We start from the raw sequence: 57,143 nt of genomic DNA on the forward strand, positions 1-57,143 counted from the left end.
TGAACCCGCATCCCTGCGGGTTCTCCCGGCCTTACGGAAACACGTCGGCAATTTTCAGCCGGACCAGCCCACACCTGACCCCCTGCGTTTTTTATCTGAACAGCAAAACAGAGTTAACTGGAAGTCAGTGCGTTGCAGCGATGACCCCGGTCCGGCTGAAAATCGATGAGGCGTTGACGGCTGACCGGGTCTGCCCGCAGGGATGCGGGCAGAGGGGACGGCCTGCAGGGACGCAGGCCCGGCCCCGACCCGACAGGCAGACGGCATAAGACGAATGAATCGCACAGCGACGATTTTCCCGCCGGGAGCCTGGGTTGCAAGGGAGGCGGCGGTGAGCCTCCCTTGCACGTTCACGGGTATCTGCGCTTCAGAGAATTGCTACCGCCGAGGTGAACGAAACCCTGAGCAAGAATCACATGTTCCCCATAATGCTTAACAGAACAGTATTGCGCATTCTGCGGTTTTTTTTATCTCTTCGCCTTCGCTTTCAGTCAGTTCTTACGCCATAAACCCATTCCTGGCGTACACTTGTTAAAACGAAAAAAAGTGAGGCAAACGGATGATAGCGTTTCCTGCCAGTTTACTGATCCTCAACGGAAAAAGTGCTGATAATCTCCCCTTGCGTGATGTCATTGCAGAGCTACGCGATGAAGGCGTGGAAATCCATGTTCGCGTTACCTGGGAAAAAGGCGACGCCCAACGCTACGTTGATGAAGCTCGCCAGTTAGGCGTTGCAACGGTGATTGCCGGCGGCGGCGACGGCACAATTAACGAAGTCTCGACGGCGCTGATCCAGTCGCAGGGCGGCAATATCCCGGCGCTCGGTATTTTACCGTTGGGAACGGCGAATGATTTTGCAACCAGCGTAGGCATACCCGACGCCCTTGATAAGGCGTTAAAACTGGCTATCGCCGGAAATGCGACTGATATCGATATGGTTCAGGTCAATGATAAAACCTGTTTTATCAATATGGCGACCGGCGGCTTCGGCACACGCATCACCAGCGAGACGCCAGAAAAACTCAAGGCCGCATTAGGTGGCGTATCGTACTTTATTCACGGATTAATGCGCATGGATACGCTCAAACCCGACATCTGCGACATTCGTGGGGAAGATTTTCACTGGCAGGGTAAGGCGCTGGTCATTGGTATCGGTAATGGCCGTCAGGCCGGTGGTGGGCAACAGCTTTGCCCAACGGCGCTGATCAACGATGGTCTGCTGCAACTGCGTATTTTTACCGGCGAAGAGCTGCTGCCAGGGCTGCTTTCGGCGCTCACGCAATCCGAAGACAACCCTAACATCATCGAAGGCGCATCATCGTGGTTTGATATCCGCGCCCCGCACGAAATTACGTTTAATCTCGATGGCGAACCGCTTAGCGGACAAGAATTTCATATTGAAATCCTGCCCGCAGCGCTACGTTGCAGACTGCCGCCGGGTTGTCCGCTACTGCGTTAACACGACGCCCCCCCAACTGGAATCAGGCAATGGTGACTTTGCTGTCCAGATAAACATCCTGCACGGCGTTAATCAGCTTAACGCCGTCAGCCATGGTTTTCTTGAATGCTTTTCGTCCAAGAATCAGCCCCATGCCGCCAGCACGTTTGTTAATCACTGCCGTACGTACCGCATCGCTCAGATCGGTTTCGCCGCCAGCCGCACCGCCAGAGTTAATTAATCCGGCGCGCCCCATATAGCAGTTCGCCAGTTGATAACGCACCAGGTCAATTGGGTTGTCGCTGGTCAGCTTGCTGTAAACGCGATCGTCGGTGTAGCCAAAGTTGACTGCTTTATACCCGCCGTTATTTTCCGCCATTTTCTGCTTAACGATATCCGCCCCGATAGTGGCTGCCAGATGGTTAGCCTGCCCGGTGAGATCGGCGGAAACATGGTAATCCACGCCATCTTTTTTAAACGCGGAGTTACGCAGATACGCCCACAGCACGGTGACCATGCCCAGTTCATGAGCACGCTCGAACGCCGCAGAAATCTCTTCAATCTGGCGACGGGACTCCTCTGAACCGAAATAGATGGTTGCCCCTACCGCAACCGCGCCCATATTGAATGCCTGTTCTACGCTGGCATACAGCGTCTGGTCAAACGTATTGGGGTAGCTCAGCGTTTCGTTGTGGTTAATTTTTACAAGAAACGGAATGCGGTGCGCGTAGCGACGGGAGACGGAAGCCAGCACGCCATAGGTCGATGCCACGCAGTTACACCCTGCTTCGATAGCCAGTTCCACAATATTCTTCGGATCAAAGTACAGCGGGTTAGCCGCAAACGATGCCCCCGCGGAGTGTTCCACGCCCTGATCCACCGGTAGAATTGACAGATAACCTGTCCCAGCCAGTCGGCCCGTGTTATACAGCGTTTGCATATTACGCAGCACCGCTGGCGGACGGTTGTTATCCACCATCACGCGATCGACGTAATCATGTCCAGGCAGGTAAAGTTGGTCAGAAGGAATGGTCATACAACGATGCTGTAAAAGGTTGTCGGCATCTTTGCCAAGCAACTGCGCAATATCAGTCATAGCTATGCTCCCGTAAGTTCCGATTTGAAACCGGAATGTGGATTGTCCTGACCCGCTTTGTTGCGGGCAGCAATAAGCCTGGTACCGACTGCGTTTTTTTTCCATCTTTAGCGCACTTTTCAGCAACTTCTGCTGGCTCGATTCAGGAAGAAATAATGTTAAGGCGGTCAAATTTAGACCTCAAAGGTATTTTAAAGGTATTATCGAATGGTACTATCAGTGCGTACCTTACCTGTCATGAAGGATTTAAAGATGAAAACTACAGTTAAGCTGTCGTTCATGATGTTTGTAGAGTGGTTTATCTGGGGCGCCTGGTTTGTACCGCTGTGGCTGTGGCTGAGTAAAAGTGGCTTTAGCGCCGGGGAGATCGGCTGGTCCTATGCCTGTACCGCGATTGCTGCGATCCTGTCGCCCATCCTGGTCGGTTCTGTCACTGACCGTTTTTTCTCCGCGCAAAAAGTGCTGGCGGTGCTGATGTTCGTCGGCGCTATATTGATGTACTTCGCCGCCCAGCAAACCACCTTCAGCGGATTTTTCCCGCTGTTACTGGCCTATTCGTTGACCTATATGCCGACGATTGCGCTGACCAACAGTATCGCTTTTGCCAACGTCAGTGACGTTGAGCGTGATTTCCCGCGCATCCGTGTGATGGGGACCATTGGCTGGATCGCCTCTGGTTTGGCCTGCGGTTTCTTACCGCAAATGCTTGGCTATAGTGACATCTCCCCTACCAATATTCCTCTGCTTATCACTGCCGGAAGCTCCGCTCTGTTAGGCGTCTTTGCGTTCTTTTTACCGGATACGCCGCCGAAAAGTACCGGCAAAATGGATTTCAAGGTCATGCTGGGTCTGGATGCGCTGATCCTGCTGCGGGATAAGAACTTCCTCGTCTTTTTCTTTTGCTCTTTTCTGTTCGCGATGCCGCTGGCGTTCTATTACATCTTCGCCAACGGTTATCTGACAGAAGTCGGGATGAAAAACGCCACCGGCTGGATGACGCTGGGCCAGTTCTCTGAAATCTTCTTTATGCTGGCGCTACCGTTTTTCACCAAACGCTTTGGCATTAAAAAGGTATTGCTGCTTGGTCTTATTACTGCGGCTATCCGCTACGGATTTTTCGTTTACGGCGGCGCGGAAGAATATTTCACTTACGCTCTGCTGTTTCTCGGCATTCTGCTGCACGGCGTCAGTTACGACTTCTACTACGTCACAGCCTACATTTATGTCGATAAAAAAGCGCCCGTACATATGCGCACCGCGGCGCAAGGGCTTATCACCCTCTGCTGTCAGGGATTCGGTAGCCTGCTCGGTTATCGTCTGGGCGGCGTGATGATGGAAAAAATGTTTGCTTATCAGGAACCGGTGAATGGTCTTACCTTTAACTGGGCTGGCATGTGGGGATTTGGCGCGGTCATGATCGCCGTCATTGCCGTAATGTTTATGATTTTCTTTCGCGAGTCAGATAAAGAAATCACCGCCATTAAGGTGGACGATCGCGATGTAGCGTTGAAACAAGGGGAAGTAAAATGAAAGCAGAACGTATTCTCGGTGCTCTTTATGGGCAGGCGTTAGGGGATGCGATGGGTATGCCGTCGGAACTGTGGCCAAGAACCCGGGTTAAAGCCCATTTCGGTTGGATCGACCGTTTTTTACCCGGCCCTGCGGAGAATAATGCCGCCTGCTATTTTAACCAGGCGGAGTTCACTGATGACACCTCCATGGCGCTGTGTCTGGCTGATGCCCTGCTTGAGTGCGACGGAGAGATTGTACCCGACGTTATTGGCCGCAATATTCTGGCCTGGGCCGAACGTTTTGATGCTTTTAATAAAAACGTGCTCGGCCCGACCTCAAAAATTGCGCTAAAAGCCATTCGCGACGGCAAACCTGTCGCCGAACTGGAAAATAACGGCGTTACCAACGGAGCGGCAATGCGCGTTTCACCGCTGGGATGCCTGCTCCCCGCGCGCGATCTCGATGCCTTTATCGATGATGTGGCATTAGCCTCCAGCCCGACACATAAATCGGATTTGGCTATCGCTGGCGCAGTGGTGATCGCGTGGGCGGTATCACGCGCTATCGACGGCGGAAAATGGTCAGAGATTGTCGACGCGCTGCCAGCCATTGCCCGGCATGCGCAGCAAAAAAGGATCACTACCTTTAGCGCATCGCTCTCTGCACGCCTTGAACTGGCGCTGAAAATTGTCCGTAACGCTGACGGCATTGAGTCTGCCTGCGAGCAGTTGTATCAGGTTGTAGGGGCCGGAACCAGTACCATTGAATCCGTGCCATGCGCCATCGCTATGGTTGAGCTGGCGCAGACCGATCCTAACCGCTGCGCCATTCTGTGCGCGAACCTCGGGGGCGATACCGACACCATCGGGGCGATGGCAACTGCCATTTGTGGCGCGCTCCACGGCGTAAGTGCGATTAATCCGGCATTGAAACATGAGCTCGATGCGGTAAATCAGCTGGACTTTATCCGCTACGCCAGTGGATTGATGCGACTGCGCGAGCAGCGGGAGGCACTATGAGCACCACGCGTCTGCAACAACTTCTCCCGCAGTTACGCACACAGCGACCCGTTACGGTGGTGGGTGCGGCGGTGATTGATGTCATTGCCGATGCGTATGCCCTTCCCTGGCGCGGATGTGACATTGAACTCAAACAGCAAGGGGTGAACGTTGGCGGCTGTGCGCTCAATATTGCCGTAGCACTCAAGCGGTTAGGTATCGACGCCAGTAATGCTTTACCGCTGGGTCAGGGGGTGTGGGCCGATATTATCCGCAACCGGATGGCAAAAGAGGGACTGCACAGCCTGATCGATAACGCCGCAGGCGATAACGGCTGGTGTCTGGCTCTGGTCGAGCCGGATGGCGAACGTACCTTTATGTCATTTAGTGGCGTCGAAAATCAGTGGAACGCTGACTGGCTGGCACAGCTGGAGATCCCACGTCACAGCCTGGTTTATCTCTCGGGCTATCAGTTAGCCTCTCCGTGTGGTGAGTTGCTGGTGCATTGGCTGGAAGGGCTGGAGGAAGTGACGCCGTTTATCGATTTTGGCCCACGCATCGGCGACATTCCCGAGCCCTTACTGGCAAGAATTATGGCCTGCCGTCCACTGGTATCGCTCAATCGGCAGGAGGCGGAAATTGCCGCCGAGCGGTTTGCATTAAGCCAGGATGTAGAAGGTTTTGGCGCACAATGGGTGCAACGTTTTGCCACACCGGTGGTGGTACGCCACGATAAAGACGGTGCGTGGTATTTCAGCACCCAAACTTCCGGTTGCATACCGGCATTTGCGACAGCGGTCGTTGATACCATTGGCGCTGGTGACAGCCACGCTGGCGGCATGCTGGCGGGACTGGCGTCTGGCTGGTCGCTGGCTGACGCGGTACTGCTTGGAAACGCCGTGGCGTCCTGGGTGGTAGGGCATCGCGGGGGCGATTGCGCCCCTACGCGCGAGGCGTTACTCCTCGCACACAAACACGTATAGATCGCTTCGACAATAGCTGATGCTGTATTCAATGGGCCGTTGCTGCTGGTCAAGCGCTACCTGCTTGATCACCAGCACCGGCACTTTGCTGTCCATTTGAATGTGCGCCTGGAACTCTGGGTCAGGCATTCGGGCACTGACACGTGAGCGAGTGCGCTGCGGGAAAATATGCTGGCTGCGAAAATAGTCATACAGTGAAACGCCGATAGCATCCACGTCATGAATTAGATGGGCAGGAACCCATGACTCTTCAATAGAAACCGCATCTTCATCTACGTAGCGAATGCGCTTGAGCAGGAAGACGTCACTCCCCGTGGCAACAGCCAGCTGCTGCGCTACTTCTTCCGGGCAAGGCACAATCCGCTTGTTAACCCACAGCGTATCTGGTTTTTTACCGCGCAACACCACCTGCTGTGAAAAACCACGCGCTTCTTTTAGCGAATACTCGAAGATGTTGTTGATTTGCGTCCCGTAACCGCGGGCGCGCGTCACGACACCTTCTTCTTCCAGGGCCTGCATCGCCTTACGAACCGTAATTCGCGAAACGCCAGTCAACTGGCTGAGATCGCGCTCGCCGGGCAGGATGTTTCCATGCTCTAGAATCCCGCTACGCACAGCGTTTTTCACCGTTTGCGCAAATTTCATATACAGCGGCGTGTTATCTGCCGCGGAAATACGTTCATTCAGTTGCGCGATAAGCTGGGTATGCGCTTGTTCCATTTATCTTTTTCCTGCAGCCGTTTCTGCAGCCAGTATACTCATTACCACCACGCGTGGAAATGATGCACCGGACCAATTCCCTCACCGACTTCCAGGGTGTCGGCCTGCGCCAATGCCGCTGAAAGCCACAACTTAGCTTCCTGCACTGTCTGTGCCCAGTTGTCATGGCGCGGACGCAGCGCCGCCAGTGCCGCCGATAGCGTACAGCCAGTACCGTGGGTATTTTTGGTCATCACCCTTGGCGCGGTAAAACGCTGCTCGCCATCACGGGTAAAGAGCCAGTCGGGGCTTTGCGCATCCTCCAGATGACCGCCTTTCATCAACACCGCCTCGCAACCCAGCGCCCGCAGCGCCCTTCCCTGCTCTAACATCTCCTGCTCAGTCTGCGCATGGGGAGCCCCGAGCAGCGCCGCAGCTTCGGGTAAATTTGGGGTGATAATCGAAACCTGCGGCAGCAAATGGGTACGCAGCGTTTCAACCGCCGAAGGAGACAGCAACGGATCGCCGCTTTTCGCCAGCATCACGGTATCCAGCACGACATTTTGCACCCGATGGCGACGCAAGCGTTCGGCGACCGCTTCAACAATATCCGTTTCCGCCAGCATACCGATTTTAGTGGTGTCGATACGCACATCACTGAACACCGAATCCAGTTGTGCGGCGACAAAGTCAGGTTCAATGCGATACACCGACTGCACCCCGCGCGTATTTTGCGCCAACAACGCCGTGATAACCGAGCAGCCGTAAGCGCCAAGCGCCGAGAACGTTTTTAAATCGGCCTGAATACCTGCGCCACCGCTAGGATCGGTTCCGGCAATGGTTAATGCGTTAATCCGTTTCATAGTTGCTCCCGCGCGTTCAGGTTATAGAGGGCGTCGATAAATGCCGGGACAAAACTGCCCGGTCCGGTTGATTGTTGAGTGGCTATTTGTCCGGCCTGTTTCATCCAGCTACAGGCAGAGGCGACGTTATCAAGCCGGTCACCGTGAAGGGCGCAGCTGGCCGCAACGACCGCCGACAGCGCGCATCCGGTGCCCACCACGCGCGTCATCAACGGATCACCCCCGTTCACGCAGACGGTACGCTGACCATCGGTGACATAGTCAATTTCGCCGGTAACCACAACAATGGTCCCAACCTGACGAGCCAGTGCCTGCGCTGCGGGAAGCGCAGCGGCTGCCGTATCGGTCGTATCCACGCCGCGTCCCCCGCCGTTCATACCCGCCAGAGCCAGTATTTCCGAAGCGTTGCCGCGGATAGCCGCAGGCTGTAGCGCCAACAAATCCAGACAGAAGCGACGACGAAACTCCAGCGCCCCCACGGCAACGGGATCGAGCGTCCACGGAGTTTTAGCAAGTTGTGCCCGCTCAACTGCGGCGCGCATCGCCGTAGCCCGTTCCCGGGTTAAGGTGCCGACATTAATCAGTAATGCACTGGCAATATACGCGAACTGACTGGCTTCCTCAGGCTCGATTACCATTGCAGGTGATGCGCCCAGCGCCAGCAGCGTATTGGCCGTAAAGCTTTGCACGACCTCGTTGGTCATGCAGTGTGTGAGAGGGGAAAGCGTTCTAAATTGGTGTAAGGTGTGAGCCGCAAGTGTGCGGCTGTGCAGGTCAGGCTGCATGGTTCAGCTCCTGCCCGCGCGAAGAAGGGACACGAGCAGTGTCAGACTTCCCTACGCTGGCATTATCCAGATCAGGTGGTACGGGTATTTCTCAGCCTTCACCAGGAAGGGCACCCCGAGTCATTTAGTTACATAAATTCCAATAATATTAACAGCGTAGAGGAAGTAGCTTGCTAAAGCAAGCCCCTGACCGGCGTCCTGTAAACATCCCGCATAATCGTGCCATTCACATCTAGAGATATCTTCCAGCATACTCAATCTGCCAACGAAGGAGATCGCTATGCGTAAAGCCCGTTTTACTGTGCATCAGATCATCACCGTGGTTATGTCGGTTGAAGGAGCCGTAGGTTCTTTCACATTAGAAATCATTCAAGTAAATTTTACTCACAACTATAGTTTCTGTTCAAAGGACAGAAGAAAAGAAGGGTTTTAATCAGTGAATAAAATAATTAACCTGAATCATTTCCAAGTTTGCATTTCACCCATGAAACCAATGAATATCATTTGAAGCATTCACAATCTAAATAATTGACCACGCATCGGCCGATGATAATATAAACTTTTTACTTCATGAAGGTTTTACATGAGAGAATTTAGGCTTATCCGGGCATGGGATGCCGGAAGGGAGCTAGCCCCTGAGGATTTTCAGCATATATTGATCCCTTTCAGAGCTTTCGATGAATCACGAATCTATTACGAATTAGACGCAGAAGAGTATCACTATACAAAAGTACCCTCTATTTATGATATACCAGAAAGGAAACGGAACATTGTTTATTATACTCATCCATATAAGAGGAAGCATCGAGCTATGGCTGATGAGGTATATGACAATACACAACGCAACATAGATGAAGGCTGGTTCATTGGGATTAATAAATCTCGTAATTAGAATTATTACTGGAATCATTTTTATTTTTGGGCTGTGCCAACTGGTTCAATTTATCTGCTAAATTAATTATTAGGAATTTAAATGAGTAATAATATTAGTGAAATCCTGAATGATTTGAAAAGCAAAATGACCAACTGGAATTATCCAATAGAAGAGCCTATCACAGACCAATACATTTTGAGTATAAATAAGCGAAAATCAACTTCTATCTTAAGTCCAACACTTGATAAGCTAGGTGATGAAGTTTACTTATTATTAGTAAATCAACCTGATTATGTTACATTTTTAGAAACAATGGATGGATTTGAATTTGATGGCTTAATCTTATTTAGCCTATCCATACCAGAGCCATTAGTAAGAAACTTGTTTATTATGAATGATTTTTATAGGGATAATGATGATTACATCAATCCTGATTTAAGTGAGCGATTAGTGATTGGCAATGATAGTATCTCTATATTTACTTACGATAGTAAAACAAACCTTTTTGAAATTAGAGATAATGTAGGCACCGAAAATGTCTTTGGATCATTCCCTAACTTTACAGATTTCTTATCAGAAATATTAGATACAGTAGCTTAAATTATGGAGGGGCTATAACGCCCCTTTTTTCTTATTAATTTTTAGCTAAGGAGTCATTTTGTTAATTACAAAAAATGATCTAGATGAATTCGGTGAGTTAGCAAACCAATTCATTAGCAGTAGCGATCGTGCTTCATTAACTGCACTTCACTAAAAACGATTTATAATTCCCCCATCCTTTATATGAAATACATTATCTAATTAGTGTGAAATATCTGTTTCATCACTAGAAAATATTCTGCTCCGAATTATTTTAAATATCTTTAACTTTTCTGAATCTAAACTTTATGACTTTAATTATCCAACCGTTTACCGCTGCGATAAAATTAAAATCGTATAGTTAAATTTATATATATGTCCGTTACCCAACGTTCATCCGGTGCTTCCGGATTGAACTGCCGCTGGAGCCTGTTGGCGTCACGATACTGGCCTCCCCTTTACGCGCTCATAGGCTTCGGTCCCCGACCTGAGCCTTTTCCCGGGACACTTCATCAGCCGCCAGACCCGATTAATCGCACACTGTTGTTCGCTATCTTGCAGTTCGTGATGGATCTTGCGCTCGAGATTGTCGTAATTCTGTACATTCATTTACACTTTTTACGAAATGACTGGCGTGAACACAAAAAAGTTCTTGTCAGATGCCCTATAAGCCAGGAATGATACACGACTGATGTTGATGACCCGAACAGGTAAAGAGGATGGGTATGAAGAATAAAATGTTGCTGGGTGCACTCCTGCTTGCAAGCAGCGTCGTCTGGGCCGCGCCGGCCGCAACAGCTGCTCCCACCGGAATTGATAAGTATGAGTTGAGCGGTTTCATCGCCGACTTTACCCATTTTAAACCTGGTGACACGGTCCCACCGCTGTACCGTACTGACGAATATGCGATTAAGCAATGGAACCAACGCAACCTGCCTGCCCCTACCGCCGGTACCCACTGGACCTACATGGGTGGTGCGTACGTGCTGATCAACGATGCTGACGGTAAGATCATTAAAGCCTACGACGGCGAGATTTTTTATCATCGTTAATAGAAAAAACACGTACTTTCAACAAGAAAGTACGTGAAATACCCGCAAATCAATTAGTCATAAGATACTGCAAATATCACTTTACTTTGTACTTCACCAGGCAGTAATGATTCCCCTGTCACGCGAATATATTTCGCAGTGATAGGGAAAGTGTACTGATTACTGATTGCTTCCAGTTTGGTCATTCTGTTCATCAGATTATCCCCCTGTTTTAGAGGAGAAGTCGCGGTGCCATTATATATCTGGAACCCCACCCCTTTGGCGCCATTCGCTATCGTGTTTTTTAGTATTTTCCCGCTTTCATCCCAGACACCGCGCACCACCTTAAAAGTTACGGGATTGGTGGTGACGTTATATATACTTTCGCAATTCAATACCAGATTTGTGGAACCCGATTTGGTATTATTAACCGTGAGCATCTCATTTAATGTGGTATCTGGCATTTTAATTTCGTATCGGGGTAATGAAAACTGACACGTGATGGGTTTATGCGTTACTGTAAAGCTTAAATTCTACTTACTGAAAAATCATTGCTGGTCCAGATGTCATATCTAGATTAATTGTCGTTAACCCATCATTTTTATCTGAAATATACACCCGGCATCAGCGCTATAGGTGGGTTCAGTTACCCGACCATTGATATTCAAGGTGGCAGTATCTGTGGCGAAAGCAGAAGCGCTCATTCCATAAGCCAAAGTAATAACTCCCAAGAATAATTTTTTTTCATTACGTTCATTATTCCTGTATCGGTTGGGAAACAGCACACAAGCCGTCTTTCCAGTAGATTATGGATTAACTGCCTCGCTAAGACTAATTGAGATTGTAGATTAATTCGACCAATTTGATCAATTTAAATGATGAATTGAGGGCGTTTATTCAGAAAAAGAGATGAATTATACAGTCCGGATAAATAATTGAGTGAGATTTTTCATCCAATATATTCACTGAATCAATTCATTATTGATTCAGTGAATATTTTTAACGCTATTAATTACACCGCGCGGAAGGCAATTTCACCCGGAATCACTTCCCCTTGCCAGTAGAGCTGGGCAGCGACACGTCCTGCCAGGTCGCGGTAAATGGCGGTAAATTCGCTGTCAGGACGGCTGATGACCGTCGGCGTACCACGATCCAGGTCTTCACGCAGAGAAATATGCAGCGGCATCTGTCCCAGCAGTTGGGTGTGATACTGCTCAGCCAGTTTCTGCGCGCCACCGGTGCCGAAGATTGGCTCGTGATGACCGCAGTTGCTGCAAATATGCATACTCATATTCTCAACAATACCCAGCACTGGCACTTCGACTTTTTCGAACATCACGATGCCTTTTTTCGCATCGATCAGCGCGATGTCCTGCGGAGTGGTCACCACAACCGCCCCCGTGACCGGAATGTTTTGCGCCAGCGTCAACTGGATATCACCCGTACCCGGCGGCATATCCAGTACCAGGTAATCAAGATCCGGCCATAAGGTTTCTTGCAGCATCTGCAGCAGGGCTTTGCTGGCCATCGGGCCACGCCACACCATCGCATTATCGTCAGTAACCAGATAACCAATAGAGTTTGTCGCCAGGCCGTGAGACATGATCGGCGCCATGTGGGTACCGTCTGGAGAGGTAGGACGCTGGTTTTCCGCACCGAGCATCGTCGGGATTGACGGGCCATAAATATCGGCGTCCAGAATCCCTACCTTCGCCCCTTCGGCAGCCAGCGCCAGCGCCAGGTTCACGGCAGTAGAGGATTTACCCACGCCACCTTTACCCGAACTGACGGCGATGATGTTTTTTACACCATTAATGCCCGGCTGGTTTTTCACGCGTTTCAGCGTCGCAATGTTATGCGACAGTTTCCAGTCGATCGCTTTCGCACCAGTAATACGCAGCAGATCGGCGCTACATTGCTCTTTTAAGTCCTCAAACGCGCTCTGCCAGACAAACGGCATGACCAGCTCAACGTGCAACGTGTCATCCATCCAGGCGACGTGATGCAACGCTTTAAGCGTCGTCAGATTATGCTTCAGGGTTAAATGCTGAAAATTCGCCAGCGTCCCGGCAACCATCGCGCGCAGGGTCTCTGGTGATTTGGCCTGGGATTGTGCGTTCATCCCGACTCCTTTTTGTTGTTCTGAAAATACAATAGTCACCAGGTAGTTTACTCCAACCGCAACAATTATTCATTTACGGATAAATGCCCTTATCGCTTGGCGCAGTAATTACCATTTTGGTACTATCAAAGCCCTTTTCACTACAAAAGAAGTAATTGCCCACTATGACTCAAGTCGCGAAGAAAATTCTGGTAACGTGCGCGCTGCCGTACGCCAACGGCTCTATCCACCTCGGCCATATGCTGGAGCACATCCAGGCTGATGTCTGGGTCCGTTACCAGCGAATGCGCGGCCACCAGGTTAACTTCATCTGCGCGGACGACGCACACGGTACGCCAATCATGCTGAAAGCACAGCAGCTTGGGATCACGCCAGAGCAGATGATCGGTGAAATGAGTCAGGAGCATCAGACTGATTTTGCGGGTTTTGACATCAGCTATGACAACTACCACTCTACGCACAGCGAAGAGAACCGTGAGCTGTCTGAGCTGATTTATACGCGCCTGAAGGAGAACGGTTTTATTAAGAACCGTACTATCTCCCAGCTTTACGATCCGGAAAAAGGCATGTTCCTGCCGGACCGTTTCGTTAAAGGCACCTGCCCGAAATGTAAATCTCCGGATCAGTACGGCGATAACTGTGAAGTCTGCGGCGCAACCTACAGCCCGACCGAACTTATCGAGCCGAAATCCGTCGTTTCTGGCGCGACGCCGGTAATGCGCGACTCCGAACACTTCTTCTTTGACCTGCCGTCATTCAGCGAGATGCTGCAGGCCTGGACACGCAGCGGCGCGTTGCAGGAGCAGGTCGCCAACAAAATGCAGGAATGGTTCGAATCCGGCCTGCAGCAGTGGGATATTTCCCGCGATGCCCCATACTTCGGTTTTGAAATCCCGGATGCGCCAGGCAAGTACTTCTACGTCTGGCTGGACGCACCAATTGGCTATATGGGTTCGTTCAAAAACCTGTGCGATAAGCGCGGCGACACGACCAGTTTTGATGAGTATTGGAAGAAAGATTCCGACGCCGAGCTGTATCACTTCATCGGTAAAGACATCGTCTACTTCCATAGCCTGTTCTGGCCGGCGATGCTGGAAGGCAGCAACTTCCGTAAGCCGACCAACCTGTTTGTACACGGTTATGTGACGGTAAACGGTGCGAAGATGTCCAAATCTCGCGGTACCTTCATTAAGGCCAGCACCTGGCTGAAGCACTTTGACGCCGACAGCCTGCGTTACTACTACACAGCGAAGCTTTCTTCACGCATTGATGATATCGACCTGAACCTGGAAGACTTCGTTCAGCGTGTAAACGCCGATATCGTCAACAAAGTAGTCAACCTGGCATCACGTAACGCAGGCTTTATCAGCAAGCGTTTTGACGGCGTACTGGCTGCTGAACTGGCCGACCCGGCGTTGTATAAAACCTTCACTGACGCTGCTGCGGTGATTGGCGAAGCATGGGAAAGCCGTGAATTTGGTAAAGCTATCCGTGAAATCATGGCGCTGGCCGATGTGGCAAACCGCTACGTTGACGAACAGGCTCCGTGGGTCGTTGCTAAACAGGAAGGCCGCGATGCCGACCTGCAGGCGATCTGCTCCATGGGTATCAACCTGTTCCGCGTCCTGATGACTTACCTGAAACCGGTTCTGCCAACGCTTGCTGAACGTGTAGAAGCTTTCCTGAACAGCGAGCTGAGCTGGGATGCCATTAAGCAACCGCTGCTCGGTCACAAGGTCAACACCTTTAAGGCGCTCTACAATCGCATCGACATGAAACAGGTTGAAGCGCTGGTGGAAGCGTCGAAAGAAGAAGTGAAGGCCGCTGCCGCACCAGTAACCGGCCCGCTGGCGGATGACCCGATTCAGGAAACCATTACCTTTGACGATTTCGCCAAAGTTGACCTGCGCGTGGCATTGATTGAAAACGCCGAGTTTGTGGAAGGTTCTGACAAACTGCTGCGTCTGACGCTGGATCTCGGTGGCGAGAAGCGTAACGTCTTCTCTGGTATTCGTTCTGCCTATCCGGATCCGCAGACCCTGATTGGACGTCAGACCATTATGGTTGCTAACCTGGCACCTCGTAAGATGCGCTTCGGCATTTCTGAAGGGATGGTCATGGCGGCAGGTCCTGGCGGGAAAGATATCTTCCTGTTAAGCCCGGACGAAGGCGCAAAACCTGGCCAACAGGTGAAATAAATCAGACATCTCGAGCGCTGCAACTGCAGCGCTTTTTTTTTGCTGAGGGATTTACCTTTAATCTTAAACACACTCCCCCACTCCATTTTCGGACTGCTTAGCCATCGCTATTAGATTTATTCTATACTGCTCTGCTATTAAGGCCGCCCGGCCCCATCATATTCATTAGAATTATTATTTAGCATTCGATATTCATAAAATGGAGTTTTACATGACAGCGTTACAAAAATTAGTTTCTCTCGCCGTGGCATCGGTTGTGGTTTTTTCCCTGGCGGGTTGTGGTGAAAAAGAAGAGACGAAAACATTCAATGCCAATCTTAACGGTTCGGATATCACCGTCTCTTACACCTATAAAGGTGACAAAGTTCTGAAACAAAGCTCCGAAAGTAAAATCAGCTATGCGTCTGTCGGCGCCAGCAATAAAGAGGAAGCCGCAAAAGTATTCGACGCGTTAAGCGCTAAATATCAAAATATTGCAGGCGTAGAAGAAAAGCTCACCTATACAGATACCTACGCGCAGGAAAATGTCACTATCGATATGGAAAAAGTCGATATAAAAGCGTTACAGGCAATTTCCGGGATGAAGCTTTCTGAGAAAGCCGATAAAAATATCAGCATGAAGCAAATGCAAACGGTAATGGAATCGGCAGGTTTTAAAGAGGTGAAATAACATCCTGGCGACCCGAAATTCATCGCGGTCGCCAGCGTCGTTTTACGCTTTCGTTTTGTGCACTCGCGACGTCAAACCCCGCAGGAAATAACGCAGAAACTGATCGCCGCATTCGCGATAGTTCTTATGGTCCGGCGCGCGCATCATGGCGGTAATTTCCGGCATCGACACACGAAACTTCTGCTCGGTCATAATGGCCAGAATATCATCGGTTTTCAGCGAAAAGGCGATACGCAGCTTTTTCAGCACCGTATTGTTGTTAACACGACGCTCAAGCGCCAGTTCCGGCGCAGAATCGTCTTTACCACGCAGATGATAAATCAGACCGTTTAAAAATCCGGAGAGAATGATATCCGGGCAGCGAATAAACCCGGCTTCATCTTCTTTTGTCATCCAGGTATCAAAACCTGCGGAGGTGGATTCCATGTCAGCAAGCGCAAGAATACGCACCATGTCGTTATTGTTCGCTTTCAGGGTGTAGCGCAGGCTACGAAGAATATCGTTACTTAGCATAGAGCCTTCAACTGTCGGTGATGCAATGGCGCGCAGTGTATCAGTTTTACAGTCCAATCGCCTCTTTTAGACTTTTAAGATAACGGCGACTTACCGGAACTGTCAGCCCGTTGCGTAAAATCAGTTCGGCCTGACCGTTTTCTTCCAGACGGATCTCCCGCAATTGCGCCATATTCACCAGATACTGCCGATGGCAGCGCAGTAAAGGTGTACGGCTTTCCAGCGTTCTGAGCGTCAGTTCGGTGAAACCTTCTTTACCATCGCTGCTGGTCACATACACGCCGCTCATGCGGCTGCTGATAAACGCCACGTCATCCATTTGCAGCAAATAGATTCGGCTGTGGCCGCTGCACGGAATAAACTTCAGCGCCTGCTGATTCTCCGGCAGTAGCGATACATCCTGTTTTGTGCGCTCCTGACGCAAACGGCTCAGCGTTTTTTCCAGTCGCGCCTCTTCAATCGGTTTGAGAAGATAATCAAACGCGTGTTCTTCAAAAGCTTTCACCGCATATTCATCAAACGCAGTAAGGAAAACAATATACGGACGATGCTCAGGATCAAGCATGCCAACCATTTCCAGACCGCTGATACGCGGCATCTGAATATCAAGGAACAGGACATCCGGACGCAGTTTATGTACCGCGCCGATGGCTTCCACCGCATTCGAACATTCGCCGACGATCTCGATGTCGCTTTGCGCCTGCAACAGGATCCGCAGATTCTCCCGCGCTAACGGTTCGTCATCGACAATCAGCACTTTGATCATGCCAGTTCCTCCAGAGGAAGTCGTAAAGTGATTCGGGTAAAGCGGTCAGGTTCACACGCTACGCTGATGCCAAAATCGTCGCCAAACCGCTCGCGCAGTCGTTTATCAACCAGATTCATACCCAATCCGCTGGCCTCAGACGTTGGCTGATACAACCCGGCGTTATCTTCAATATCCAGCATCAGATACTGCCCTTCGCGGCGGGCGGTAATCGACACTTCGCCGGTATCCAGTAGCTGAGAGGTACCGTGCTTAATGGCATTCTCCACAATAGGTTGTAGGGTAAAGGCAGGTAATTGCTGATACGAAAGCGCATCTGGCACCGTCAAAGTCACCTGCAGGCGCGACTGAAATCGTGCCTTTTCAATTTGCAGATAGGCGTTAACGTGCTCAATTTCATCAGCCAGCGTCACAATCTCCGACGGACGTTTTAAGTTTTTGCGAAAGAACGTCGACAGATACTGCACCAGTTGGCTGGCCTGCTCGCTATCACGTCGGATCACGGCTTTGATGGTGTTGAGCGCATTAAACAAAAAATGGGGGTTCACCTGTGCATGCAGGAGTTTGATTTCCGACTGCGTGAGCATCGCTTTTTGCCGCTCATACTGCCCGGCCAGAATCTGCGCCGAAAGCAACTGGGCGATCCCTTCCCCCAGCGTGCGGTTGATCGAGCTAAAGAGGCGGTTTTTGGCTTCATACAGTTTGATGGTTCCCATCACCCGCTGGTTTTCCCCCCGCAAAGGGATCACCAGCGTCGAGCCTAATTTGCATTGCGGGTGCAAAGAGCAGCGGTAAGGGACTTCATTCCCATCGGCATACACCACCTCTCCGGTTTCTATCGCCCGTTGGGTGTACGACGACGAAATAGGTTTTCCGGGTAGATGGTGATCGTCACCAATGCCGGTAAATGCCAGCAGCTTCTCGCGGTCGGTAATTGCCACAGCACCGATATCCAGCTCTTCATACAGCACCTGAGCGACCTTCATGCTGTTAACCTCGTTAAACCCCTGGCGCAAAATACCCTCCGTTGAGGCGGCAACTTTGAGCGCAGTGGCGGAAAAAGCAGAGGTATATTTTTCAAACATCGCCCGTTTATCGAGCAAAATACGCATAAATAAGGCTGCGCCCACGGTATTCGTCACCATCATCGGCGCGGCGATATTACTGACCAGCCGAAACGCATCGTCAAACGGCCGGGCGATTAACAAGATGATCAGCATCTGCACCAGTTCGGCGACAAAAGTAATGGCACCCGCGGTCAGTGGGCTAAAGACTTTATCGGTACGGCCACGACGGGTGAGCACGCTGTGCACCAGCCCGCCGAGCAAACCTTCCACAATGGTCGAAATCATGCAACTGAGCGCCGTCATTCCGCCCATTGAATAACGATGTAAGCCACCGGTTAGACCGACCAAACCGCCGACCACCGGGCCGCCAAGCAGCCCACCCATCACCGCGCCGATAGCTCGGGTATTAGCAATAGAATCATCAATGTGCAGCCCGAAATAGGTGCCCAAAATGCAGAAAATGGAAAAGGTAACGTAGCAAAGCAGCTTGTGCGGGAGCCGGATCGTGACCTGCATCAGCGGGATAAACAAACGCGTTTTGCTCATGAGCCACGCGATAACGAGAAACACACACATCTGCTGAAGCAGCAGCAACACCAGATTAAACTCGTACATACCTGCCAACCACACATCACTTAAAAGCGCGTAACATACATGGGCTGCGCGTAACTTTCTTTGAAGTGTTGCAAAAAAAAAGGAATTTGTGAGAACGATCACTCGAAAGCGCGAGCATGACTACAAATTCACCCATTTATTGATCAAAAAACAGACAAAACTACCTGGTTCGCAAAAGAGCGTCTAAAGTAAAACTGGGACCTCGCGAGCATAAGTGAGACGACGATGGCGCTTTACACAATAGGTGAAGTGGCTTTGCTTTGTGATATCAACCCTGTCACTTTACGCGCGTGGCAGAGGCGTTACGGATTACTGAAACCGCAGCGAACAGACGGCGGGCATCGCCTGTTCAACGACGCGGATATTGACCGGATCCGTGAGATAAAACGCTGGATAAATAACGGCGTTCAGGTCAGTAAGGTAAAAATGTTGCTCAGCAATGAGAACATTGATGTGCATAACGGCTGGCGCGAACAGCAAGAGACGCTGTTGAGCTATTTGCAAAGTAATAATCTGCATAGCCTCAGGATGTGGATCAAAGAGCGCGGTCAGGATTATCCCGCACAAACGCTCAACACCCATTTGTTCATTCCGTTACGCCGCCGCCTGCAATGTCAGCAGCCGATCCTGCAGGCGTTACTGGGGATCCTCGACGGTGTCCTCATCAACTACATCGCGATTTGTCTGGCCTCGGCGCGCAAGAAACAGGGGAAAGATGCCCTAGTTGTCGGCTGGAACATTCATGATACCACCCGCTTATGGCTGGAGGGTTGGGTAGCCAGCCAGCAGGGATGGCGCGTTGACGTCCTCGCCCACTCGCTAAACCAATTGCGACCGGAACTGTTTGAAGGCCGAACCTTACTGGTCTGGTGCGGCGAAAGCCAAACGCCTGCTCAGCAGCAACAACTGAACGAATGGCGCGCGTTAGGTCACGATATTTATCCGCTCGGTATTTAAAGCCAACCAGGATCGGCTCTTAATATTCTGTTAACAAACGTGTACAATCCTTAGATTCACATAAGGAGTGCATAATGAGCGCAGCTAAAATCGGTGTCATTACCCTCTTCCTGCTGATGGCCATCGGCGGTATCGGCGGCGTCATGCTGGCAGGCTACACATTCATTTTACGTGCCGGGTAAGGTGGCTCGCTAATCGCTCAAACCCGCGGTCAACTATCACCGCAGCCAGCGCGACCAGCAGCGCCCCCTGAATCACATAGGCGGTATTGAACCCGCTCAGGCCGATGATAATCGGCGTGCCCAGCGTGTTCGCCCCGACAGTTGAGGCTATCGTAGCGGTGCCAATATTAATAATCACCGACGTGCGAATTCCCGCCAGAATAACCGGTGCCGCCAGCGGCAACTCCACTTTCCGCAGCCGCTGGCCCTGACTCATGCCCATTCCGCTGGCGATATCCATCACGCTGGGAGAAATTCCGCCGAGTCCCGCCAGAGTTGCCTGCAAGATTGGTAACACGCCATACAAAATCAGCGCGATAATCGCGGGTTCAAGCCCAAACCCCATCACCGGTACGGCGATCGCCAGCACGGCGACCGGAGGAAATGTCTGCCCCACGGCGGCAATCGTTTCCACCATCGGCCTGAATTCCGCGCCCCAGGGCCGGGTTACCGCTATTCCCGCTCCGGTGCCAATGATGACGGCAATAAGGCTTGAAATCCCCACCAACGCAAAATGGCTCAACGCCAACGCCGTAAAACTTTCCTGCTGATATACGGGACGCGGCAGCGTCGGAAATAGCGAACTAAACAGGGCCTGACTGTGAGGCAACCCCATCAACAGGATCAGAAACAGCGCAACAAGCCATAGCAATGGATCAGCAAGACGTTTCACGGGTCGGCGTCTCCGAAAGCAAATCGCGAAAATGAAGCGTCCCGCAGGGCAACCCCTGAGGCGTCACGACCGGCAAGACATCGCAGCCACGCGCCACGAACACCGACAATGCATCACGTAGCGTCATCTCATCCACCAGCGGCTCGCCGTCTGAGTGTTCGCCGCGACGGATAAAATCCCCTACCGTACGCAGCGACAACAGCCTTACGCCCAGTTCACTGCGGCCAAAAAAAGTTTGCACGAAATCATTCGCTGGCGCAGTGAGCATCGACAGCGGCGTGCCTTGCTTCACAACTTTTCCCGCATCCATCAAAATCAGATGCTCCGCCAGTCTCAGCGCCTCGTCGATATCATGCGTCACCAGCACAATGGTACGTCCCAATAAACGATGGATACGCGTCATCTCCTGCTGCAGCGCGCCGCGGGTGACCGGGTCCAGCGCGCCAAAAGGCTCATCCATCAGTAGCACCTGTGGATCTGCGGCCAACGCACGCGCAACTCCAACCCGCTGCTGTTGTCCGCCGGAAAGCTGATGCGGATAACGGTGACGTAAACTCGCCTCGAGGCCCAGCAGCGCCATTAGTTCATCTGTTCGGTCATCAATACGTGAACGTGACCACTTTTGCAGCTGCGGTACGGTGGCAATATTCTGCGCGACGGTCCAGTGGGGAAACAAACCAATAGACTGAATCGCGTACCCCATGCGCCGTCGTAACTCCAGCACCGGCAGGCTGCGGATCTCCTCCCCGGCGAAACGGATCTGCCCGCTGTCATGTTCAACCAGCCGGTTGATCATCTTTAGCGTGGTAGACTTGCCCGAACCTGACGTGCCAATTAATACCGAAAAGCTGCCCTCTCCTAACTGCAGGTTAAGGTCGTCGACAGCTTTTTGTTGGCCATAGGTTTTACTGACATGGCGAAATTCAATCATTATTCGATACCTTTAGCAGCGCGATCCCTAAATCAAACAGCGCATCAATCAACACAGCCAGCACAACGACCGGGATCACGCCCAACAGCACTAAATCAACGGCGCTACTGAGCAATCCCTGAAAGACCAGCGCGCCAAATCCCCCTGCACCAATCAGCGCGGCTATCACCGCCATCCCCACCGTCTGGACCATCACCACTCGCAAACTGCGCAAGAAGACCGGCAGCGCCAGTGGAAACTGCACCGAGATAAACCGCTGACGCGCGCTCATCCCCATCGCCCGGGCGCTTTCAAGTACATCGCGTGGAACCTGATTCAATCCAGCCACTACGCCGCGAACCAGCGGTAAAAGCGCATACAGCACCAACGCAATAAGCGCAGGCGTCAGACCGGTTCCCGCTACGCCAAGCGAACCCAGCAAGGGAAAGTGCTTCACCAGTCCGGCAAGCGGCGCAATTAACAGGCCAAACAGCGCGACGGAGGGAATAGTCTGGATGATGTTCAGTACCGCGAATACTGGCCCCTGACGGGAGACAGAAAAAGTACACCAGACGCCCAGCGGCACGCCAATGAGCAGCGCGGGCACCACGGTAGCGAACAGAATCGTCAGATGCTGCGCCAGCGCGTCGTTAAAGACATCCTGGCGATTGGCATATTCTTTAAGCAGAGAAAGATCGTTAAACGTACCGGAGAGCAGTAACACCAGCGGCAAAATGAATATTTGTGCGTGCAATAACCAACGCCACGACGCCCGTTCGGTGATGCGACGAATGGCGTCACTAGCTGCCAGCAGCATCAATCCCAGCCCTAACCAGAACCCGCTGCCCAGGCTGGTTCTGGCCAGCGGGCTACCCGTCTGAGCCAGATACGTTGCCGTTGTGCCGGCGATGACCAGTGCCGCAATCACCAACAGTTGGCTAATGATAAGCGTCAATATATTGCCGGATTTTCCCGGTACAAAGCACAGAAGAAACAGCAGCACACAGGCCGCCGCTAATCCCCACGCCATGTCGGGTTGGATATCCCAGAGTTGACGCCCTTCACCGGAAACCAGGCGATTGGGAGCATAGCTAATGAAAGGAAGCGCTGCCGCCGCGATGGTAAGAAACACCAGCAGCAACAGCACCCGATTTACTGAAATATTCGACAAAACACCCACCTGCTGCAAACTCCGTTACTTCACCCATCCTTTTTGCTTCAGGTAGTCTGCTGCGACTTTTTTCGCATCCAGCCCCTCCACGGCGATACTGGCATTCAGCCGTTGCAGCGTTTTTTCATCCAGGCTGGCAAATACCGGTTGTAGCCATTCTGCCATTTGCGGGTAGTCCTGCAGCACCGATTCACGCACAACGGGCGCTGGCGCATAAATGGGCTGTACGCCTTGCGGATCGCTTAATGTTTGCAGACCGAGCGCCGCAACCGGACCATCGGTACCGTAGGCCATCGCTGCATTGACCCCTGAGGTCTGCTGCGCCGCCGCTTTAATCGTCACCGCGGTATCCCCCCCCGCCAGCGACAACAGCTGATTCTGGTTCAGTTTGAAATCATAGGCTTTTTCAAAGGCAGGCAGCGCGTCAGCCCGTTCGATAAACTCCGCAGAGGCGGCAAGTTTGAACGTCCCCCCGTCTTTCAGATAACGGCCTAAATCGGCAAGGGACTCAAGCTTATTCTTTTGCGCGACATCCTGGCGAACCGCAATGGTCCAGGTGTTGTTGGCGGGCGCAGGCGTTAGCCAGATCAGCTTATTTTGCTCTGCGTCCAGCTTTTTCACTTTGTCATAACCGGCCTGCGCATTTTTCCATGCAGGATCATTCTCATCTTTAAAAAAGAATGCGCCATTGCCGGTATATTCCGGATAAATATCCAGTTCACCAGAGGTGATTGCCCCACGCACCACCGGAGTGGTACCCAGCTGTACTTTATTAACGGTTTTCACGCCGTGACTTTCGAGCACCTGCAAAATAATGTTGCCGAGCAGCGCCCCTTCGGTATCTATTTTTGAACCGACCGTGACGGGTGACGCGGCCTGTAAGGGCAAGCTGATCGCGGCTAACAACGCCAGCGAACCCACCCAAACTTTTGAAATTATCATGCTGCACTCCTCATTCTTTTACGGCCCTTTTCAGAGACTTGAGGAAAAAGCATAGTCGAAAAATCAAGCCTTAACCTGGCAATTGGGTAGTAACACTGCGAGTTACTCGCGGTAAGGCGATAATACAATAAAAAAAATCCGGCAAACCCAAAGTGAGTTTACCGGATGGTACGATTTCGCAGGCCTGATAAGCGTCACGCTATCAGGCATGATATCAATTACAGCAGTTCAAATTCGCCCTGCTTCACTCTGGCAGAATCCACGCCGATAAAGACGTTGAACTTGCCCGGTTCGGCATCGTATTGCATACGCTGGTTCCAGAATTTCAGCGCTTCAACATCAATTGGGAAGCTAACGGTTTGGGTTTCACCCGGCTTAAGATTCACCTTCTCAAAACCTTTCAGCTGTTTTACCGGACGACTCATTGAAGCGGTAACATCCTGCAAATACATCTGAATCACCGTCGCACCTTCGCGTTTGCCGGTGTTGGTCACCTGCACACTGGCCGTCACGGTCCCGTCACGCTTCATCGTCGGAGAAGAGAGTTTCACATCAGAAACCGTGAATGTGGTGTAGCTCAGGCCATAGCCAAAGGGATACAACGGACCGTTCGCTTCGTCAAAGTAGCGCGACGTGTACTTATTCGGCTTATCGGCATTATACGGGCGACCGGTATTGAGATGGCTGTAATAGACCGGGATCTGTCCGACAGAGCGCGGGAAAGACATCGGCAACTTGCCTGACGGGTTGTAATCGCCAAACAGCACATCGGCGATGGCGTTACCGCCTTCCGTTCCGGCAAACCAGGTTTCGAGGATCGCATCGGCCTGTTGATCTTCCTTAACCAGCGCCAGCGGACGACCGTTCATCAGTACCAGAACCAGCGGTTTACCCGTGGCTTTCAGCGCGGTAATCAGGTCACGCTGACTCTGCGGAATGGTGATATCGGTGCGGCTGGAGGCTTCATGCGCCATTCCCTGCGCTTCACCAACTACCGCGACCACCACGTCAGACTGCTTCGCGGCGTTAACAGCTTCATCAATCATCGCCTGCGGCGAACGCGGGTCAACCTTCACCGCCTCTTCATACTGGTTGAGGAAGTCGACAATGCCTTTGTCGTTGGTGATGTTCGCCCCTTTGGCGTATACCACTTTGCCCTGCTCGCCGATGGCATTTTTAATCCCCGTCAGCACCGTTACCGACTGCTCGGCAACCCCGGCAGCAGACCAACTGCCCATCACATCACGCTTGCTGTCGGCCAGCGGACCGACAACCGCTACGGTGGCGGATTTTTTCAGCGGCAATGTTTCCAGACGGTTTTTCAGCAGCACCAGGCTTTCACGCGCCACTTCACGCGCCTCTTTGCGGTGCAAACGGCTTTCCGCGTTGGTGTCCTGCGGGTCAGATTCTTTGGCCCCCAGATGGCTGTACGGATCGTTAAACAGCCCCATATCATATTTCACGTTCAGCACATGACGCGCAGCGTCGTCCAGCTCCGCCATCGTCACCTTACCTGACTTAATCAACCCCGGCAGGTATTTGCTGTAATACTCATCGCTCATGCTCATGTTGATGCCGGACTTGATCGCCACACGCACCGCATCTTCAGGATCGGCGGCAGTGCCGTGCTTAATCAGTTCCTTAATCGCGCCGTGATCGGAAACGGTAATGCCCTTAAAGCCCCACTCATCGCGCAGCACGTCTTTTAACAGCCATGCATCCGAAGTCGCCGGCGTGCCGTTCAGCGAATTAAGCCCCACCATCACCGCACCGCTACCGGCGTCCAGTCCGGCTTTGTACGGTGGCATATAGTCGTTGAACAAACGCTGCGGGCTCATATCGACGGTGTTGTATTCCTTGCCGCCTTCAACCGCGCCATAGGCGGCATAGTGCTTGACGCTGGTCATCACCGAATAGCGATCGGCCGGGCTTTTACCCTGCATCGCTTCCACCATGGTTTTGCCCATCGTGGCGGTCAAATACGTATCTTCGCCAAACCCTTCCGAGGCGCGGCCCCAGCGCGGATCGCGCGAGACATCGACCATCGGCGCCCAGGTCATATTCAGACCATCATCGGCGGCTTCATACGCAGACACTCGACCAACGGTTCTGACCGCATCGAGATTAAAGGAGGATGCCAGACCGAGACTTATCGGGAATACGGTACGCTGACCGTGCAATACGTCGTAGGCAAAAAAGAGAGGGATTTTCAGGCGGCTGAGATCCATCACCTGATCCTGCATTTTGCGGATATCCTGGCGCGTGACGGTGTTAAAAATTGCCCCAACCTGCCCGTCTTTGATCATCTCGCGGATGGCTTCTTTCGGGTTATCAGGCCCGACGCTTATCAAACGCAGTTGCCCAATCTTCTCATCCACGGTCATCTGCTTGAGTAAATCGGTAACGAAGGCATCCCGCGCCTCTGGCGTCAGTGGATGGTTACCAAACAGAGTGTCCGCCAACGCTGGTTGCAATGCCAGACTCACCGCGACACCTACAGAACATAGCCATTTCATGTTGATTCTCTCTTTATTTTTTCCCGACGAGGCAGCGAAAATATAACAAAAACCGCAGTTTGCCGTAAGACTAAACGGGAGCGATAAAGAAAGCTAAGGTTATTCTCCTAATTTTCGAAACCAGCGCGAATCAGTAAAAGACGAACCAGAGACAATATGAATGAGAAAGCGTATTGTCATACAAAGCGCTATGCTTGTTCCTGATATTGAGTCCCACCACAAGGAGTGGAGAATGTCTTCCATTACAACAGATAATAAAGCTTTCCTGAATGAACTGACCCGTCTGGTGGGTCATTCACACCTGCTGACAGAACCTGCTAAAACCGCCCGCTATCGCAAGGGATTCCGCTCCGGCCAGGGCGATGCGCTTGCCGTCGTGTTCCCCGGGTCGCTTTTAGAACTGTGGCGCGTTTTGAGCGCCTGCGTCGCCGCGGATAAAATTATCCTGATGCAGGCCGCTAACACCGGCCTGACCGAAGGGTCTACGCCGAGTGGTAATGATTACGACCGCGAGATTGTCATTATCAGCACCCTGCGTCTTGATAAGCTGCACGTCATCGGCAAAGGTGAACAGGTGCTGGCCTATCCAGGAACCACGCTCTATTCGCTGGAAAAAGCGCTCAAACCGTTTGGCCGTGAACCGCATTCGGTAATCGGATCTTCCTGTATCGGCGCTTCGGTTATCGGTGGCATTTGCAACAACTCCGGCGGCTCGCTGGTACAGCGCGGCCCGGCATACACGGAGATGTCGCTGTTTGCGCGTATTGACGAACAGGGAAAATTACAGCTGGTTAACCATCTGGGTATCGAGCTGGGCCAGACCCCGGAGCAGATCCTGAGCAAACTGGATGACGAGCGTATTAGAGATGACGATGTTCGCCACGACGGGCGTCACGCGCACGATCACGACTACGTTACCCGTGTCAGAGATATCGACGCAGACACGCCCGCACGCTATAACGCTGACCCGGATCGCTTGTTTGAATCGTCCGGTTGTGCAGGCAAGCTCGCAGTCTTTGCCGTGCGTCTGGACACCTTCGAAGCCGAAAAAAACCAGCAGGTCTTTTACATCGGCACCAACCAGCCAGAGGTGCTGACGGAGATCCGCCGTCATATTCTGGCAAAATTCGAGCATCTGCCGGTCGCCGGTGAATATATGCACCGCGATATTTACGACATCGCTGAGCAATACGGCAAAGATACGTTTCTGATGATCGACAAGCTCGGCACCGACAAAATGCCGTTCTTCTTCACCCTGAAAGGCCGCACCGATGCGATGCTGGAAAAAGTGAAAATTTTCCGTCCTCACTTCACCGACCGGGCAATGCAGAAATTTGGTCATTTGTTCCCCAGCCACTTACCGGCGCGCATGAAAAGCTGGCGCGATAAGTACGAGCATCACCTGCTGTTAAAAATGGCCGGTGGCGGCGTGGCTGAAGCCCAAAACTGGCTAAGCGAGTATTTCAAAACCGCTGAAGGCGACTTCTTTGCCTGTACGGCGGAAGAAGGCAGCAAGGCGTTCTTGCACCGCTTCGCGGCGGCTGGCGCGGCTATTCGTTATCAGGCCGTACATGCGGATGAGGTGGAAGATATTCTGGCACTGGATATCGCGCTGCGCCGTAACGACACCGAATGGTACGAGCATCTGCCTCCAGAGATCGACAGTCAACTGGTGCACAAACTCTATTACGGTCACTTTATGTGTTACGTTTTCCATCAGGATTACATCGTGAAAAAAGGCGTGGATGCGCATGCGCTCAAAGAGCAGATGCTGGAACTCCTGCGCGAGCGTGGGGCGCAGTATCCGGCAGAGCATAACGTCGGGCATCTGTATCAGGCGCCGGAAACCTTGACCCGTTTTTACCGTGAGAATGACCCCACCAACAGCATGAATCCGGGTATTGGGAAAACGAGTAAGCAGAAGTTCTGGAAAGAATCGTAAATCTGAAAAAGATAAGCGCTACCGGGCATGTTGCCGGGGCGCTTCGCTTGCCCGGCCTACTGCTATATTCGCTATGCGTAGGCCGGATAAGACATCTTATTTAATCGTTCTGTGCGGTTTGCTCGCCCTTCGCCGAACCTGCCGCCGCCATCTGCGCAGCTTTTTGCTTTTTATAGCTCAGCGCCGCCGCCGGAACCGGCATCACCTTGCCCGTTTCAATCCAGGTACGTAAACGGCTGGCATCGGCAAAGTGAGTATATTTGCCAAAGGCATCCATCACCACCAGCGCCACCGGCTTGTTGTTAATCACTGTGCGCATCACCAGACAGTGACCTGCCGCATTGGTAAACCCGGTTTTCGTTAACTGAATGTTCCAGTTATCGCGGTATACCAGATGGTTGGTGTTACGAAACGGCAGCGTATACGCAGGGTTGGCAAACGTCGCCATATCTTCACGCGTGGTACTTAACTGGCCGATCAGCGGATACTGTTTGCTGGCGATCAGCAGCTTGGTTAAGTCACGGGCGGTCGAGACATTATGAATCGACAAACCAGTGGGTTCCACAAAGCGTGTCTGAGTCATGCCGAGCGCTTTCGCTTTGGCATTCATGGCTTTGATAAACGCGTTGTATCCGCCCGGGTAATGATGCGCCAGGCTCGCCGCCGCACGGTTTTCTGATGACATCAGCGCCAGCAATAACATGTCTTTACGGCTGATTTCGCTGTTCAGTCGTACGCGAGAGTAAATGCCTTTCATCTCTGGCGTCTGGCTAATATCGACTTTCAGCTTTTCATTCAGCGGCAGTCGTGCATCAAGCACCACCATCGCCGTCATTAATTTGGTAATCGACGCAATCGGACGCACAAGGTCCGGGTGGTTCGAATAGATAACTTTGTTGGTATTCAGATCAACGATCATCGCGCTACCGGACGCTATCTCAGGTTGAGAAGCCGCTGCGGTAGTTGCCGTTTTCGCCACGGCTTGGGGTGCAAAAGGAACGGCCAGCACCAGGGCAAGGCTTAATAATGAAACTCGGAATTTCAGCATGATGAGATTTCTGATAATGGTTCACGCACGTCACAACGCACACCGCCAGAGATTAAGTATTATCTCAAGCTAGCTCAGGCATCATAGCGATCCGGCAGGTTTGCTGCCACAGGAGAATCGTCTCGAAATGCTGCGTTGCTGACTTTTACGTCAACAACGCAGCGTAGACAGGTTTATCCGTCAGAATAACCGATAGCCGTAACCCCACAGGATTACCGTAATAGCCAGCAGAACCTCCAGTACCAGCACACCGATCGCCAGCGTCGAACTGGAAAAACTCAACCCTTCCTCACGAGTGATATTCAGGAACGTCGGAATACCGAGATAAAGTAAATAGCCGGTGTAAAACAGCGCGAGAGTCCCGACTAATGCACACAGCCAGACCAGCGGATAAAGTGCGACCAGCCCGCTTAAAAACAGCGGCGTCGCGACATATCCGGCAAACACCATACAATGCGCCAGCGACGGACGCTGCGGGTAGTTACGCGCCATCCACCAGATAACCCGGCCCATGACGGCAACGCCCGCCAGCATCACCCCGTAAAACAGAATCGCCATTGCAAATCCGGTCAACAGGGATAATTTCAGGATATTGCCATCGCCAAAATCCCAGCCGATTTGTGTGGTACCGATGAACGCACAAACAACCGGGATTGCCGCCATCAGCAGTACATGGTGGGTATAGTGATGCGAAACGCTTTCGTTTTCGCTGTTGATCACATGCATTTCACGATCGGGATGGGAAAACAGCCCCCAGACATGGTTCATACCGCCCCCTTCTTGTCAGCTCCGGACCTCAACAGTTCAAGTATAATTCAGCTTTGGATTAATTTTTGTACAACAACAAAAATGACGAACCGCTAATTCAGCGCTTTTAAACCCCACGATGATTCACAGGGTGTATGCTTAACGTCGGGAGGTCATCCAGACATATGGATATAAACAGTCTTATTGCACATTACGGTTACGCCGCATTGGTCATTGGCAGTTTGGCCGAAGGTGAAACCATTACCCTGCTGGGCGGCGTGGCGGCACATCAGGGATTACTTAAATTTCCTCTGGTGGTTATCTCTGTGGCCCTGGGCGGGATGATTGGCGATCAATTGCTGTATCTGCTTGGGCGTCGTTACGGTGGAAAAATTTTGCGTCGTTTCTCAAAACATCGCGACAAAATCCGCCGGGCGCAGAAAATGATCCAGCGCCGTCCTTATCTGTTCGTGATTGGCACCCGTTTTATGTATGGTTTTCGCGTAATCGGCCCGTTGCTGATTGGCGCAAGCCATTTGCCGCCTAAAATTTTCCTGCCGTTGAATATTCTGGGGGCACTGGCGTGGGCGCTGATATTTACCACGCTGGGCTATGTGGGGGGAGAAGTCATTGCGCCGTGGCTACACAATCTCGACCAGCATATTAAGCACTGGATATGGCTGGCTCTGGTGATTGTGCTGGTGCCAGGCGTTCGGTGGTGGTTAAAAAAACGCAGCAGCAAAAGTACGGCCCGATAGCGCGATGTCTACCGGGCGGGTGCGTTACGAAGCGTGGTAGCCGCCCCCCAGCGCACGGTTCAACTGGATTGAGGCATCCAGCCATTGCCCTTGTAAAAGCAGAGCGTTGCACTGTTCACGTAATGCCGGGATCTTTGCCTCACTGACCCGGGAGCCCGCAATAATTCCGGCATTGAAGCGCGCCTGCGCCAGACCCACTACGCGCAGTGCATCATGCTCAATCTGCTGCTGATGCTGATTCTTCTGCGCCAGGGTTTCTACCTGCGATGCTGCACGCGCCACGTCATTCACCGCATCCACCACGGCTTTGTTATAATTCGCCACCGTCAGGTTGCTTTGCGCTTGAGTAATGTCGAGATTCGCGTTCAGCCTGCCGCTATCAAAGATAGGCAGCGTCAGCCCGGCCGTTACGCCCATTTGCTGCGCGGAATGGCGAAACAAGTCGCTCAGATGTAACGCATCCTGTTGTAAAAATGCCATCAGATTTACATCGGGATAAAACGCCGCTTTCGCCGCATCAATGCTGCTCAGCGATGACTCAATGTACCAGTGCGCCGCCTGCAAATCCGGTCGGCGGGCCAGCAGCGAATAACCTAGCTGGGACGGGAGCTGGCTTTCCACCGCGGGCAGCGGGGTCGAATGGAGTTTCAGGGCTGTGGACTGCGAGTTGGTCAGCGCGCTCAACCGCGCTTCAATTACCTTCATTTTACCGCTGACATCGTTCAGCTGCTGCTCTGTTTTGCTGGAATCGATATCGGTTTCAACGCCTTCCACCGAAGAAGTAAGACCATTTTGATACAGTTGACGATCAACGTTAATGACGTTCTGCTGCTCGGTTTCGATTTGCGTCAACACGGTTTTCAGCCCGGCCTGCGTTTGCCATTCCCAGTAAAGACGAGCCACACCGCTCGCCAGCACCTGTTGCGTTTGCTCGCGCTCGGCTTCACGCGCCTTAACGGCCCCAATACGTGCCGTCACTTCGGCCCGATTTTTACCCCACAGATCCAAATTCCAGCCAGCAGTTAAACCCAAGGTGCCGTTGGTGTACCACGGCCCGGTCGTCCCGGCGGCCGGATCGGTAATGGCAAACGGACCCATCAGCCCTTCGGCTGACATTCTCTGACGCTCCACATCTGCAGAGAAATCGATCTCCGGGCCATCCTGCGCCTCCACAGCCTTAGCCTGCGCCTCCGCCAGTTGAATGCGCTGTTCCGCGACCTGCATATCAGGGGAGTTGCGTAACGTGCTGTCAATCAGCGCATTAAGCTGGGGGTCATGGTATGCCTTCCACCATTGGCTGTCCGGCCAACCATTTTTTAACGCCGCAGGCAATGTGGTATCGACATTCGCAGCGGGGGTCTGCTGTGACAGAGACTGGCGGTCATCATGCATCGGCGCGCAACCTGACATCAAAATAAAAAGCGGCAACAATGCCGTCGTGACAAAAGCAGAATTACGATTCATGGAGAGACACAGGTAAGAAAAGATGTGCTGAGATTACGACTTGTCGCGTTTCCTTTTTTAGTTACGCGTGGCAATACACCTTTGGCAATAAAAATATATAATCGGCAAAATATACACCCAACAAATAATTTAGATTAATTAATTTTAATAATTTATGGATGGAGACATTATGTCACAGAATATCTATGACGATCCCGAGTTCTTTGCCGGATATGCCACGCTGGACCGTTCAGTAAAAGGGCTCGACGGTGCGCCAGAATGGCCGACAATACAAGCGATGCTCCCCGCTCTACAGGGAAAAAATATCCTCGATTTGGGTTGCGGATATGGCTGGTTTTGCCGCTACGCGCGCGATAACCAGGCGGCCAGCGTAGTGGGACTGGATATTTCACAAAAGATGTTAACCCAGGCGCACAGCATGACGCAGGGTAATGGCATCGTTTATCGACGTGAAGATCTCGAGACGCTTTCCCTGTCGCCAAATTCCTTTGACCTGGTTTACAGCTCACTTGCCCTGCACTATTTGCGCGATATCGCGCGATTATTCGTAACGATTTACCAGTCGTTAACACCGGGAGGCATGTTGGTATTCTCTGCCGAGCATCCCATTTATACTGCACCGCTTAACCAGGGTTGGATAAAAGATAAAACCGGGCAACAGTCCTGGCCGGTCAATCATTATCAGCAGGAAGGCACACGCATCAGTAACTGGTTCGCGGAGGGTGTCAAAAAACAGCACCGTAAGCTGGCGACCTGGATTAATGCGCTGATAGCCGCCGGATTCGAAATCGTTTGTGTCGATGAATGGGGGCCGTCCGCTGAACAGATTGCTGAAAACCCGGCGCTGGATGAAGAAAAAGAGCGGCCAATGGTGTTTCTGCTCAGCGCGCGTAAACCGGAGTAGGGTCATTACAGGAAGATTTTCACAGGCTTTCCTATACTTAACCTGAACTCACCAAAAAAGGAACGCTGATGAAAATCTTACTGTGGATTATTTTAGTTATTTTTCTGATTGGGTTATTGGTGGTAACTGGCGTGTTTAAGATGATTTTTTGAAAAAGGTTATTCCGTTGGTGATGAATTTGTTGCCTCCGGTGTATTGCTACGTTCACCTTATGTTTTTCACTTCTCTGAAACGATCCTCCCTGTGAACGTGTTAAGGGTACTATCGCCGTACCCTTAACAATCCCGGCTTCCGGCGGGAAAATTGCCACTTCGTGGTCCCCTCCGTTTATTCCTCCAGGCTACCGGGCCGGGCGCGAGGTAGCCTCCCTGCAAAACGCGCCCTGAACCCGCATCCCTGCGGGTTCTCCCGGCCTTACGGAAACACGTCGGCAATTTTCAGCCGGACCAGCCCACACCTGACCACCTGCGTTTTTTATCTGAACAGCAAAACAGAGTTAACTGGAAGTCAGTGCGTTGCAGCGATGACCCCGGTCCGGCTGAAAATCGATGAGGCGATAAGACGAATGAATCGCGTAGCGACGATTTTCCCGCCGTGAGTCTCCCTTGCGCGTTCACGGTTATCTGCGCTTCAGAGAAATGACTCCGCTGAGGTGAACGGAACCCTGAGCAAGAATCACATGTCCTCAATAATTCTTCATCGACAAGTACTTCCACTCCGGTGGCCGACTAATGTGTTAATGCAATTTAGCGATATCAATGGCCTGAATCGCGCGCGCGATATCCGGTGAATTGTTTAATGCGCGAATTTCCTGAAACAGCGCGGTTGCCTCTGAGTATTCTTTACGCAAATACCCTAACCATTGTTTAATCCGCGCCACGTGATACAGCCCGGTATCACCCTGCTTTTCAAGACGGGTATATTTTTGCAATAGCATCACGACATCAGGCCACGGCATACGCGGCTCGTTGTATTTCACCACACGGCTCAGGTTCGGAATATTTAATGCCCCACGGCCAATCATCACCGCATCGCATCCGCTGATAGCCACACAGTCCTGGGCGCTTTGCCAGTCCCAGATTTCGCCATTCGCGATAACCGGAATGGTAAGCCGCTGGCGGATCTCACCGATCGCCTGCCAGTTGATATGTTCGGCCTTATAGCCCTGTTCCTTGGTTCGGCCATGCACCGCCAGCTCGCTGGCGCCCGCCTGCTGAACGGCATCAGCAATTTCAAACTGCCTGTCGCTGTTGTCCCAGCCCAGACGCACTTTCACCGTCACGGGGAGATGATCCGGAACCGCCTCGCGCATGGCTTTTGCGCCCCGGTAGATGAGTTCAGGATCTTTTAATAACGTTGCGCCACCGCCGCTGCCGTTGACCAGCTTCGACGGGCAGCCACAGTTCAGATCGACACCAAACGAGCCCAGTTCTACCGCGCGCGCCGCGTTCTCCGCCAGCCACTGCGGATACTGCCCCAGCAACTGTATGCGCACCCGCGTGCCGGATGGCGTCCGGCTATTGTTATGCAGTTCCGGGCAGAGCCGATGGAATACTTTTGCCGGCAGGAGCTGATCCACCACGCGCACAAACTCGGTGATGCACAGATCGTAATCATTCACTTCAGTCAGCAGCTCGCGCACCAGTGAGTCGAGCACGCCTTCCATCGGCGCCAGTAAAACACGCATATCGTCACCCGCAAAAAAAGAGGCGCTATGGTAGCGCCTCCGTTCGGGAGATTAAAGAGGCTCAGCGCGGCAACAGGCAGTTATCTTCTTTCCAGCCGTACAGCCATTCCATACCACGATAAAATTCCGCCTGAGATTTGCCTTTCCACAGCAGATTACGCACCTGGCGCTCGACGCCTGCGGCGTGGTACACACGTCCCATTTCGCGCGTCGACCAGACGATGCGCGCAGTACGCGGAATACGCACCGACTCATACAAGGCAAAGGCATCAGCCGCATCGCCGTCACACTGCTGTAACGCCTTACCGAGAGTGACAGCATCTTCAAGCGCCATACAGGCGCCCTGCGCCATATATTGTGCCACCGGATGCGCAGCATCACCCACCAGCGTAATGCGGTCGGTCCCCCATTTCTCTACCGGTTCACGGTCAGCGGTGGACCAGCGACGCCATGACGTCGGCTTATCCAGCATCTGACGCGGACGCGCATGAATACCGGCAAAATAGGAGAGCACTTCCTCTTTACTGCCATCCTTCACCCCCCACTCCTCCTGCTGACGGCTGTGGAAAGTCACCACCAGGTTATACTGCTTGCCGCCACGCAATGGATAGTGCACCAGGTGGCAGTGCGGTCCGGCCCACAGCACCGGCGCGTTAATACGCAAATCTTCCGGCATATCATCGCAATCAATCACCGCGCGATAGACCACGTGCCCGGTAACGCGTGGCGCATCGCCAATCAGAGACTGCCGCACAACCGACTTCACACCGTCACAGCCCACCAAAATATCCGCTGTCCAGCTGTTACCGTGCTCATCAAAGACCGTCACCTCATCTTCTGTCTGGCGAATATCAACCACGTTAGTTGAAGTGCGATACTCAACGTTGGGATGAACCAGTGCCGCTTCCCAGACAGAAGCATGAATATCAACCCGATGGATAACCGCATAAGGACCGCCAAAGTGATCGCGGAACGCCTGCCCGGTTTCAATATGTACAACCTCTTTCGCGTTTACCGCATCCATCATGGTGATGTGATCGGTAAAAACGGCGCGCTGACGAGCGACGTCACCCACGCCAAGGCTGTCCAGAGCAGAAAACGCGTTCGGCCCGAGCTGAATGCCCGCACCAATCTCACCAATCTCGTGCGCTTTCTCCAGCAACATCACTTTAATGCCTTGACGGGCCAGCGATAGCGCGGTCGCCGCGCCGCCAATCCCGCCACCCACGATAATTGCGCGTGTCACTTTAGCCATTGTCGTTCTCCTTATCAGGCTGGAATTTTGTCTTGTTGATTCTCGGGCGCGGCGGCGATAAACGCCGGAAGCTGGGTACAGGCATCATATACCGCCTTACAGCGCGGATACCCGCTCAGATCACAGCCCATACGTAACGCGTTCGCCCACTGCGGGATCAGACAGCAATCCGCCAGCGTCGGCGCATCCCCCACGCAGAACGTCCCCGAGTGACTCTGGCGCAGCATCTGTTCAACCGCGCTTAACCCTTGCTGGATCCAGTGCGCATACCAGCGTTTTTTATCCTCTTCACTGACCTTTAGCTCTTCGCTCAGGTAGCGCAGTACCCGCATGTTATTCACGGGATGGATATCACAAGCGATGGCATAGACAATTTCCAGCACCCGGCTGCGCGCCGGGAAGTCGGCTGGCAGCAGCGGCGACTGCGGAAAGTGACCATCCAGCCAGTCGGTTATCGCCAGCGACTGCCCGAGTGATTCTCCCTCATCAGTGACCAGCGTCGGTACAAGCCCTACCGGGTTCATCCGCCGGTAAGCCAGCTCGTTCTGCTGACCGATGCGGATGTTGACGCCCACCGTCTGGTAATCAAGCCCCTTTAGCGCCAGCGCAATGCGTACGCGATATGACGCGGAGCTGTTAAAGAAACTGTACAGCTTCATCATCCACCTCAGACAATCTTCACAGCGATGGGGGTTAAACCGTCTACATTGCCGGTGATCACATCTCCTTTCACCACTGCGCCCACGCCCTCTGGCGTGCCTGTGTAGATCAAATCACCCGGCTGTAGTTCGAAAAAGCCGGACAGATAGCTAATGGTTTCATTAACGGACCAGATGAGGTGGCGAATATCGCTACGCTGATGATCGTCGCCGTTGACCTGCAACCAGATAGGCGCGTTGTTAACATCTGCACTTTCGCTGGCTTTATGCAGCGGCGCGATGGGGGCTGAGAGATCAAATGCTTTGCCGATTTCCCACGGACGCCCCATCTGGCGCATCTCCATCTGCCTGTCGCGGCGGGTCATATCCAGACCAGTGGCATAGCCCCAGATATATTCGTGCGCTTTTTCCAGGGGTATATCGCTGCCCTTTTTACCGATCGCCACCACCAGCTCTATCTCATAGTGATAGTTATCGGTCTGCGACGGGTATGGCAGCTCGAGGGTTTGACCGGCCGCCACCGGGACCACCGCATCGGCAGGTTTACAGAAGAAGAACGGCGGTTCGCGATCCGGATCAAAACCCATTTCACGCGCATGAGCGGCATAGTTGCGGCCCACGCAGTAAACGCGATGCACGGGAAACTGTTCATTACTGCCAACGACCGGAACGGTAACAGGCGCTTGTGGTTCGAATACGTATTGCGTCATTTTCTCTCTCCCAAATTAATAACGAGCTTCACGGAACAACCCCAGCGCTTCCTGAACCGGTCTGTCCGAAAAACTAAATAAGACGGCATCTTCGTGGGCCTGGAACGACACGCCGTGCCAGGTTGGCACCACGAAGATATCTTTTGGCGAAAAATTGAAGATCTCGGTGCCGATGGTGACCTGCCCGCTTCCTTCCACCACGTGATAGATAGTGCTGTCGGTGGTACGCGCCATCCGCGAGGAAAAGCCCTTCGGCAACAGTTGTAAAAAGGTCCCCATTGAAGGCATGGGATAACCACCGGTTACCGGGTTGACGTAACGCATCTTGTAACCGTCCCACTCATCGGCGTCGCCCATGCGGGTCAGGTCATGCAGCGCTTCACGGCTGCGATCGTAGCGATAGTTGAAAATTGGCGATGAGTTACCCTTCTGATGACGCAGCGGCAGCATATTGGCCGCGTAGCGTGGTAAGTAATCCCCTTCCTTGCGCGTGACTGGTTGCTGATCCTCCGGGTAATCTTCCGCAAAGCCGCAACCCAGCAGATTCACCAGTGGCAGATCCAGACCGTCCAGCCACACCACCGGTTCACTGCCTGGGTTGCCGTGGTCGTGCCAGCGCCACTGTGGCGTCAGAATAAAATCCCCTTCATGCATTTGGGTGCGCTCGCCATCCACCGCGGTAAATGCCCCTTTCCCTTCGACAATAAAGCGCAGCGCAGACTGATTATGCCGGTGACTCGGGGCAACCTCGCCCGGCATGATTAACTGCAATCCGGCGTACAGCGTTGGGGTGATTGAAGACTGTCCGCGCAGCATGGGGTTTTCCAGCACCAGTACGCGACGAATCGCCTCTTTCGCGCCAATCAGATCGCCGCTTTCCAGCAGCAACGGGCGGATCTCCTGATAGTTCCAGTACGCAGGAGCACAATGTGCGTTCGGCGTTGGCGGTACCAGGCGGTGCAGCGACTCCCACAGCGGGGTCAGATTCTGCCCGGAAATATGCTGGTAAAACTGCTGACGGCTGTTCTTAACATCCTGATTAAGTTCTGACATAGAGATTCTCCTTATTTGTTCACGATGCCTACGCGTGACAACGCGTCAGGGACAGAGGCCGACTGGCGGATAACAACCGTCAGCAGCATAAGCATCACCGCGCTGATGGCCGCCGGAACGGCAATAATGAAAAACAGGTTATCGAATGAGAAATTCATCGCCATCATCACGCCGCCGGAGAGCGAGCCGACAATCGCGCCGCAGCGGCCAATCGCATTAGACCAGCTGACGCCCGTAGCCCGGCTCTGCGTCGGATAAAGCGTGGCGGTTAAGGCATTCAGGCCCACCTGCGAACCGCTGATGCCGATGCCGGTGCCAAAAATGGCCAGCGCCATCAGCCACAGGCCGTTCTCGCTCAGGCCAATCATGACAATACACACCGCACCCAACGCATAGCTCACTGCCAGCACGCGGAAAGGATTGTATTTATCCATCAGCACTCCCAGCACCAGCGCACCTAGCGTACCGCCAATCTGAAAGGCGGCGGTCACCCATGAGGCATGCTGCAGGTCAATTCCGCGATGGTTAAGCAGCGTTGGCATCCAGCTGGAGAGCAGATAAATAATCAGCAGGCTCATAAAGAACACCACCCATAACATCAGGGTAATGGGCAACTGTTGCCCGACGAACAGCTGGCGAATGCTGCCTTTGGCAATCGCGGCGCCCTCGTTGAGATAAAATTGGGTATTGTCATAACGTTCCCGGGTGATGGCGCTGACGGTTCTGGCAATCACGTTTTGCGGCAACTGACGACGAACCTGCCAGCGCGGGGATTCCGGCAGCGCAAACAGCAGAGCCACAAACAGCATCAGCGGTAGCACGCCTCCCAGCACCAGGATGCCGTGCCAGCCAATAACCGGCACCAGCTGTGCGCTGACAATCCCGCCCATCGCCGAGCCCAGGGTAAAACCGCAGAACATCATGGTGACCAGTGCGCCACGCCGACGCGCTGGCAGGTATTCTGAGGTCATAGTGATAGTATTTGGCATCGCGCCGCCCAGGCCTAACCCGGTAAGGAAGCGCAAAAAAACCAGCGTTTGCAGATCGGGGGAAAAAGCCGAAATCAGGCTCAGTGCGCCGAACAGCGCCACGCAGAGTTCAATCACCCGTTTGCGGCCAAAACGATCCGATAGCGGACCGCAGAGCAGTGCGCCAGCGGTCAGACCCAGCAGGCCTGCGCCAAACAACGGCGCCAGATCTCCGGCCGTCAGTTGCCAGTGGGTGCGAATGTCGGGCGCGATAAAACCAATAGCCGCAGTATCAAAACCGTCGAGCATGACGACCAAAAAACAGCAAATGATAACGCGCCACTGGGTCTTACCGACGGGGGCGGAATCGATCAGTGCTTGTAGATCACGTTGTTGAGTCATAGTGAATGCCTCAGTGCAGGTAGAGTAGATGTCTGTTTTGTTTTAGGTATGTTGCGACTTTGTATGTTTGGAGATGAAATGTACAATGGCTTTTCATGCAGAGGCATAACCTGGAGGTTATAGCAAATGGCTAACTGGGCGCAGAAACTTAAGTTACACCACCTGCAAACGCTTATTGCGCTGGGCGAACAGGGGAATTTGACTCACGTCGCCCGAATGATGAATATCACCCAGCCAGCGTTGTCAAAATGGTTATCACAGCTCGAAGATGAGATGGGTATCACACTCTTTGAACGTCATAGCAAAGGCTTACGCCCTTCAGAAGGCGGCAAGCTGCTACTGCAGCATGCCCAACGCCTGATCAATGATATGGAACGTTCACAGTATGAAATCGCCCGTTTTAAGCAGGGAGGCCTGGTAGGGAGTCTGAAGATTGGCTGCTCGCCGGTGGCGACGGACTGCGTTTCACAGGCGATATTGGGTTTGCTCACAGAGCTGCCGACCCTGCATCTTAATATTGAAGAGAAGGTGATGACCCCGCTGTTGCACGATCTGCTCGCGGGTTCGGTGGATGTGGTGGTCGGACGCGTCGGTGGCCGGGCGCTTCAGTTGCCGCTCAATTACCAGGTGCTGTATACCGAGCCGGTCTGTTTCGTCGCGCGCCCCGACCATCCGCTGGCAAAATATCCCCTGCTCACCTGGCATGATCTGGCTAACTGGCGCTGGATTGTCTGGCCGACGGGAACGCCCATCCGGATAAGCATTGACAACGCGCTGGTAGATAACGGCGTCATGCTACCGGAAAACATCATTGAGTCGGCGTCGATAAACGTCAGCACCAACCTGCTGCAAAGTAGCGACATGATCTCTATTCTTTCTCTACGCCTGGCGCAGCGTTATGCCGCCCAGGGACAGCTGGCTATCCTGAATCTGCCGAAGATTGAACAAAAAGGCAGCGTAGGCGTGTTCTGGCGCAACAATGAAACGCCCACGACCGCCCTGAATCGTTTTCTGTATTACCTGGCACAGGTTTAACGTGAACAGTTAGGGCCATCGCCCGATGTTCCAGATATCTATTTCTTCTATGCTTAGAATTCATGATGTGATCGGTAGCACGTTTTGAAGTTTAATTGTATGATGAATCAGTCTCGTCAAGGGTTTCAACTATGAGCAAAGCACTGAACATTATCTGGCAATATTTGCGCGCATTCGTCCTGATTTATGCCTGCCTCTATGCAGGTATTTTTCTTGCATCGCTACTCCCCATCACCATTCCGGGCAGCATTATCGGCATGCTGATTCTGTTTGTCTTACTGGCTTTGCAGGTGTTACCGGCAAAATGGGTTAACCCCGGCTGCTATGTGCTGATTCGCTATATGGCCCTGCTGTTTGTCCCGATTGGCGTGGGGATCATGCAGTACTTTGATCTGCTCCGTGCGCAATTTGGTCCGGTGGTGGTGTCCTGTACCATCAGTACGCTGGTCGTTTTCCTGGTGGTGAGCTGGAGTTCTCACATTGTGCACGGTGAGCGCAAAATCGTTGGGCAAAAAGGGTCTAAAGAATGATGTCGTATATCTGGTGGTCGTTACCCCTTACCCTGGCGGTATTTTTTGGCGCACGTAAGCTGGCTGCACGATTTAAAATGCCGCTATTGAACCCGCTACTGGTCGCCATGGTGGTGATCATTCCCATTCTGATGCTGACCGGAATTCCCTACGATCACTATTTCAAAGGCAGTGAGGTGCTGAACGATTTACTGCAACCTGCCGTGGTCGCGCTGGCCTATCCGTTATACGAACAGCTGCACCAGATTCGCGCTCGCTGGAAATCAATTATTGCCATCTGCTTTGCGGGGAGCGTTGTGGCGATGGTTACAGGTACAACAATCGCCTTGTTGATGGGTGCATCGCCGCAAATTGCTGCGTCAATCATGCCGAAATCGGTAACCACGCCTATCGCTATGGCAGTGGGAGGCAGTATTGGTGGTATTCCGGCCATCAGCGCCGTGTGCGTCATTTTTGTTGGTATCCTCGGGGCTGTGTTTGGTCATACTTTGCTCAATGCGATGCGTATTCGCACCAAAGCCGCACGTGGACTGGCTATGGGTACCGCTTCGCACGCCCTGGGTACCGCACGCTGTGCAGAGCTGGACTATCAGGAAGGCGCGTTTAGCTCTCTGGCGCTGGTTATTTGCGGCATTATCACCTCGTTGGTCGCCCCATTCCTGTTCCCGATTATTCTGGCCCTGGTCGGTTAACCTTCAATTTTTGGCTAATTATTTGCGATGCGTTGCACATTTTTATTTTAAGTTTCATAAGTTGCATACACAATGAGATTTGGATCACATATAAAGCCGTAACAGGCCCGTAAACTACGATTCCATTACATTGTTATGAGGCATCGCCATGCATCCACGTTTTCAAACTGCTTTTGCCCAACTCGCGGATAACTTGCAATCAGCCCTGGCGCCTGTTCTGGCGGATGCGCATTTCCCCGCCATGCTGACTGCTGAGCAGGTCTCTTTGCTGAAACGCGAATCGGGACTGGACGAAGACGCGCTGGCATTCGCTCTTTTGCCGCTGGCTGCGGCCTGCGCGCGTACTCCGCTGTCCAACTTCAACGTTGGGGCAATTTCTCGCGGCATCAGCGGCACCTGGTACTTCGGTGGCAACATGGAGTTCCTGGGGGCGACCATGCAGCAAACCGTTCATGCCGAGCAAAGCGCCATTAGCCATGCCTGGCTGCGCGGTGAAAAAGGGCTCGCCGCCATCACCGTCAACTACACGCCGTGCGGCCACTGTCGCCAGTTTATGAACGAACTGAACAGCGGACTGGATTTACGTATTCATCTGCCGGGACGTGCGCCACACGTGCTGCGCGATTACCTGCCAGACGCCTTCGGACCGAAAGATCTGGAGATTAAAACGCTGCTGATGGACGATCAGGATCACGGCTTCGCGCTGCAGGGCGATGCGTTGACCCAAGCGGCTATCACCGCCGCTAACAGATGTCATATGCCGTACAGCAACTCCCCAAGCGGCGTGGCGCTGGAATGTAAAGATGGTCGAATTTTTAGCGGTAGCTATGCGGAAAATGCCGCCTTCAACCCGACCCTGCCGCCGCTGCAAGGCGCGTTAAACCTGTTGAACCTTAACGGTTATGACTACCCGGATATCCAGCGTGCTGTGCTGGCTGAAAAAGCCGATGCGCCGTTGATTCAGTGGGATGCGACCTCCGCTACCCTGAAAGCGCTGGGCTGCAATAATATTGAGCGCGTGCTGCTCGGTTAATTGCCTGGCGCTACGCTTATCTGGCCTGCAATCGCTCGAGGTTGTCGGCCAGATTTGCTGTTGCTACCATCCAATAGGGCCGTTTTGCTGAAAATCCCCTCAATCAGATTGCTGTTTCTTGCGCTACGTCTTCCGGTACAGTAGCCTGATTGAAATTCCATCCAAATAACGAGTTTTCTGCATGTTAAAGCGCGTGTTTTACAGCCTGTTAGTCCTGGTAGGCTTGCTGCTTTTGACTGTGCTTGGGCTCGACAGGTGGATGAGCTGGAAGACCGCTCCCTACATCTACGACGAATTGCAGGATTTACCCTACCGCCAGGTCGGTGTGGTCCTGGGCACGGCGAAATACTATCGCACCGGCGTCATCAACCAGTATTACCGCTACCGCATTCAGGGCGCATTGAACGCCTATAACAGCGGAAAGGTAAACTATCTGCTGCTGAGCGGCGACAACGCGCAGCAAAGCTACAACGAACCCATGACGATGCGTAAAGATCTGATTGCCGCAGGTGTCGATCCCGCTGACATCGTGCTTGATTACGCCGGGTTCCGGACGCTCGATTCAATTGTACGAACCCGCAAGGTGTTCGATACCAACGATTTCATCATTATTACTCAGCGATTCCACTGTGAGCGCGCCTTGTTTATTGCGCTGCATATGGGCATCCAGGCCCAGTGCTATGCGGTGCCCTCACCAAAAGATATGCTCACCGTGCGGGTACGTGAATTTGGCGCCCGCTTTGGCGCACTGGCCGATCTCTATATTTTCAAACGTGAACCCCGCTTTTTAGGCCCGCTGGTGCCCATCCCTACCATGCATCAGGTACCGGACGATGCACAGGGATATCCGGCGGTCACGCCTGAACAACTACTCGAATTACAAAAGAAACAAGGAAAATAAGCATGGATGTACAAACCCTTTTCGTCGTGTTGGCCTTTCTGCTCATTCCCGTATTTTGTTTTCGCGAAGCATGGAAAGGCTGGCGCTCTGGGGCCGTAGATAAAATTAAAAAGAATGCGCGCGAACCGGTTTACGCTTATCGCAATCAAGAGCCCCTGCAATTTTGGTCTTATGTGCTGGTTTATGCCGGGTGCGGATGTTTATCCTTCGGGATGGTTATTTACTTAGTCTTTTATCGCTAAAGAATTTTCCTTTATATTAGCATTTGAGAATAGCTAATATTTTGATAATAGTTACCATTTCAATGTAAGGGATTAATGCTGCCCGCCAGCATTTCCCTCAGACTATCTTCTATTTGTGAATCCTTTCACAGAATACTCTTCCTGCAGTGCTTAGCCTTAAGAATAGCCTTCACTTTTTATATTTTGTTATTAACGGTTTGCCTTAATTTACTCAAGCATTAAGGAAGAAAATATGCCACAACAAAATTATCTGGATGAGCTCACGCCTGCTTTTACCCCATTATTAGCAATAAAAGAGGCTTCTCGCTGTTTATTATGTCACGACGCCCCCTGTAGTCATGATTGCCCGGCGCAAACAGACCCAGGGAAATTTATTCGCTCTATTTATTTTCGTAATTTTAAAGGTGCGGCTGAAACTATCCGCGAAAATAATGCGCTCGGTGCGGTGTGCGCCCGGGTTTGCCCAACCGAAAAATTATGCCAGCGCGGATGTACGCGCTCAGGAATTGATAAACCTATCGATATTGCACGTCTGCAACGCTTTATTACCGATTTTGAACAGCAGACCGCAATGAAAATCTACCAGCCGGCAACAAAAACGCTCGGCAAGGTAGCTATCATCGGGGCGGGTCCGGCAGGGTTACAGGCCAGCGTAACGCTAAGTAATCTTGGTTATGATGTCACAATCTTCGAAAAACAGGCCCAGCCAGGTGGCTGGTTGCGTTATGGCATTCCTGAGTTTCGTCTGCCGCAAGCAGTTTTGGATCTTGAAATTGCCCGTATCGTTGAAATGGGCGTGACCATCAAGTGCAATTGTGAAGTCGGCAATGCCCTTTCCGTTGAGCAACTCAAAGCAGAATACCGCGCCGTACTGGTTACCGTTGGGATGTCTTACGGTTCAACGTTACCTCTGTTTGAGAGGGCGAATCACGTAGAAATCGCCGTCGATTTTCTGCAACGAGCCCGCCAATCCAACGGCGATATTACCGTCGCACAAAGTGCATTAATCATCGGCGGTGGCGACGTGGCGATGGATGTCGCCAGTACGTTGAAGCTGCTGGGCTGCCCGTCAGTCACCTGTGTCGCGCGTGAAGAACTCGCTGACTTCCCGGCCAGCGACAAAGAATTCAGCAGCACACAGGCTTTAGGGGTGTCGATAATTGACGGCTTCACGCCCGTGGCGGTTAGCGGAAATCGAGTCACCTTTAAGCACGTACGCCTGCCAGGAGAACTCACGCTTGAAGCCGAACAGATTATTCTCGCCGTCGGCCAACATGCTCAGCTTGATAATTTCGCCGCGTTAAAGCCACAGCGCAATCTTATCGATACGCACAATTATCAAACCGCCGATCCGGCTCTGTTTGCTGCGGGCGATATTGTTAAAGGCGATAAAACCGTTGTTTACGCCGTGAAAACAGGAAAAGAAGCCGCTCAGGCCATTCATCACTATTTAGAGGGAGCTTGCTCATGTTAACGAAAGATCTTTCTATTACTTTTTGCGGCGTCAAATTCCCCAACCCGTTCTGCCTCTCTTCCTCTCCGGTGGGCAACTGCTATGAAATGTGCGCCAAAGCCTATGATAGCGGCTGGGGTGGCATTGTTTTTAAAACGATCGGGTTCTTTATTGCTAATGAAGTCTCCCCTCGTTTTGACCATCTCACCAAAGAAGATACCGGCTTTATTGGCTTCAAAAACATGGAACAAATTGCCGAGCATCCGCTGGAGGAGAATCTGGCCGCAATTCGTCGGCTGAAACAGGACTACCCGGACAAAGTCCTGATTGCGTCGATTATGGGGGAAAATGAGCAGCAATGGCAGGAACTGGCCCGCCTGGTTGAAGACGCGGGTGCCGACATGATCGAGTGTAACTTCTCGTGCCCGCAAATGACCTCACATGCCATGGGTAGCGATGTCGGGCAAAGCCCTGAGCTGGTTGAAAAGTATTGTCGGGCCGTTAAACGCGGCTCGTCCCTGCCGATGCTGGCGAAAATGACACCGAACATTGGTGATATGTGTGAGGTGGCTCTGGCGGCAAAACACGGAGGTGCCGACGGTATCGCGACCATCAATACGGTTAAATCCATCACGAATATCGATCTGAACCGAAAAATCGGGATGCCGGTCGTCAACGGTAAATCCAGTATTTCCGGCTACTCCGGCAAGGCCGTTAAACCTATTGCTTTGCGATTTATCCAACAACTGCGCATGCACCCTGAACTGCGCAATTTCCCGATTAGCGGCATCGGGGGAATTGAGACCTGGGAAGATGCCGCCGAGTTTTTACTGTTAGGCGCGGCCACGCTGCAGGTGACCACCGGGATCATGCAGTATGGCTACCGGATTGTGGAGGACATGGCCAGCGGGCTGTCACATTACCTCGCCGATCAAGGGTTTGACTCACTGGAGGAGATGGTTGGTCTTGCCAATGCCAATTTCATCCCCGCGGAGGATCTTGACCGTAGCTACATCGTCTACCCGTACATCCATCTTGATAAATGCGTTGGCTGTGGCCGCTGCTACATCTCCTGTTATGACGGTGGACATCAGGCGATGGAATGGAATGAGGAAACCCGCACACCGCACTGCAACACAGAAAAATGTGTGGGATGCCTGCTGTGTGGTCACGTTTGCCCGGTAGCCTGTATTGAGCTGGGTGAGGTGAAATTTAAATCCGGTGAGAAAGAGCATGCGTTAACGTTGTAACGCTGACAAAAAAGCCCGGTACAGATTACGCTGTACCGGGCTTTTTGCGGTATACGATTACTTCTTACGCGCGTACTTCAGTGAGTCCAGCGCGACCGCGAAGATGATAATGCCGCCCTTGATGATGTACTGCCAGTATGGGTTCACGCCGATGTAGGTCAGACCGTAGTTGATGACGGTGAAGATAATCACACCGGTCACCACGCCAAACACGGTCCCTACCCCGCCGCTGAACGACACGCCGCCAACCACGCACGCCGCAATCGCATCCAGCTCATACATAAAGCCGAGGTTATTAGTCGCCGAGCCGATACGCCCGGCTTCGAGCAAACCACCGAAGGCATAAAACACGCCAGACAACGCATAGATGATCAGCAGGTTCAGCGCAACGTTGACCCCGGACACTTTCGCGGCTTCAGGGTTTCCGCCGATGGCGAAAATGTTTTTACCGAAGCGGGTCTTGTTCCACAGCACCCAGACAAACGCCACCGCAATCAGCGCATAGAAGGTGATGTAGGAGAGGCGGAAACTACCCAGCGCAATAAAGCCCTGCGCGAAGGTGGAGAATCCGCTGTCAAAGCCAGAAATTGGCGATGCGCCGACAAAGTCGTAGTACAGGGAGTTGATCCCGTAAACGATGATCATCGTACCCAGGGTGGTAATAAACGGCGTCACATTCAGATAAGCAATGATAATACCGTTCACCAGACCGATAATGGCGCCAATCACGCAAACAATCAGCACCACCACGATGATTGGCATTGTAGCCATTTCCGGGAACACCTTGTTGGCGTTCTCCATCGACTGTAGCAAGGTTGCCGCCACGACTGCCGCCAGGCCAACCTGACGTCCCGCCGACAGATCTGTCCCTTGGGTAACAATCAGCCCGGCCACACCCAATGCGATAATAATACGCACCGAGGATTGCGTCAGAATATTACTCAGGTTCAGTAAGCTTAAGAAAGTGGGATCCTGGAAAATAATAATCGCCAGTAAAACCAAAAGAACAACGTAAATTCCGCCTTCTTTCAGATAAGTAAGAAAACTTTTCTTATTTAACGCACTCATGAGGAGCCCCTAATCTTAAAGGTGCAAAGACGCAAGACGGAGGATTTCGTTTTGCGTTGTTGTTTTAGTGTCAACAATTCCGGCAACGAGACCATTGCTCATCACCAGAATACGATCGGTAATACCCAGCAGCTCCGGCATTTCAGAGGAAATAATAATAATCCCCTTATCCTTTTTCGCGAGTTCGGCAATCAGCTGATAAATTTCAAATTTCGCGCCAACATCGATACCACGCGTGGGTTCATCTAACATCAGGATTTCTGGCTGCGTTAATAACCAGCGACCAATAACCACCTTTTGCTGATTACCACCGGACAGTGAACCGATTTGTGTACGATGGCCCGGCGTTTTCACCCTCATTGAGTCAATTACCCACTGGGTATCACTCTTCATGCGGGAATTATCCAGCAGACCAACTTTATTTTTATAGTTTTGGATATTGGAGATTAACGAGTTAAAACCAATATCCAGATACGCGTAAATACCGGTTGAGCGGCGCTCTTCCGTGACCAGCGCAAAACCATGATTAATGGCCTCATTTGCGCTGTGGTTATTAATCTTTTTGCCGTGTAGCGTAATCGTACCCGATGATTTCTCACGAATACCAAAAAGCGTTTCAACGATATCAGTACGTTTTGCGCCGACCAGCCCGGCAATCCCGAGAATTTCCCCTTTGTGCAAATCAAACGAGATATCCCGAATCGACGGCTGACGCAGCGAGGTCAGGTTACGTACTTGCAGAATGACTTCACCGGGTTTGTTTTCTTTATCCGGAAAACGTTGGTTCAGTGAACGGCCGACCATCATGGAGATGATCTTATCCATATCCAGCCCTTCCAGCGGCTGGGTCGCAATCCACTGGCCATCGCGCAGCACGGTAATTTCATCGCATAGCTGGAAGATTTCTTCCATCTTGTGAGAAATATAAACAATACCGCATCCACGCTCTTTCAGCTTACGGATAATGGTAAACAGATGATTAACTTCTTTCTCGGTTAACGATGACGTTGGCTCATCCATGATGACGATTTTTGCGTCATAGGAGAACGCTTTCGCAATTTCAATCATCTGCATTTGCGAAACGGATAATGTACCAACGCGCGCACGCGGATCGATATCAATATCCAGCTCATCAAATATCGCTTTGGTATCGCGGTACATTTTGTCCTGATCGACAAACATGCCTTTGGTGGGATAGCGTCCCAGCCACATGTTATCCATCACAGAACGTTGTAATACCAGGTTTAATTCCTGGTGTACCATCGAAATACCATTTTCAAGCGCTTCTTTAGCAGAATGAAAATCGATTTCTTTACCCTGAAATAAAATACTACCGGAATCTTTTTGATAGATGCCGAAAAGACATTTCAATAATGTTGATTTCCCCGCGCCATTCTCCCCCATTAAGGCATGAATGGAATGTGGGCGGACTTTTAAATTGACATTATCAAGAGCCTTAACGCCGGGGAAGGACTTGTTGATGCCGGTCATTTCCAACAAGTATTCGCCTGACGACTGAGTATGTGTGCTGACCATAATTATACCTTGTTGGCCTTGCAGAGTGCGTTATTAAGGGCGCAATGACATTGCGCCCAAAGACGGAGTATTTACTTATTGGTAAACTCTGCCAGATTATCTTTATCGACACCTACGTACGGAACGCGAACAATTTTGTTCTCAATTTTCCAGTTAGTGCCATCTGCCGCACCTTTGCCATCAGCCAGGTTTTTCGCCAGATCGAAGGTGGCTTTCGCCTGGTTGTTGGCGTCGTTCAGCACGGTACCAGCCATTGCGCCAGATTTCACCAGAGCCAGCGCTTCAGGCAGCGCATCCACACCAAATACCGGTACGCTGGTTTTGTTGTGCGCTTTCAGCGCTTCAACTGCGCCCATTGCCATCGCATCGTTGTTTGCGATAACCACTTCGATTTTGTTGGCGTTCGGACCGGACATCCACGCATCCATTTTATCTTTTGCCTGAGCGGTATCCCACATTGCAGTATCTAACTGCAGTTGCTCAGTTTTAATGCCTTTATCGTTCAGCTCTTTAATCACGTAAGTGGTACGTGCTTCAGCGTCCGGGTGTCCCGGTTCGCCTTTCAGCAGAACAAACTGAATTTTGCCGTCTTTGTTCAGGTCCCAGTTCGGGTTCGCTGCCCAGTGTTTGGCGATCAAATCACCCTGAATAATACCGGACTCTTTAGAGTCAGTACCGACGTAAAACGCTTTGTCATAGCTGTCCAGCGCCTTACGAGAAGGTTCTTTGTTAAAGAACACGATCGGTACGTTCTGCCCGCGTGCCTTTTCAATGACCGTGCCTGCCGCTGCCGGGTCAACCAGGTTAATCGCCAGTGCTTTAACGCCTTTTGCCAGCAGCACGTCGATCTGGTCGTTTTGTTTGGACTGGTCGTTCTGCGAGTCATTCATCAGCAGCTGTACATCTGGCGCCGCTTTGGCATCTTTTTCAATAGCCTTACGTACTACAGACATAAAGTTATCGTCATACTTATAGATAGTCACACCAATGCGGGTATCAGCAGCGTGCGCAGCCGCGCCGAATAACATGCTTGCCATTACAGCAGACAGGGTCAACACCTTCTTATTCATGGTATCTCCGGTTTTATTATGCAGGGTAGTACTTGAGATAAATGCTCGGCAGGCAGAACGTTACTGAAGTGTTACTGAACGCCGAAGCTCACTTTTAAAAAATATTTCTTCCGTGTCTGGCAACGCTCCAAAAACAGGCTTTAATTTTTGTTTAAGGCACCTTTACCTCGGTGAAAGTGATTATTCACCGTTACATAGTAGTTACAGCGCAACAAACAGTGTCATCATAGCTATCGCATTGTTAATATACTGTGAATTTACTCACATATTGAAAGCGGTTACATCGCGCAACGTTATGAGTTAGTGATCGGTGCCGCATTCTGCCGTAGCGCCACTGAATGGCGACGCACCAGCGTCGGCATAAAGCAATGCGTCGCCTCCAGGTCTAACGTGCCTGCAGCCCCCTGTAGCGCAAGCTCCGTCGCCATTTTTGCCATGGAGGCAATGGGATAGCGTACGGTGGTCAGTTGCGGATCGGTGTAACGCGCGATAGGAATATCATCAAAGCCAATGATAGAAAGGTGTAATGGAATAGCGATGCCGTTGTCTTTTAGCGCGGTCAGCGCGCCGGCAGCCATATTGTCGTTATAGGCGAAAACCGCCGTCAGTTGTAAGTTACGTCCCAGCAGTTCTACCATCGCAGACTCTCCGCCTTGCATATCGGGCGAACCGGTGCCGACCCAACTTTCTGCCGCAACAATCCCCTGCTCTTTCAGGGCTGTTAACCACCCTTCTTTGCGCATGGTGTCATCTTCAATGCGATGGCTTGACGCCAGATAACCGATGCGTTGATGACCATTATTCAGCAGCATTCGGGTCGCCATTTTGGCACCGCTGATGTTATCCAGGCAGACGCAGCGGTGGGCGTAACCCGGCACCAGACGGTTGATCAGCACCATGCCGGGGATCTGATCCATAAACTCGGCGAGTTCCCGATCGCTCAGTGCTTTAGAGTGTACAATCAGTGCGTTACAGCGCTGACGAATCAACACCTCAATGGCATGACGTTCTTTTTCAGCCTCATGATAGCTGTTGCCAATCAGGACATACTTCTGATGCTGCTGGGCAACCATATCCACGGCTTTTACCAGCGCGCCAAAAAAGGCGTCTGATACATCCATGACCACAACACCAATCGTGTCGCTCACCTGCGTCGCCAGCGCTTGCGCGTTGGCATTAGGTCGATAGCCCAGCAGAGTAACTGCCTTCATTACCGCTTCACGCGTATCGGGACTCACCAGCGCACTGTTGTTCAGTACGCGGGAAACGGTCGCTACAGAAACGCCAGACTGTCGTGCCACATCACGTATGGTGATCATATTCACTGCCCTGTTTTAGATTGCGGTTGCCCGCAGACACCCCAGGCTGGGTATTTTGTCAGCACAATGAAACGCACTGCGTGAGAGATGTCACAGGAATGAAAGCGCTTACATCCGTTTTGTTAATGAATGTGATCCAGATCGTTATCTGGATGTACGCGGCAATGATGTCCCCGCAGCACGCAGGGTTAATTGACGCCACAGCCATTCCACCGGGCCCTGGCGGTAAAAACGTAGCCATATGACGGAGAAAAGTAGGTTAACGGCCCAAACCGGAATGACGAAATACAGCAGCTCCAGTCGGTCAAATTTCATAAATAAGCCGACCTGGTAAAACAGCGTGGTGCAGATTAAGGTTTGTAACAGATAGTTAGTTAATGCCATGCGCCCCACACAGGCGATGGCAATGACCCATTTTAAGCGGCTAAGCTGCGGCCAGAAGCCGAACATCAGCGCGGCGTAACCGATGGTCTGCAACGGCGCGCCCAGCTCTCGCGGGGCTTGTAGCAAGAAGGCACACCAGCGATATGCCCAGTCCAGATGCCACTGAGCGACGATAGCAGGCAGGTTAATCGCCATCCCGAGAATGACCAGCAGTACACCGGTGCGTCGGTAATGCTGTAAGCTGTACTGCCCTTTTAACCAACCGCTGCGCATCAATGCCGCGCCGAGCAGCATCATCCCCGCCAGTTGCCAGCCGTACTGTGCGCCCAGCGCCAGCAAACTATTGGACATCATATCCACGCGATTGCTGACGGCTTCCATTCCACCGTTTATTTTCCAGTATTTTTCATACAGCAACGCTGAGGCATCCGGCGTCCAGGCACGACTGGTCTCACTCCCGGAGATTCCCCCCAGCAGCAGCAATACGCCAACGCCCACCAGATAAAGCAGTACGCCGGTGTTAAATAAGCTTTTTACCGACGGCGCATCACGGATCAACCGCCAACAAATCAGGCCGATTAAGCCATATGCCAGCAGGATATCGCCATCCCAGAAGAGTAAACCGTGAATAAAACCCAATAGAACCAGCAGCGTAAGCCGCGACTGGATCCAGCGTTTACCGCGCGGGAGCAGCATTTGCAGACCGGCACCGAACAGCAGCGCAAACAGCGTGAGGAATTTTACCTGCGCGAAGAGATCGAGCAGCGCCCAGGTCCAGGCGTCGGATAAGGTGATGTTGCCATACCACGCGGGATTGAGGTATGCCGCCTTTGGCAAGCCAAAGGCGCTAATATTGAGAAGCAGGATACCAAGAATGGCGACGCCACGAATAAAATCCAGCGTGACATTACGCTCCATGGTCCCTGCCCTAATCAGTTGTGATGACGTACTGCGCGCAGGAATTCCTGACGCGTGTTCTGGCTGGACTTAAACAATCCGCCAAGAGAAGTGGTCGTGGTCGCACTGGTCGCATCGCGAATGCCACGCGCTTTCACACAGTAATGTACCGCATCAATCGACACCGCCACATTATTCGTCCCGAGCAGCGTTTGCAGCGCGGTGAGAATTTGCTGGGTGAGACGTTCCTGAACCTGCGGACGCTGTGCGAAAAACTGCACAATGCGGTTAATCTTCGACAGACCAATAACCGAATCTTTCGGGATATACGCCACCGTCGCTTTGCCATCGATAGTAACAAAGTGGTGTTCGCAGGTGCTGGTCAGCGTGATATCGCGGACCGTGACCATCTCGTCCACCTTCATTTTGTTTTCAATGACGGTAATTTTCGGGAAGTTGGCGTAGTCGAGGCCGGAGAAAATCTCATCGACATACATTTTCGCAATGCGATGCGGAGTTTCCATCAAACTGTCATCGCTCAAATCGAGATTGAGCAACTGCATAATCTCGGTCATATGGCCCGAGATAAGACGTTTGCGCGTTTCGTTATCCATCTCTTGCACGGGCGGGCGTAGTGGCGTTTCAAGACCACGCGCGACCAGCGCTTCATGAACCAGGGCCGCTTCTTTACTGAGTGATGACATTTCTTCTTCTCCTGCAGGTGGGGCGCCTCTGCCCTGCATGGGGCAAAGTTTTTAGGCTGTGTCACAGCCAGAACATTGTGCGTGAGGCGGCGCACATAATCCAGTATTCACCGCGATAATTATTGAAATTGGCACAGCCTTTCAGCGTAGCTGATTTCACTTGTCGTTCTACCCGGCGACGTCGAGTGTTAATGTAAAGTTATATAGATGATGAAGTATGTTTGCTCAATGCGGAAGTGAAAGTTGCTCACAGTGCCATGAATAATCTGTATTATGGTGAGTTCGCAAACATATTCAGGTTCAACACAACAAGGAGCCCCGCATGGAAATGCTTGAAGAGCACCGCTGTTTTGAAGGCTGGCAGCAACGCTGGCGTCACGACTCCGCCACGTTAAATTGCACCATGACCTTCAGTATTTTTCTTCCTCCCCCGCGCGATAACACCCCGCCTCCGGTGCTGTACTGGCTGTCGGGTCTGACATGCAATGATGAAAACTTCACGACTAAAGCCGGCGCACAACGCATCGCGGCTGAGCTGGGCATTGTACTGGTGATGCCGGACACCAGTCCGCGCGGCGAACAGGTTGCCAATGATGATGGATACGATTTAGGCCAGGGGGCGGGATTTTACCTCAATGCTACCCAACAGCCATGGGCAACGCATTTTCGCATGTATGACTATCTGCGTGATGAGCTGCCGGCACTGATTCAATCGCAGTTTAACGTCAGCGATCGCTGCGCCATCAGTGGACACTCCATGGGCGGTCACGGCGCATTGATTATGGCGCTGAAAAATCCCGGGAAATACACCAGCATTTCCGCCTTTGCGCCGATCGTAAATCCTTGCCGCGTTCCGTGGGGGGAGAAGGCTTTTAGCGCGTATCTGGGTGAAGATAAATCACAGTGGGCCGAGTGGGACAGCTGCGAGTTAATGTTGGCCAGCAAGCCCGCAGACGCGATTCCGACGCTTATTGATCAGGGAGACAGCGATCAGTTTCTCGCCGATCAGCTGCAACCCGCGGTGCTGGCCGAAACGGCCCGTCAAACCGCATGGCCAATGACGCTACGCATCCAGCCCGGTTACGACCATAGCTATTACTTTATTGCGTCGTTTATTGAGGATCACCTGCGCTTCCACGCCCAGTATTTGTTGAAGTAACGCCTGAGTGAGGGCGCCAGCCCTCTTCATTTCTCCATCATTCCTTCACTTTTTCTCCTTTTTTCTTTCTCCACTATCCTATTGATTTAAAAAGCATTACCCTCAAAACGATATCAAACACAAATGATTTCGATTATCATTTGTGTTTACAAACATTCATACTTTTGTACAATCCATTCGCTTCTTTACTGAAAAGAGTCCTTAAAAGACAAATACATACAATTGTCATGGCCTTTCACATGACGCGCTGATCGTTACCCTAAATAATTCGAGTTGTATGAACGCGCGTAGCCACGCATCTGCAACTTGAAGTATGCCGGGTAAATTCATTTAAATGGAATGATACAAATGACTATACCTCACGTTAAGGCTGTAGCTGCCGCAGTATGCGTCGCCAGTCTCCCATCACTCGGGCATGCCGCTGAACAAGACACCGTGGTGGTTACCGCCACCGGCTTCGAACAGAAAATTCAGGACGCTCCCGCTTCGATATCTGTTATTACCAAGCAGCAGATTGAGGACAAAGCCTATCGCGATGTTACCGATGCGCTAAAAGATGTCCCTGGCGTCGTCGTCACCGGCGGGGGTAGCAGCAGCGATATCAGTATTCGTGGTATGGCTTCGCAATACACGCTCTTCCTGGTCAACGGTAAACGCATCAGCACACGCGGCACACGTCCTAACAGCGACAACTCAGGTATTGAGCAAGGTTGGCTGCCGCCGCTGGAATCCATCGAGCGTATCGAGGTAATCCGTGGCCCAATGTCATCTCTGTACGGCTCCGATGCGATGGGCGGCGTCATCAACGTCATCACCAAGAAAGTGTCGAATACCAAAGCCTGGACCGGCTCTCTGCACGGCGATGCCACTTTCCAGGAAGACAGAGACTCCGGCGATATTTATCAGACCAACGCCTATGCGTCTGGGCCACTGATTGACGGATTACTCGGCGCAAAAGTGACCGGATTATTCTCTCATCGGGCGGAGGACAAAATCCTCAATGGCTACAATGAACAGCGTATGCGTAACGGGGGCTTAACCCTGAACTTTACGCCAGATGATAAAAATGACATCGACTTCGATTACGCACGTGAACTGCAGGATCGCGACAGTACGCCAGGCAAATCCATGGCCGAGGAAAGCTGCCGCAACGGAAGCTGCAAGCCCAACAGTAAAAGCGAAAACAAGTATGTGCACACAACGTATTCACTAACCCACAGCGGTTATTACGACGACTTCAACTCCACCAGCTATGTCCAGCAGGAAGAGACCGAAAACCCAGGTCGCCAGATGAAGTCCTACAACACGATTTTCAATAACCAGAACCAGGTCTTCCTTGGGGCGCACACCCTGACGTTGGGCGGGCAATACCGTTATGAAAAACTGAGTGATAACGGCAACCAGCTGCAAGCTGCTGATGGACTGAACAAACTGACCCGCTGGAGCTGGGCGCTGTTTGCTGAAGATGAGTGGGCCGTTACCGATACCTTCACGCTGACTGGCGGTCTGCGTATGGATAAAGATGAAAACTACGGCGACAACTGGACGCCGCGCGGTTATGGCGTATGGCATCTGAGCGATCAATGGACCTTAAAAGGCGGCGTTTCAGCGGGCTATCGCGCACCGGATCTGCGCCAGTCGTCTGCCAGTTGGGGACAGGTCACCGGCGGCGGTAGACTGAACGGCATCATTGTCGGCAACCCGGACCTGAAGCCGGAGAAAAGCCTCAGCGAAGAGATCGGTTTACTGTGGGATAACGGCAACGATCTCAACGCGGGCGTCACGCTGTTCAATACTGACTTCAAAGACAAAATCACCGAAGTGCGCCGCTGTAACAGCAGCTCCGATCCGGCCTGTACCATCGGCAATACCCACTATGACTTCGTCAGCGATCGCGTTAACGTCGATAAAGCCAATATGCGCGGCGTAGAATCCACTTTCGGCTGGAAGATGACTTCCGACATCAACTGGACGGCGAACTACACTTACACGGAATCTGAACAGAAAAGCGGTCAGTTCTCCGGTCAGCCATTGAACAAAATGCCAAAGCATATGTTCAACACCACGCTGGACT

At 52.1% G+C, this 57,143-nt stretch carries 55 protein-coding genes, 2 pseudogenes and 1 riboswitch (1 of these 58 running past the window's edge); of the genes and pseudogenes, 26 read left to right on the forward strand and 31 right to left on the reverse strand.

The genetic code is table 11. The annotated features are described in order from the left end of the window. Positions 1-559 precede the first annotated feature (559 nt). Positions 560-1,459 (forward strand): lipid kinase YegS, encoded by a 900-nt coding sequence (gene yegS / locus OGV65_RS21345; RefSeq protein ID WP_046275436.1) that lies wholly within the window; start codon positions 560-562, stop codon positions 1,457-1,459. Positions 1,460-1,481: 22 nt separating this feature from the next. Here the strand turns inward: yegS and fbaB are convergent, their stop codons facing one another. Beyond that, complete coding sequence (gene fbaB, locus OGV65_RS21350) at positions 1,482-2,534, reverse strand: class I fructose-bisphosphate aldolase (protein ID WP_016153672.1); 1,053 nt, start codon at positions 2,532-2,534, stop codon at positions 1,482-1,484. 252 nt (positions 2,535-2,786) lie between these two features. On the opposite strand from fbaB, the gene OGV65_RS21355 reads away from it, so the two are divergent. The 3 genes from OGV65_RS21355 to OGV65_RS21365 are packed head-to-tail and all read left to right on the forward strand — an operon-like array spanning position 2,787 to position 6,027. After that, the gene (locus OGV65_RS21355) at positions 2,787-4,064 is read left to right on the forward strand and encodes a nucleoside permease (RefSeq protein WP_016153674.1); all 1,278 of its coding nucleotides are present in this window, start codon (positions 2,787-2,789) and stop codon (positions 4,062-4,064) included. Further along, complete coding sequence (locus OGV65_RS21360; RefSeq protein WP_286455395.1) at positions 4,061-5,065, forward strand: ADP-ribosylglycohydrolase family protein; 1,005 nt, start codon at positions 4,061-4,063, stop codon at positions 5,063-5,065. The genes OGV65_RS21355 and OGV65_RS21360 overlap by 4 nt, the downstream gene beginning before the upstream one ends. Beyond that, positions 5,062-6,027, forward strand: a complete 966-nt coding sequence (locus OGV65_RS21365) for a PfkB family carbohydrate kinase (RefSeq protein WP_200080100.1) — start codon at positions 5,062-5,064, stop codon at positions 6,025-6,027. The genes OGV65_RS21360 and OGV65_RS21365 overlap by 4 nt, the downstream gene beginning before the upstream one ends. Here the strand turns inward: OGV65_RS21365 and OGV65_RS21370 are convergent. Genes OGV65_RS21370 through thiM form a run of 3 tightly spaced genes read right to left on the reverse strand, consistent with a single transcriptional unit; the run spans position 6,001 to position 8,374 of the window. Continuing rightward, entirely contained in the window at positions 6,001-6,747 is a 747-nt protein-coding gene (locus OGV65_RS21370) for a GntR family transcriptional regulator (protein WP_286455396.1), read from the reverse strand. The two genes, OGV65_RS21365 and OGV65_RS21370, sit on opposite strands and share 27 nt — an antisense overlap. A gap of 41 nt (positions 6,748-6,788) precedes the next feature. Next, positions 6,789-7,589 (reverse strand): bifunctional hydroxymethylpyrimidine kinase/phosphomethylpyrimidine kinase, encoded by an 801-nt coding sequence (gene thiD, locus OGV65_RS21375; RefSeq protein WP_286455397.1) that lies wholly within the window; start codon positions 7,587-7,589, stop codon positions 6,789-6,791. After that, positions 7,586-8,374 carry a hydroxyethylthiazole kinase gene (gene thiM, locus OGV65_RS21380; RefSeq protein ID WP_286455398.1) on the reverse strand — a complete coding sequence of 263 codons (789 nt, stop codon included), beginning with the start codon at positions 8,372-8,374 and terminating at the stop codon, positions 7,586-7,588. Before thiM ends, thiD begins: the two co-directional genes overlap by 4 nt. Positions 8,375-8,405: 31 nt before the next feature. Next, a riboswitch (TPP riboswitch) is annotated at positions 8,406-8,502 on the reverse strand. A 152-nt stretch (positions 8,503-8,654) separates the two neighbouring features. Between thiM and OGV65_RS21385 the strand changes: the two genes are divergently transcribed. The 3 genes from OGV65_RS21385 (at position 8,655) to OGV65_RS21390 (ending at position 9,848) form a co-directional block, all read left to right on the forward strand. Next, entirely contained in the window at positions 8,655-8,807 is a 153-nt protein-coding gene (locus tag OGV65_RS21385; protein WP_153690212.1) for a hypothetical protein, read from the forward strand. A gap of 150 nt (positions 8,808-8,957) precedes the next feature. Further along, positions 8,958-9,266, forward strand: coding sequence for a DUF8093 domain-containing protein (locus tag OGV65_RS25555; protein WP_479415308.1), 309 nt, complete (start codon positions 8,958-8,960; stop codon positions 9,264-9,266). 81 nt (positions 9,267-9,347) lie between these two features. After that, positions 9,348-9,848 carry a YrhA family protein gene (locus OGV65_RS21390; RefSeq protein WP_047501006.1) on the forward strand — a complete coding sequence of 167 codons (501 nt, stop codon included), beginning with the start codon at positions 9,348-9,350 and terminating at the stop codon, positions 9,846-9,848. A gap of 353 nt (positions 9,849-10,201) precedes the next feature. Here OGV65_RS21390 and OGV65_RS21395 read toward each other — a convergent pair. Then, positions 10,202-10,406: pseudogene (locus OGV65_RS21395) on the reverse strand (IS3 family transposase); the annotation flags it as partial. A gap of 140 nt (positions 10,407-10,546) precedes the next feature. Between OGV65_RS21395 and OGV65_RS21400 the strand changes: the two are divergent. Next, positions 10,547-10,879, forward strand: coding sequence for an RcnB family protein (locus tag OGV65_RS21400; RefSeq protein ID WP_019077205.1), 333 nt, complete (start codon positions 10,547-10,549; stop codon positions 10,877-10,879). Between the two features lie 53 nt (positions 10,880-10,932). Here OGV65_RS21400 and OGV65_RS21405 read toward each other — a convergent pair. The 3 genes and pseudogenes from OGV65_RS21405 to apbC all read right to left on the reverse strand — a co-directional run. Continuing rightward, a pseudogene (locus OGV65_RS21405) lies at positions 10,933-11,391 on the reverse strand (fimbrial protein); the annotation flags it as partial. Positions 11,392-11,445: 54 nt separating this feature from the next. After that, positions 11,446-11,643, reverse strand: a complete 198-nt coding sequence (locus tag OGV65_RS25450) for a DUF2574 family protein (RefSeq protein WP_370916391.1) — start codon at positions 11,641-11,643, stop codon at positions 11,446-11,448. Between the two features lie 227 nt (positions 11,644-11,870). After that, positions 11,871-12,980: an iron-sulfur cluster carrier protein ApbC gene (gene apbC / locus OGV65_RS21415; protein WP_200051540.1), complete on the reverse strand. Its 1,110-nt coding sequence runs from the start codon at positions 12,978-12,980 to the stop codon at positions 11,871-11,873. 164 nt (positions 12,981-13,144) lie between these two features. Between apbC and metG the strand changes: the two genes are divergently transcribed. Together metG and OGV65_RS21425 are read left to right on the forward strand one after the other, a co-directional pair. After that, positions 13,145-15,178: a methionine--tRNA ligase gene (gene metG, locus OGV65_RS21420; protein ID WP_047501004.1), complete on the forward strand. Its 2,034-nt coding sequence runs from the start codon at positions 13,145-13,147 to the stop codon at positions 15,176-15,178. Between the two features lie 211 nt (positions 15,179-15,389). Continuing rightward, a complete protein-coding gene (locus tag OGV65_RS21425; RefSeq protein ID WP_200051541.1) occupies positions 15,390-15,848 on the forward strand; it encodes a YehR family lipoprotein in 459 nt (152 codons plus the stop codon). 42 nt (positions 15,849-15,890) lie between these two features. Here OGV65_RS21425 and OGV65_RS21430 read toward each other — a convergent pair whose 3' ends face one another. From OGV65_RS21430 to OGV65_RS21440, 3 genes are read right to left on the reverse strand one after another with little or no spacing between them, the layout of a single operon-like run. Beyond that, positions 15,891-16,361, reverse strand: a complete 471-nt coding sequence (locus OGV65_RS21430; RefSeq protein ID WP_016153689.1) for a YehS family protein — start codon at positions 16,359-16,361, stop codon at positions 15,891-15,893. 46 nt (positions 16,362-16,407) lie between these two features. Continuing rightward, complete coding sequence (gene btsR / locus OGV65_RS21435) at positions 16,408-17,127, reverse strand: two-component system response regulator BtsR (protein WP_016153690.1); 720 nt, start codon at positions 17,125-17,127, stop codon at positions 16,408-16,410. Next, positions 17,124-18,809 (reverse strand): sensor histidine kinase, encoded by a 1,686-nt coding sequence (locus tag OGV65_RS21440; RefSeq protein WP_016153691.1) that lies wholly within the window; start codon positions 18,807-18,809, stop codon positions 17,124-17,126. The genes btsR and OGV65_RS21440 overlap by 4 nt, the downstream gene beginning before the upstream one ends. 225 nt (positions 18,810-19,034) lie before the next feature. Here OGV65_RS21440 and mlrA point away from each other — a divergent pair, with 225 nt between their 5' ends. After that, positions 19,035-19,766: an HTH-type transcriptional regulator MlrA gene (mlrA, locus tag OGV65_RS21445; RefSeq protein ID WP_016153692.1), complete on the forward strand. Its 732-nt coding sequence runs from the start codon at positions 19,035-19,037 to the stop codon at positions 19,764-19,766. Positions 19,767-19,840: 74 nt separating this feature from the next. After that, on the forward strand, positions 19,841-19,948 hold the full coding sequence (locus tag OGV65_RS21450; RefSeq protein WP_003027354.1) for a protein YohO: 108 nt from the start codon (positions 19,841-19,843) through the stop codon (positions 19,946-19,948). Here OGV65_RS21450 and OGV65_RS21455 read toward each other — a convergent pair. The 5 genes from OGV65_RS21455 to bglX form a co-directional block, all read right to left on the reverse strand. Then, the gene (locus OGV65_RS21455; RefSeq protein WP_049281973.1) at positions 19,929-20,660 is read right to left on the reverse strand and encodes an ABC transporter permease; all 732 of its coding nucleotides are present in this window, start codon (positions 20,658-20,660) and stop codon (positions 19,929-19,931) included. The two genes, OGV65_RS21450 and OGV65_RS21455, sit on opposite strands and share 20 nt — an antisense overlap. Continuing rightward, the gene (locus OGV65_RS21460; protein WP_016153694.1) at positions 20,644-21,591 is read right to left on the reverse strand and encodes an ABC transporter ATP-binding protein; all 948 of its coding nucleotides are present in this window, start codon (positions 21,589-21,591) and stop codon (positions 20,644-20,646) included. Before OGV65_RS21460 ends, OGV65_RS21455 begins: the two co-directional genes overlap by 17 nt. Continuing rightward, positions 21,584-22,750 (reverse strand): ABC transporter permease, encoded by a 1,167-nt coding sequence (locus OGV65_RS21465; RefSeq protein WP_065554172.1) that lies wholly within the window; start codon positions 22,748-22,750, stop codon positions 21,584-21,586. Before OGV65_RS21465 ends, OGV65_RS21460 begins: the two co-directional genes overlap by 8 nt. A 15-nt stretch (positions 22,751-22,765) precedes the next feature. After that, positions 22,766-23,683, reverse strand: a complete 918-nt coding sequence (osmF, locus tag OGV65_RS21470; protein WP_016153696.1) for a glycine betaine ABC transporter substrate-binding protein OsmF — start codon at positions 23,681-23,683, stop codon at positions 22,766-22,768. A 218-nt stretch (positions 23,684-23,901) separates the two neighbouring features. Next, on the reverse strand, positions 23,902-26,199 hold the full coding sequence (bglX, locus tag OGV65_RS21475) for a beta-glucosidase BglX (RefSeq protein ID WP_072034073.1): 2,298 nt from the start codon (positions 26,197-26,199) through the stop codon (positions 23,902-23,904). A 232-nt stretch (positions 26,200-26,431) separates the two neighbouring features. Between bglX and dld the strand changes: the two genes are divergently transcribed. Then, the gene (gene dld / locus OGV65_RS21480) at positions 26,432-28,141 is read left to right on the forward strand and encodes a D-lactate dehydrogenase (protein ID WP_016153698.1); all 1,710 of its coding nucleotides are present in this window, start codon (positions 26,432-26,434) and stop codon (positions 28,139-28,141) included. A 100-nt stretch (positions 28,142-28,241) separates the two neighbouring features. On the opposite strand, the gene pbpG is transcribed toward dld, so the two are convergent. Further along, on the reverse strand, positions 28,242-29,189 hold the full coding sequence (gene pbpG, locus OGV65_RS21485; protein WP_016153699.1) for a D-alanyl-D-alanine endopeptidase: 948 nt from the start codon (positions 29,187-29,189) through the stop codon (positions 28,242-28,244). Between the two features lie 180 nt (positions 29,190-29,369). After that, entirely contained in the window at positions 29,370-29,957 is a 588-nt protein-coding gene (locus OGV65_RS21490; protein WP_016153700.1) for a Yip1 family protein, read from the reverse strand. 164 nt (positions 29,958-30,121) lie between these two features. On the opposite strand from OGV65_RS21490, the gene OGV65_RS21495 reads away from it, so the two are divergent. Further along, positions 30,122-30,694 carry a DedA family protein gene (locus OGV65_RS21495; RefSeq protein ID WP_016153701.1) on the forward strand — a complete coding sequence of 191 codons (573 nt, stop codon included), beginning with the start codon at positions 30,122-30,124 and terminating at the stop codon, positions 30,692-30,694. A gap of 24 nt (positions 30,695-30,718) precedes the next feature. On the opposite strand, the gene mdtQ is transcribed toward OGV65_RS21495, so the two are convergent. Next, positions 30,719-32,158 (reverse strand): multidrug resistance outer membrane protein MdtQ, encoded by a 1,440-nt coding sequence (gene mdtQ / locus OGV65_RS21500; RefSeq protein ID WP_286455399.1) that lies wholly within the window; start codon positions 32,156-32,158, stop codon positions 30,719-30,721. A gap of 169 nt (positions 32,159-32,327) precedes the next feature. Between mdtQ and OGV65_RS21505 the strand changes: the two genes are divergently transcribed. Beyond that, a complete protein-coding gene (locus OGV65_RS21505) occupies positions 32,328-33,062 on the forward strand; it encodes a class I SAM-dependent methyltransferase (protein ID WP_016153703.1) in 735 nt (244 codons plus the stop codon). A gap of 68 nt (positions 33,063-33,130) precedes the next feature. Next, positions 33,131-33,214, forward strand: a complete 84-nt coding sequence (locus OGV65_RS25560) for a small membrane protein YohP (RefSeq protein WP_019077217.1) — start codon at positions 33,131-33,133, stop codon at positions 33,212-33,214. 584 nt (positions 33,215-33,798) lie between these two features. On the opposite strand, the gene dusC is transcribed toward OGV65_RS25560, so the two are convergent. From dusC to mhbT, 6 genes are all read right to left on the reverse strand, one after another. Then, positions 33,799-34,749: a tRNA dihydrouridine(16) synthase DusC gene (gene dusC, locus OGV65_RS21510; protein ID WP_286455400.1), complete on the reverse strand. Its 951-nt coding sequence runs from the start codon at positions 34,747-34,749 to the stop codon at positions 33,799-33,801. Positions 34,750-34,810: 61 nt separating this feature from the next. After that, positions 34,811-36,004, reverse strand: a complete 1,194-nt coding sequence (locus tag OGV65_RS21515) for a 3-hydroxybenzoate 6-monooxygenase (protein WP_141875427.1) — start codon at positions 36,002-36,004, stop codon at positions 34,811-34,813. A 14-nt stretch (positions 36,005-36,018) separates the two neighbouring features. Continuing rightward, on the reverse strand, positions 36,019-36,663 hold the full coding sequence (maiA, locus tag OGV65_RS21520) for a maleylacetoacetate isomerase (RefSeq protein ID WP_049281977.1): 645 nt from the start codon (positions 36,661-36,663) through the stop codon (positions 36,019-36,021). Positions 36,664-36,671: 8 nt separating this feature from the next. Further along, on the reverse strand, positions 36,672-37,373 hold the full coding sequence (locus tag OGV65_RS21525) for a fumarylacetoacetate hydrolase family protein (RefSeq protein WP_049041063.1): 702 nt from the start codon (positions 37,371-37,373) through the stop codon (positions 36,672-36,674). Between the two features lie 15 nt (positions 37,374-37,388). Then, positions 37,389-38,426, reverse strand: coding sequence for a gentisate 1,2-dioxygenase (gene gtdA, locus OGV65_RS21530; RefSeq protein ID WP_019077221.1), 1,038 nt, complete (start codon positions 38,424-38,426; stop codon positions 37,389-37,391). A gap of 11 nt (positions 38,427-38,437) precedes the next feature. Continuing rightward, on the reverse strand, positions 38,438-39,796 hold the full coding sequence (gene mhbT, locus OGV65_RS21535) for a 3-hydroxybenzoate transporter MhbT (RefSeq protein WP_016153709.1): 1,359 nt from the start codon (positions 39,794-39,796) through the stop codon (positions 38,438-38,440). A 126-nt stretch (positions 39,797-39,922) separates the two neighbouring features. Here mhbT and OGV65_RS21540 point away from each other — a divergent pair, with 126 nt between their 5' ends. From OGV65_RS21540 to preA, 8 genes are all read left to right on the forward strand, one after another. After that, positions 39,923-40,831, forward strand: a complete 909-nt coding sequence (locus OGV65_RS21540) for a LysR substrate-binding domain-containing protein (protein ID WP_016153710.1) — start codon at positions 39,923-39,925, stop codon at positions 40,829-40,831. A 131-nt stretch (positions 40,832-40,962) separates the two neighbouring features. After that, positions 40,963-41,361, forward strand: a complete 399-nt coding sequence (locus OGV65_RS21545) for a CidA/LrgA family protein (RefSeq protein WP_016153711.1) — start codon at positions 40,963-40,965, stop codon at positions 41,359-41,361. Then, a complete protein-coding gene (locus OGV65_RS21550) occupies positions 41,358-42,053 on the forward strand; it encodes a CidB/LrgB family autolysis modulator (protein WP_016153712.1) in 696 nt (231 codons plus the stop codon). Before OGV65_RS21545 ends, OGV65_RS21550 begins: the two co-directional genes overlap by 4 nt. A 148-nt stretch (positions 42,054-42,201) precedes the next feature. Continuing rightward, positions 42,202-43,086, forward strand: coding sequence for a cytidine deaminase (cdd, locus tag OGV65_RS21555; RefSeq protein WP_016153713.1), 885 nt, complete (start codon positions 42,202-42,204; stop codon positions 43,084-43,086). A gap of 181 nt (positions 43,087-43,267) precedes the next feature. Then, positions 43,268-43,987, forward strand: a complete 720-nt coding sequence (gene sanA / locus OGV65_RS21560; protein WP_016153714.1) for an outer membrane permeability protein SanA — start codon at positions 43,268-43,270, stop codon at positions 43,985-43,987. A 2-nt stretch (positions 43,988-43,989) separates the two neighbouring features. Further along, entirely contained in the window at positions 43,990-44,229 is a 240-nt protein-coding gene (locus OGV65_RS21565; protein ID WP_016153715.1) for a DUF2542 family protein, read from the forward strand. 232 nt (positions 44,230-44,461) lie between these two features. Beyond that, positions 44,462-45,703: an NAD(P)-dependent oxidoreductase gene (locus tag OGV65_RS21570; RefSeq protein ID WP_047500987.1), complete on the forward strand. Its 1,242-nt coding sequence runs from the start codon at positions 44,462-44,464 to the stop codon at positions 45,701-45,703. Next, positions 45,697-46,932, forward strand: a complete 1,236-nt coding sequence (preA, locus tag OGV65_RS21575; RefSeq protein WP_286455402.1) for an NAD-dependent dihydropyrimidine dehydrogenase subunit PreA — start codon at positions 45,697-45,699, stop codon at positions 46,930-46,932. Before OGV65_RS21570 ends, preA begins: the two co-directional genes overlap by 7 nt. A 57-nt stretch (positions 46,933-46,989) precedes the next feature. Here preA and mglC read toward each other — a convergent pair whose 3' ends face one another. From mglC to folE, 6 genes are all read right to left on the reverse strand, one after another. Further along, on the reverse strand, positions 46,990-48,000 hold the full coding sequence (gene mglC / locus OGV65_RS21580; RefSeq protein ID WP_003027393.1) for a galactose/methyl galactoside ABC transporter permease MglC: 1,011 nt from the start codon (positions 47,998-48,000) through the stop codon (positions 46,990-46,992). A gap of 15 nt (positions 48,001-48,015) precedes the next feature. Beyond that, positions 48,016-49,536, reverse strand: a complete 1,521-nt coding sequence (gene mglA / locus OGV65_RS21585) for a galactose/methyl galactoside ABC transporter ATP-binding protein MglA (protein WP_016153718.1) — start codon at positions 49,534-49,536, stop codon at positions 48,016-48,018. Between the two features lie 71 nt (positions 49,537-49,607). After that, positions 49,608-50,606 (reverse strand): galactose/glucose ABC transporter substrate-binding protein MglB, encoded by a 999-nt coding sequence (gene mglB / locus OGV65_RS21590; RefSeq protein ID WP_016153719.1) that lies wholly within the window; start codon positions 50,604-50,606, stop codon positions 49,608-49,610. 293 nt (positions 50,607-50,899) lie between these two features. After that, positions 50,900-51,925 carry an HTH-type transcriptional regulator GalS gene (gene galS, locus OGV65_RS21595; RefSeq protein ID WP_047359172.1) on the reverse strand — a complete coding sequence of 342 codons (1,026 nt, stop codon included), beginning with the start codon at positions 51,923-51,925 and terminating at the stop codon, positions 50,900-50,902. Positions 51,926-52,069: 144 nt separating this feature from the next. Further along, on the reverse strand, positions 52,070-53,227 hold the full coding sequence (gene yeiB / locus OGV65_RS21600; protein WP_279265649.1) for a DUF418 domain-containing protein YeiB: 1,158 nt from the start codon (positions 53,225-53,227) through the stop codon (positions 52,070-52,072). Positions 53,228-53,241: 14 nt separating this feature from the next. Continuing rightward, positions 53,242-53,910, reverse strand: coding sequence for a GTP cyclohydrolase I FolE (gene folE, locus OGV65_RS21605; RefSeq protein WP_003027410.1), 669 nt, complete (start codon positions 53,908-53,910; stop codon positions 53,242-53,244). A 322-nt stretch (positions 53,911-54,232) separates the two neighbouring features. On the opposite strand from folE, the gene fghA reads away from it, so the two are divergent. Both fghA and OGV65_RS21615 read left to right on the forward strand, forming a co-directional pair. Continuing rightward, positions 54,233-55,069, forward strand: a complete 837-nt coding sequence (gene fghA, locus OGV65_RS21610) for an S-formylglutathione hydrolase (RefSeq protein ID WP_047500981.1) — start codon at positions 54,233-54,235, stop codon at positions 55,067-55,069. Positions 55,070-55,417: 348 nt separating this feature from the next. Further along, positions 55,418-57,143: the 5' portion of a ligand-gated channel protein gene (locus OGV65_RS21615; protein ID WP_016156980.1), read on the forward strand. It continues 260 nt past the right edge of the window; the window shows 1,726 of its 1,986 coding nt (coding positions 1-1,726); its start codon is at positions 55,418-55,420; its stop codon lies off the right edge, out of view.

The organism is Citrobacter sp. Cb004 (genome assembly GCF_030337065.1).
GTDB lineage: Bacteria > Pseudomonadota > Gammaproteobacteria > Enterobacterales > Enterobacteriaceae > Citrobacter > Citrobacter braakii.

Excerpts from the sequence above, each read along its gene's own strand:
- thiM (WP_286455398.1), bottom strand. The coding sequence starts at position 8,374 with ATGCAGCCTGACCTGCACAGCCGCACACTTGCGGCTCACACCTTACAC.
- OGV65_RS21550 (WP_016153712.1), top strand. The coding sequence starts at position 41,358 with ATGATGTCGTATATCTGGTGGTCGTTACCCCTTACCCTGGCGGTATTT.
- dusC (WP_286455400.1), bottom strand. The coding sequence starts at position 34,749 with ATGCGTGTTTTACTGGCGCCGATGGAAGGCGTGCTCGACTCACTGGTG.
- cdd (WP_016153713.1), top strand. The coding sequence starts at position 42,202 with ATGCATCCACGTTTTCAAACTGCTTTTGCCCAACTCGCGGATAACTTG.
- OGV65_RS21425 (WP_200051541.1), top strand. The coding sequence starts at position 15,390 with ATGACAGCGTTACAAAAATTAGTTTCTCTCGCCGTGGCATCGGTTGTG.
- mhbT (WP_016153709.1), bottom strand. The coding sequence starts at position 39,796 with ATGACTCAACAACGTGATCTACAAGCACTGATCGATTCCGCCCCCGTC.
- osmF (WP_016153696.1), bottom strand. The coding sequence starts at position 23,683 with ATGATAATTTCAAAAGTTTGGGTGGGTTCGCTGGCGTTGTTAGCCGCG.
- thiD (WP_286455397.1), bottom strand. The coding sequence starts at position 7,589 with ATGAAACGGATTAACGCATTAACCATTGCCGGAACCGATCCTAGCGGT.
- mdtQ (WP_286455399.1), bottom strand. The coding sequence starts at position 32,158 with ATGAATCGTAATTCTGCTTTTGTCACGACGGCATTGTTGCCGCTTTTT.
- OGV65_RS21355 (WP_016153674.1), top strand. The coding sequence starts at position 2,787 with ATGAAAACTACAGTTAAGCTGTCGTTCATGATGTTTGTAGAGTGGTTT.
- fghA (WP_047500981.1), top strand. The coding sequence starts at position 54,233 with ATGGAAATGCTTGAAGAGCACCGCTGTTTTGAAGGCTGGCAGCAACGC.
- btsR (WP_016153690.1), bottom strand. The coding sequence starts at position 17,127 with ATGATCAAAGTGCTGATTGTCGATGACGAACCGTTAGCGCGGGAGAAT.
- OGV65_RS21505 (WP_016153703.1), top strand. The coding sequence starts at position 32,328 with ATGTCACAGAATATCTATGACGATCCCGAGTTCTTTGCCGGATATGCC.
- OGV65_RS21385 (WP_153690212.1), top strand. The coding sequence starts at position 8,655 with ATGCGTAAAGCCCGTTTTACTGTGCATCAGATCATCACCGTGGTTATG.
- OGV65_RS21400 (WP_019077205.1), top strand. The coding sequence starts at position 10,547 with ATGGGTATGAAGAATAAAATGTTGCTGGGTGCACTCCTGCTTGCAAGC.
- OGV65_RS21490 (WP_016153700.1), bottom strand. The coding sequence starts at position 29,957 with ATGAACCATGTCTGGGGGCTGTTTTCCCATCCCGATCGTGAAATGCAT.
- OGV65_RS21540 (WP_016153710.1), top strand. The coding sequence starts at position 39,923 with ATGGCTAACTGGGCGCAGAAACTTAAGTTACACCACCTGCAAACGCTT.
- dld (WP_016153698.1), top strand. The coding sequence starts at position 26,432 with ATGTCTTCCATTACAACAGATAATAAAGCTTTCCTGAATGAACTGACC.
- mglA (WP_016153718.1), bottom strand. The coding sequence starts at position 49,536 with ATGGTCAGCACACATACTCAGTCGTCAGGCGAATACTTGTTGGAAATG.
- mlrA (WP_016153692.1), top strand. The coding sequence starts at position 19,035 with ATGGCGCTTTACACAATAGGTGAAGTGGCTTTGCTTTGTGATATCAAC.
- galS (WP_047359172.1), bottom strand. The coding sequence starts at position 51,925 with ATGATCACCATACGTGATGTGGCACGACAGTCTGGCGTTTCTGTAGCG.
- OGV65_RS21370 (WP_286455396.1), bottom strand. The coding sequence starts at position 6,747 with ATGGAACAAGCGCATACCCAGCTTATCGCGCAACTGAATGAACGTATT.
- OGV65_RS21495 (WP_016153701.1), top strand. The coding sequence starts at position 30,122 with ATGGATATAAACAGTCTTATTGCACATTACGGTTACGCCGCATTGGTC.
- OGV65_RS21440 (WP_016153691.1), bottom strand. The coding sequence starts at position 18,809 with ATGTACGAGTTTAATCTGGTGTTGCTGCTGCTTCAGCAGATGTGTGTG.
- OGV65_RS21460 (WP_016153694.1), bottom strand. The coding sequence starts at position 21,591 with ATGATTGAATTTCGCCATGTCAGTAAAACCTATGGCCAACAAAAAGCT.
- apbC (WP_200051540.1), bottom strand. The coding sequence starts at position 12,980 with ATGAACGCACAATCCCAGGCCAAATCACCAGAGACCCTGCGCGCGATG.
- OGV65_RS21515 (WP_141875427.1), bottom strand. The coding sequence starts at position 36,004 with ATGGCTAAAGTGACACGCGCAATTATCGTGGGTGGCGGGATTGGCGGC.
- OGV65_RS21430 (WP_016153689.1), bottom strand. The coding sequence starts at position 16,361 with ATGCTAAGTAACGATATTCTTCGTAGCCTGCGCTACACCCTGAAAGCG.
- metG (WP_047501004.1), top strand. The coding sequence starts at position 13,145 with ATGACTCAAGTCGCGAAGAAAATTCTGGTAACGTGCGCGCTGCCGTAC.
- OGV65_RS21565 (WP_016153715.1), top strand. The coding sequence starts at position 43,990 with ATGGATGTACAAACCCTTTTCGTCGTGTTGGCCTTTCTGCTCATTCCC.
- preA (WP_286455402.1), top strand. The coding sequence starts at position 45,697 with ATGTTAACGAAAGATCTTTCTATTACTTTTTGCGGCGTCAAATTCCCC.
- OGV65_RS21365 (WP_200080100.1), top strand. The coding sequence starts at position 5,062 with ATGAGCACCACGCGTCTGCAACAACTTCTCCCGCAGTTACGCACACAG.
- maiA (WP_049281977.1), bottom strand. The coding sequence starts at position 36,663 with ATGAAGCTGTACAGTTTCTTTAACAGCTCCGCGTCATATCGCGTACGC.
- gtdA (WP_019077221.1), bottom strand. The coding sequence starts at position 38,426 with ATGTCAGAACTTAATCAGGATGTTAAGAACAGCCGTCAGCAGTTTTAC.
- yegS (WP_046275436.1), top strand. The coding sequence starts at position 560 with ATGATAGCGTTTCCTGCCAGTTTACTGATCCTCAACGGAAAAAGTGCT.
- OGV65_RS25560 (WP_019077217.1), top strand. The coding sequence starts at position 33,131 with ATGAAAATCTTACTGTGGATTATTTTAGTTATTTTTCTGATTGGGTTA.
- OGV65_RS21360 (WP_286455395.1), top strand. The coding sequence starts at position 4,061 with ATGAAAGCAGAACGTATTCTCGGTGCTCTTTATGGGCAGGCGTTAGGG.
- OGV65_RS21570 (WP_047500987.1), top strand. The coding sequence starts at position 44,462 with ATGCCACAACAAAATTATCTGGATGAGCTCACGCCTGCTTTTACCCCA.
- OGV65_RS21390 (WP_047501006.1), top strand. The coding sequence starts at position 9,348 with ATGAGTAATAATATTAGTGAAATCCTGAATGATTTGAAAAGCAAAATG.
- sanA (WP_016153714.1), top strand. The coding sequence starts at position 43,268 with ATGTTAAAGCGCGTGTTTTACAGCCTGTTAGTCCTGGTAGGCTTGCTG.
- OGV65_RS21525 (WP_049041063.1), bottom strand. The coding sequence starts at position 37,373 with ATGACGCAATACGTATTCGAACCACAAGCGCCTGTTACCGTTCCGGTC.
- fbaB (WP_016153672.1), bottom strand. The coding sequence starts at position 2,534 with ATGACTGATATTGCGCAGTTGCTTGGCAAAGATGCCGACAACCTTTTA.
- OGV65_RS21545 (WP_016153711.1), top strand. The coding sequence starts at position 40,963 with ATGAGCAAAGCACTGAACATTATCTGGCAATATTTGCGCGCATTCGTC.
- mglC (WP_003027393.1), bottom strand. The coding sequence starts at position 48,000 with ATGAGTGCGTTAAATAAGAAAAGTTTTCTTACTTATCTGAAAGAAGGC.
- folE (WP_003027410.1), bottom strand. The coding sequence starts at position 53,910 with ATGTCATCACTCAGTAAAGAAGCGGCCCTGGTTCATGAAGCGCTGGTC.
- mglB (WP_016153719.1), bottom strand. The coding sequence starts at position 50,606 with ATGAATAAGAAGGTGTTGACCCTGTCTGCTGTAATGGCAAGCATGTTA.
- pbpG (WP_016153699.1), bottom strand. The coding sequence starts at position 29,189 with ATGCTGAAATTCCGAGTTTCATTATTAAGCCTTGCCCTGGTGCTGGCC.
- OGV65_RS21450 (WP_003027354.1), top strand. The coding sequence starts at position 19,841 with ATGAGCGCAGCTAAAATCGGTGTCATTACCCTCTTCCTGCTGATGGCC.
- yeiB (WP_279265649.1), bottom strand. The coding sequence starts at position 53,227 with ATGGAGCGTAATGTCACGCTGGATTTTATTCGTGGCGTCGCCATTCTT.
- bglX (WP_072034073.1), bottom strand. The coding sequence starts at position 26,199 with ATGAAATGGCTATGTTCTGTAGGTGTCGCGGTGAGTCTGGCATTGCAA.
- OGV65_RS25555 (WP_479415308.1), top strand. The coding sequence starts at position 8,958 with ATGAGAGAATTTAGGCTTATCCGGGCATGGGATGCCGGAAGGGAGCTA.